General features: G+C 60.9%; 49 protein-coding genes and 4 tRNA genes (2 of these 53 running past the window's edge). 29 read left to right on the top strand and 24 right to left on the bottom strand.

Annotated features, from left to right (window positions below; all coding sequences use genetic code 11):
- The 3 genes from ODQ19_RS12550 to copC all read right to left on the bottom strand — a co-directional run.
- Positions 1-188 carry the 5' end (the start) of an OprD family porin gene (locus tag ODQ19_RS12550; protein WP_034127961.1) on the bottom strand. It extends 1075 nt beyond the left edge of the window, so only the first 188 of its 1263 coding nucleotides appear in the window; its start codon is at positions 186-188; the stop codon falls past the left edge of the window.
- 276 nt (positions 189-464) lie between these two features.
- A complete protein-coding gene (gene copD, locus ODQ19_RS12545) occupies positions 465-1322 on the bottom strand; it encodes a copper homeostasis membrane protein CopD (RefSeq protein ID WP_330210182.1) in 858 nt (285 codons plus the stop codon).
- A 3-nt stretch (positions 1323-1325) separates the two neighbouring features.
- A complete protein-coding gene (copC, locus tag ODQ19_RS12540; RefSeq protein ID WP_330210181.1) occupies positions 1326-1691 on the bottom strand; it encodes a copper homeostasis periplasmic binding protein CopC in 366 nt (121 codons plus the stop codon).
- Between the two features lie 116 nt (positions 1692-1807).
- On the opposite strand from copC, the gene ODQ19_RS12535 reads away from it, so the two are divergent.
- The gene (locus tag ODQ19_RS12535) at positions 1808-2428 is read left to right on the top strand and encodes a TetR/AcrR family transcriptional regulator (protein WP_014719000.1); all 621 of its coding nucleotides are present in this window, start codon (positions 1808-1810) and stop codon (positions 2426-2428) included.
- A 42-nt stretch (positions 2429-2470) separates the two neighbouring features.
- On the opposite strand, the gene preA is transcribed toward ODQ19_RS12535, so the two are convergent.
- The 3 genes from preA to hydA all read right to left on the bottom strand — a co-directional run bounded on the left by preA (position 2471) and on the right by hydA (position 6706).
- The gene (preA, locus tag ODQ19_RS12530; RefSeq protein WP_197881877.1) at positions 2471-3745 is read right to left on the bottom strand and encodes an NAD-dependent dihydropyrimidine dehydrogenase subunit PreA; all 1275 of its coding nucleotides are present in this window, start codon (positions 3743-3745) and stop codon (positions 2471-2473) included.
- A complete protein-coding gene (locus ODQ19_RS12525; RefSeq protein ID WP_330210194.1) occupies positions 3745-5112 on the bottom strand; it encodes an NAD(P)-dependent oxidoreductase in 1368 nt (455 codons plus the stop codon). The genes preA and ODQ19_RS12525 overlap by 1 nt, the downstream gene beginning before the upstream one ends.
- Before the next feature lie 154 nt (positions 5113-5266).
- Positions 5267-6706, bottom strand: a complete 1440-nt coding sequence (gene hydA / locus ODQ19_RS12520) for a dihydropyrimidinase (protein WP_330210180.1) — start codon at positions 6704-6706, stop codon at positions 5267-5269.
- Positions 6707-7299: 593 nt separating this feature from the next.
- Here hydA and ODQ19_RS12515 point away from each other — a divergent pair.
- Positions 7300-8787, top strand: a complete 1488-nt coding sequence (locus ODQ19_RS12515) for an NCS1 family nucleobase:cation symporter-1 (protein ID WP_116665768.1) — start codon at positions 7300-7302, stop codon at positions 8785-8787.
- Positions 8788-8963: 176 nt separating this feature from the next.
- On the top strand, positions 8964-10247 hold the full coding sequence (locus ODQ19_RS12510) for a Zn-dependent hydrolase (RefSeq protein ID WP_330210179.1): 1284 nt from the start codon (positions 8964-8966) through the stop codon (positions 10245-10247).
- A 118-nt stretch (positions 10248-10365) separates the two neighbouring features.
- Here the strand turns inward: ODQ19_RS12510 and ODQ19_RS12505 are convergent, their stop codons facing one another.
- Genes ODQ19_RS12505 through ODQ19_RS12495 form a run of 3 tightly spaced genes read right to left on the bottom strand, consistent with a single transcriptional unit; the run spans position 10366 to position 16145 of the window.
- Positions 10366-11781 (bottom strand): efflux transporter outer membrane subunit, encoded by a 1416-nt coding sequence (locus ODQ19_RS12505; RefSeq protein ID WP_330210178.1) that lies wholly within the window; start codon positions 11779-11781, stop codon positions 10366-10368.
- Complete coding sequence (locus tag ODQ19_RS12500; protein ID WP_330210177.1) at positions 11765-12934, bottom strand: efflux RND transporter periplasmic adaptor subunit; 1170 nt, start codon at positions 12932-12934, stop codon at positions 11765-11767. The genes ODQ19_RS12505 and ODQ19_RS12500 overlap by 17 nt, the downstream gene beginning before the upstream one ends.
- Positions 12924-16145, bottom strand: a complete 3222-nt coding sequence (locus ODQ19_RS12495; protein WP_330210176.1) for an efflux RND transporter permease subunit — start codon at positions 16143-16145, stop codon at positions 12924-12926. Before ODQ19_RS12495 ends, ODQ19_RS12500 begins: the two co-directional genes overlap by 11 nt.
- Positions 16146-16351: 206 nt before the next feature.
- Here ODQ19_RS12495 and ODQ19_RS12490 point away from each other — a divergent pair, with 206 nt between their 5' ends.
- On the top strand, positions 16352-16762 hold the full coding sequence (locus ODQ19_RS12490) for a PA0061/PA0062 family lipoprotein (protein ID WP_034127951.1): 411 nt from the start codon (positions 16352-16354) through the stop codon (positions 16760-16762).
- On the opposite strand, the gene ODQ19_RS12485 is transcribed toward ODQ19_RS12490, so the two are convergent.
- Positions 16759-16920 (bottom strand): hypothetical protein, encoded by a 162-nt coding sequence (locus ODQ19_RS12485; RefSeq protein WP_165861607.1) that lies wholly within the window; start codon positions 16918-16920, stop codon positions 16759-16761. The genes ODQ19_RS12490 and ODQ19_RS12485 overlap by 4 nt on opposite strands.
- Positions 16921-17131: 211 nt before the next feature.
- Here ODQ19_RS12485 and ODQ19_RS12480 point away from each other — a divergent pair, with 211 nt between their 5' ends.
- On the top strand, positions 17132-17794 hold the full coding sequence (locus ODQ19_RS12480; RefSeq protein WP_330210175.1) for a peptidase C39 family protein: 663 nt from the start codon (positions 17132-17134) through the stop codon (positions 17792-17794).
- Between the two features lie 111 nt (positions 17795-17905).
- On the opposite strand, the gene pbpG is transcribed toward ODQ19_RS12480, so the two are convergent.
- Entirely contained in the window at positions 17906-18829 is a 924-nt protein-coding gene (gene pbpG, locus ODQ19_RS12475; protein WP_116665795.1) for a D-alanyl-D-alanine endopeptidase, read from the bottom strand.
- Positions 18830-19036: 207 nt separating this feature from the next.
- Positions 19037-19891, bottom strand: a complete 855-nt coding sequence (gene folD / locus ODQ19_RS12470; protein ID WP_330210174.1) for a bifunctional methylenetetrahydrofolate dehydrogenase/methenyltetrahydrofolate cyclohydrolase FolD — start codon at positions 19889-19891, stop codon at positions 19037-19039.
- A gap of 275 nt (positions 19892-20166) precedes the next feature.
- On the opposite strand from folD, the gene ODQ19_RS12465 reads away from it, so the two are divergent.
- From ODQ19_RS12465 to ODQ19_RS12420, 10 genes are all read left to right on the top strand, one after another.
- Positions 20167-20243: transfer RNA gene (locus ODQ19_RS12465), tRNA-Arg, on the top strand.
- 32 nt (positions 20244-20275) lie between these two features.
- A tRNA-His gene (locus ODQ19_RS12460) sits at positions 20276-20351 on the top strand.
- Positions 20352-20408: 57 nt separating this feature from the next.
- A tRNA-Leu gene (locus ODQ19_RS12455) sits at positions 20409-20493 on the top strand.
- 77 nt (positions 20494-20570) lie between these two features.
- A tRNA-His gene (locus ODQ19_RS12450) sits at positions 20571-20646 on the top strand.
- A gap of 401 nt (positions 20647-21047) precedes the next feature.
- Positions 21048-22358 carry a trigger factor gene (gene tig, locus ODQ19_RS12445; protein WP_054917375.1) on the top strand — a complete coding sequence of 437 codons (1311 nt, stop codon included), beginning with the start codon at positions 21048-21050 and terminating at the stop codon, positions 22356-22358.
- 91 nt (positions 22359-22449) lie between these two features.
- Complete coding sequence (gene clpP, locus ODQ19_RS12440; protein WP_003192255.1) at positions 22450-23085, top strand: ATP-dependent Clp endopeptidase proteolytic subunit ClpP; 636 nt, start codon at positions 22450-22452, stop codon at positions 23083-23085.
- A gap of 112 nt (positions 23086-23197) precedes the next feature.
- Positions 23198-24481 carry an ATP-dependent Clp protease ATP-binding subunit ClpX gene (gene clpX, locus ODQ19_RS12435; RefSeq protein WP_003192254.1) on the top strand — a complete coding sequence of 428 codons (1284 nt, stop codon included), beginning with the start codon at positions 23198-23200 and terminating at the stop codon, positions 24479-24481.
- Positions 24482-24669: 188 nt separating this feature from the next.
- On the top strand, positions 24670-27066 hold the full coding sequence (lon, locus tag ODQ19_RS12430) for an endopeptidase La (protein ID WP_003192252.1): 2397 nt from the start codon (positions 24670-24672) through the stop codon (positions 27064-27066).
- A 149-nt stretch (positions 27067-27215) separates the two neighbouring features.
- Positions 27216-27488: an HU family DNA-binding protein gene (locus tag ODQ19_RS12425; RefSeq protein WP_003174819.1), complete on the top strand. Its 273-nt coding sequence runs from the start codon at positions 27216-27218 to the stop codon at positions 27486-27488.
- A 228-nt stretch (positions 27489-27716) separates the two neighbouring features.
- Positions 27717-29591, top strand: coding sequence for a SurA N-terminal domain-containing protein (locus ODQ19_RS12420; RefSeq protein ID WP_116665774.1), 1875 nt, complete (start codon positions 27717-27719; stop codon positions 29589-29591).
- Between the two features lie 159 nt (positions 29592-29750).
- Here ODQ19_RS12420 and nhaA read toward each other — a convergent pair whose 3' ends face one another.
- Together nhaA and ODQ19_RS12410 are read right to left on the bottom strand one after the other, a co-directional pair.
- Positions 29751-31094, bottom strand: a complete 1344-nt coding sequence (gene nhaA, locus ODQ19_RS12415) for a Na+/H+ antiporter NhaA (RefSeq protein WP_330210173.1) — start codon at positions 31092-31094, stop codon at positions 29751-29753.
- Positions 31095-31211: 117 nt separating this feature from the next.
- Complete coding sequence (locus ODQ19_RS12410; RefSeq protein WP_330210172.1) at positions 31212-32393, bottom strand: MFS transporter; 1182 nt, start codon at positions 32391-32393, stop codon at positions 31212-31214.
- Between the two features lie 116 nt (positions 32394-32509).
- Here ODQ19_RS12410 and ODQ19_RS12405 point away from each other — a divergent pair, with 116 nt between their 5' ends.
- Both ODQ19_RS12405 and ODQ19_RS12400 read left to right on the top strand, forming a co-directional pair.
- Entirely contained in the window at positions 32510-33415 is a 906-nt protein-coding gene (locus ODQ19_RS12405) for a LysR family transcriptional regulator (RefSeq protein ID WP_330210171.1), read from the top strand.
- An 82-nt stretch (positions 33416-33497) separates the two neighbouring features.
- Entirely contained in the window at positions 33498-34319 is an 822-nt protein-coding gene (locus tag ODQ19_RS12400) for a DUF2242 domain-containing protein (protein WP_116665778.1), read from the top strand.
- Position 34320: 1 nt separating this feature from the next.
- On the opposite strand, the gene aceE is transcribed toward ODQ19_RS12400, so the two are convergent.
- Entirely contained in the window at positions 34321-36981 is a 2661-nt protein-coding gene (gene aceE, locus ODQ19_RS12395) for a pyruvate dehydrogenase (acetyl-transferring), homodimeric type (RefSeq protein WP_330210170.1), read from the bottom strand.
- Between the two features lie 144 nt (positions 36982-37125).
- Here aceE and ODQ19_RS12390 point away from each other — a divergent pair, with 144 nt between their 5' ends.
- Positions 37126-37596 carry a MarR family winged helix-turn-helix transcriptional regulator gene (locus ODQ19_RS12390; RefSeq protein ID WP_330210169.1) on the top strand — a complete coding sequence of 157 codons (471 nt, stop codon included), beginning with the start codon at positions 37126-37128 and terminating at the stop codon, positions 37594-37596.
- Positions 37597-37651: 55 nt separating this feature from the next.
- Here the strand turns inward: ODQ19_RS12390 and ODQ19_RS12385 are convergent, their stop codons facing one another.
- From ODQ19_RS12385 to ODQ19_RS12375, 3 genes are all read right to left on the bottom strand, one after another.
- Positions 37652-38656 (bottom strand): transketolase-like TK C-terminal-containing protein, encoded by a 1005-nt coding sequence (locus tag ODQ19_RS12385; RefSeq protein WP_330210168.1) that lies wholly within the window; start codon positions 38654-38656, stop codon positions 37652-37654.
- Positions 38657-38984: 328 nt separating this feature from the next.
- A complete protein-coding gene (locus ODQ19_RS12380) occupies positions 38985-40019 on the bottom strand; it encodes an AraC family transcriptional regulator (RefSeq protein WP_116665782.1) in 1035 nt (344 codons plus the stop codon).
- Positions 40020-40023: 4 nt separating this feature from the next.
- The gene (locus ODQ19_RS12375; RefSeq protein ID WP_116665783.1) at positions 40024-41154 is read right to left on the bottom strand and encodes a carbon-nitrogen hydrolase family protein; all 1131 of its coding nucleotides are present in this window, start codon (positions 41152-41154) and stop codon (positions 40024-40026) included.
- A gap of 211 nt (positions 41155-41365) precedes the next feature.
- Here ODQ19_RS12375 and ODQ19_RS12370 point away from each other — a divergent pair, with 211 nt between their 5' ends.
- Together ODQ19_RS12370 and ODQ19_RS12365 are read left to right on the top strand one after the other, a co-directional pair.
- The gene (locus ODQ19_RS12370; RefSeq protein WP_330210167.1) at positions 41366-43405 is read left to right on the top strand and encodes an NADPH-dependent 2,4-dienoyl-CoA reductase; all 2040 of its coding nucleotides are present in this window, start codon (positions 41366-41368) and stop codon (positions 43403-43405) included.
- Positions 43406-43462: 57 nt separating this feature from the next.
- Entirely contained in the window at positions 43463-44353 is an 891-nt protein-coding gene (locus ODQ19_RS12365) for a 1-aminocyclopropane-1-carboxylate deaminase/D-cysteine desulfhydrase (RefSeq protein ID WP_330210166.1), read from the top strand.
- Between the two features lie 151 nt (positions 44354-44504).
- On the opposite strand, the gene ODQ19_RS12360 is transcribed toward ODQ19_RS12365, so the two are convergent.
- The 3 genes from ODQ19_RS12360 to ODQ19_RS12350 form a co-directional block, all read right to left on the bottom strand.
- On the bottom strand, positions 44505-45059 hold the full coding sequence (locus tag ODQ19_RS12360; RefSeq protein ID WP_330210165.1) for a cytochrome b: 555 nt from the start codon (positions 45057-45059) through the stop codon (positions 44505-44507).
- A 114-nt stretch (positions 45060-45173) separates the two neighbouring features.
- Positions 45174-46001: a phosphonoacetaldehyde hydrolase gene (phnX, locus tag ODQ19_RS12355; protein WP_330210164.1), complete on the bottom strand. Its 828-nt coding sequence runs from the start codon at positions 45999-46001 to the stop codon at positions 45174-45176.
- A gap of 100 nt (positions 46002-46101) precedes the next feature.
- Positions 46102-47226: a 2-aminoethylphosphonate--pyruvate transaminase gene (locus tag ODQ19_RS12350; RefSeq protein ID WP_330210163.1), complete on the bottom strand. Its 1125-nt coding sequence runs from the start codon at positions 47224-47226 to the stop codon at positions 46102-46104.
- A gap of 112 nt (positions 47227-47338) precedes the next feature.
- Here ODQ19_RS12350 and ODQ19_RS12345 point away from each other — a divergent pair, with 112 nt between their 5' ends.
- Positions 47339-48193 carry a LysR substrate-binding domain-containing protein gene (locus ODQ19_RS12345; RefSeq protein ID WP_330210162.1) on the top strand — a complete coding sequence of 285 codons (855 nt, stop codon included), beginning with the start codon at positions 47339-47341 and terminating at the stop codon, positions 48191-48193.
- Here the strand turns inward: ODQ19_RS12345 and ODQ19_RS12340 are convergent.
- A complete protein-coding gene (locus ODQ19_RS12340) occupies positions 48169-49059 on the bottom strand; it encodes a LysR substrate-binding domain-containing protein (protein WP_116665790.1) in 891 nt (296 codons plus the stop codon). The genes ODQ19_RS12345 and ODQ19_RS12340 overlap by 25 nt on opposite strands.
- 258 nt (positions 49060-49317) lie before the next feature.
- Here ODQ19_RS12340 and ODQ19_RS12335 point away from each other — a divergent pair, with 258 nt between their 5' ends.
- Together ODQ19_RS12335 and ODQ19_RS12330 are read left to right on the top strand one after the other, a co-directional pair.
- Entirely contained in the window at positions 49318-50643 is a 1326-nt protein-coding gene (locus ODQ19_RS12335; RefSeq protein WP_330210161.1) for an MFS transporter, read from the top strand.
- A gap of 109 nt (positions 50644-50752) precedes the next feature.
- Positions 50753-51457, top strand: a complete 705-nt coding sequence (locus ODQ19_RS12330) for a YebC/PmpR family DNA-binding transcriptional regulator (protein ID WP_003192227.1) — start codon at positions 50753-50755, stop codon at positions 51455-51457.
- 122 nt (positions 51458-51579) lie between these two features.
- On the opposite strand, the gene ODQ19_RS12325 is transcribed toward ODQ19_RS12330, so the two are convergent.
- Both ODQ19_RS12325 and zapE read right to left on the bottom strand, forming a co-directional pair.
- Positions 51580-52878, bottom strand: a complete 1299-nt coding sequence (locus ODQ19_RS12325; RefSeq protein ID WP_330210160.1) for a protein kinase — start codon at positions 52876-52878, stop codon at positions 51580-51582.
- A 37-nt stretch (positions 52879-52915) separates the two neighbouring features.
- The gene (zapE, locus tag ODQ19_RS12320; protein WP_330210159.1) at positions 52916-54010 is read right to left on the bottom strand and encodes a cell division protein ZapE; all 1095 of its coding nucleotides are present in this window, start codon (positions 54008-54010) and stop codon (positions 52916-52918) included.
- Positions 54011-54191: 181 nt separating this feature from the next.
- Here zapE and ODQ19_RS12315 point away from each other — a divergent pair, with 181 nt between their 5' ends.
- The 6 genes from ODQ19_RS12315 to ODQ19_RS12290 all read left to right on the top strand — a co-directional run.
- A complete protein-coding gene (locus ODQ19_RS12315; RefSeq protein WP_442962742.1) occupies positions 54192-54692 on the top strand; it encodes a Csu type fimbrial protein in 501 nt (166 codons plus the stop codon).
- On the top strand, positions 54686-55231 hold the full coding sequence (locus ODQ19_RS12310; RefSeq protein WP_116665169.1) for a spore coat protein U domain-containing protein: 546 nt from the start codon (positions 54686-54688) through the stop codon (positions 55229-55231). The genes ODQ19_RS12315 and ODQ19_RS12310 overlap by 7 nt, the downstream gene beginning before the upstream one ends.
- An 18-nt stretch (positions 55232-55249) precedes the next feature.
- Entirely contained in the window at positions 55250-55792 is a 543-nt protein-coding gene (locus ODQ19_RS12305) for a Csu type fimbrial protein (RefSeq protein WP_003192220.1), read from the top strand.
- A gap of 2 nt (positions 55793-55794) precedes the next feature.
- Complete coding sequence (locus tag ODQ19_RS12300; RefSeq protein WP_330210158.1) at positions 55795-56283, top strand: Csu type fimbrial protein; 489 nt, start codon at positions 55795-55797, stop codon at positions 56281-56283.
- Between the two features lie 26 nt (positions 56284-56309).
- Positions 56310-57098: a fimbrial biogenesis chaperone gene (locus tag ODQ19_RS12295; RefSeq protein WP_116665171.1), complete on the top strand. Its 789-nt coding sequence runs from the start codon at positions 56310-56312 to the stop codon at positions 57096-57098.
- Between the two features lie 72 nt (positions 57099-57170).
- A protein-coding gene (locus ODQ19_RS12290) for a fimbria/pilus outer membrane usher protein (protein WP_330210192.1) crosses the window boundary here: on the top strand, positions 57171-57374 show its beginning. Its footprint extends 2145 nt past the window's final position; the window shows 204 of its 2349 coding nt (coding positions 1-204); the start codon lies at positions 57171-57173; its stop codon lies beyond the right edge, outside the window.

The raw sequence follows: 57374 nt of genomic DNA, 5'->3' as shown, positions 1-57374 counted from the left end.
TCGGCCTTGCCCTGAGGGTTGGTCGGGTTGGTGAAGTTGCGGTTGAAGTAGGCATTACGCAGGTTGAGCGTGGCCTTGGCGTCGTCGATAAAGCCTTCGGCGTTGGCACCCAGCGGCAGGGTGACGGCCAGGCTGCCGAGACCGAGAAGGCCCAGGCGCGTGCAGGAATGACGGGCGGATTGACTCACAGTGAGGCTCCCTTTGTTTTGTTGTTTTTATTATTTGTCATACGTCGTCGTACAACATTGGGCGCGATATTTGCGAGGTTTTGAGGGCGTGTCAAGCAGAAGTTATACGATGACTTGGGTGAAACGATTCAACGTAGCGGCACGGTCGCCCCCTGTAGGAGCGAGCTTGCTCGCGAAAAACTCACAGGCGCCGCGTTCATTCAGGAAGTACGCGTTATCGTTGGCGTTTTTCGCGAGCAAGCTCGCTCCTACATTGATTGTATTGCCACGCAGGTTTCAGCCAGCCATGACCATCGGCGGCAGGGTGCCAAGCAGGGAAACCGCAGCCACTGCTGCAATGCCCAACAGCCACTCCATCATCACGCTGGCTCTCAAACTGGCCAGGCGTTGCTCGCAGCGTTTGATACGCAACCGGTTCAACAACGCCAACCCCAGCATGCCCAGCACCAGCCCCACCTTGATCAGCAAAATCAAGGCAAACCCTTGGAAGAGCGGCGTGGGCCACAGTTGCCCGGTGAGCACGCGCACGTTGATCAGCCCGGTTACCAGCAGGCCGCCGACCAGGCCATATCCCACACCACTGAAGCGACGCAGAATCGGTTCCAAGCGCTGGTCTTGCGCCTGCCGGAGGATCAGCACCAACACCAGCAACCCCCCGAGCCAGGCCCCCACGCACAACAGGTGCACCACCTGGTTAAGGATCAGCAACCGCCCACTCAGCCCGTCGAGCATGGCGCCGTGGCCTACGGGGGCCAGGGTGGCCAGCAGCAGGGCGAGCAGCGGCAAGCGCAAGGCCGGCCAGGGCTTGATCAGCACGATCACCAGTAACAGGTTCAGCAGCAGATGCCAGGCCCATACCTGGCCAAAAAAGGTCTTGCCCAGCACCAACTGCACGGTGGCCGGTTGCAGCGCCGAGTCCCAACTGCCGGCCATGCTGGCGGTGATCAACAGCAGCCACGCAACCCCGGTGAACAGCCCCAAGCCGGCCAGGCCACGGGTGATGCGCAGCAATTGCCGGTCCAGTGTCGGCTGCACGTGAGCGCCGAGCAGCCAGGGCCTGAACACCCAGGCCCCGAATATCAACAACACGACGCAAAAGTGCAGGAAGCGGCACAGCACCAGCAGGGTTGCCATGGGTTATTGGCCGACCTTGAAGCTATAAGTGCCTTCGCTTTTGTGAGTGTCGACGGACACCGCATGCCATTCGACCTTATACGTGCCGCTTGCCAACGGAGCGGCAGGCGTGACCACCAGGGTTTTCTTGTCGGTGTCCGGGGTTTGGAGGCCCTTGATGGCGATTTCGGTGCCGTCCTTGCTCAGGGAGACCTTGGTGAAGGTGGCTTCGACGCCTTCGCTGAAGGTCAGGCGCAGGTCTGTGGGGGCGGCGACGTTGCTGTCAGCCGCAGGCTCCGCGCTCTTGAGGTGGGCGTGGGCAAAAGCCGTGGAGGCGCCCAGCAGGGCAGTGAACAGGACAGCAGCGGTCAGGGACTTCTTGAGCAACATTGTTCAATACCGATCAAAGGATAGGAGCCGGCAGTGTACGAAGTTTCGGCTTGGCCTGTCGCCCCGATCTAGAGCCGGTGGTAGTCTTTAGGCCGTGTTGTTGTCAGGGAGCCCTTATGGGCAATCACAAGATCGGAATTCGTCGGGTCAACGTCGAGAAAATCCTGCTGGCGGCGGAGAAGGTCTTCGCCAACAAAGGCTATGGCAGCACCGCCATGGCCGACATCGCCGAAGAAGCGCAACTGCCGCGCTCCAACCTGCATTACTACTTCACCACCAAGAGCGAGCTGTACAGCGCGGTGCTGTTCGACCTGCTGGAATTGTGGAAGCAGGACGCCCTGAGCTTTGAAACCTTTGACGACCCCCGTGTGGTGCTCAGCAGCTACATCCGCGCGAAGATGCAGCGCTCGCGCACGCGCCCGTATGGCTCCAAGGTCTGGGCCAATGAAATCATCCACGGCGCGCCCACACTCGGCGAGGCCTTGGATGAAAGCCTGTACGACTGGGCCAAGATGAAGGAAGCGAAGATTCGCCAATGGGTGCAAGACAAACGCATCCTGCCGGTGGAGCCCTCGAGCCTGCTGTACATGATCTGGGCCTCGACCCAGCACTATGCCGACTTCGACCACCAAGTGAAGATTTTGAATGATCACCAGCCGTTGTCGGATCGGCAGTTCGAGAAGGCGATACAGACGGTGACCGGTGTAATTTTGCGCGGGATTGGGTTGGAACCTTGAGCTGATCGTTCCCACGCGGAGCGTGGGAACGAGGGGCAAGGATTACACCGCTTCGCGGTAAGGATTGCGGGGGTCCTGCGTCCAGTTCAAAAACGGCTTGCCGGTATCGATCGGCACCATCTCGATGCAGTCGGCCACCGGGCAGGTGATCTGGCACAGGTTGCAGCCCACGCACTCATCGTCGATCACCTCATACCGATGCGTGCCATCGGCCTGCTTCAAGCTGGCAATGGCCTGGTGCGAGGTGTCCTCGCAGGCAATATGGCAACGCCCACAGCCAATGCACGCCGCTTGATCAATCTTGGCGATGACCTGGTAGTTGATGTCCAGGTACTTCCAGTCCGTGGTGTTGCCCACCGCCCGCCCGGAAAACGCCTGCAGGTTGGCATGGCCCTGGCTGTCCATCCAGCGCGACAAGCCGTCCTTCATCTCTTCAACGATGCGAAACCCATGCAGCATCGCCGCCGTGCACACCTGTACCGCGCCGCAGCCCAGGGCGACAAACTCCGCCGCATCCCGCCAGGTACCGATACCGCCGATGCCGCAGATCGGCAGGCCGTTGGTCTGTGGGTCGCGGGCGATTTCGGCGACCATGTTCAACGCAATCGGCTTGACCGCTGAGCCGCAGTAACCGCCATGGGTGCTCTGGGTGCCGACCACCGGCAGGGCGACCATGCGTTCCAGGTCCACGCTGGTGATGGAGTTGATGGTGTTGATCAGCGACACCGCATCCGCGCCACCGCGATAGGCCGCCCGCGCGGCCACGCGGATGTCGGTGATGTTCGGCGTGAGTTTGACGATCACCGGCAGCGAGCAATACGTTTTGCACCAGCGCGTCACTTGCTCCACGTACTCCGGCACCTGGCCGACGGCAGCGCCCATGCCCCGTTCGGGCATGCCGTGAGGGCAGCCGAAGTTCAGCTCGATGCCGTCGCAGCCGGTCGCCTCCACCAAGGGCAGGATGTTTTTCCAGGACGCTTCGACACAAGGCACCATCAGCGAGACGATCAGCGCGCGGTCCGGCCAGTCCTTTTTCACCTGGGTGATTTCCCGCAGGTTGATCTCCAGAGAACGGTCGGTGATCAGTTCGATATTGTTGATGCCCAGCACTTCGCGGTTGGCGCCATAGTGCGCGGAGTAACGCGACGACACGTTCACCGCCGCCGGGTCTTCCCCCAGGGTTTTCCACACGACGCCACCCCAGCCGGCCTCGAAGGCGCGCACCACGTTGTAGGCTTTGTCGGTGGGCGGCGCGGAAGCCAGCCAGAACGGATTGGGCGCTTTGATTCCGGCGAATACAATCGAGAGATCGGCCATTACGCAGCCTCCACAGTCAGCATGAGTTGGGCATGCATGGCTTCGGCGGCCCGCTTGCCATGTTGTACCGCCTGCACGGTGAGGTCCTGGCCGAGGCTGACGCAATCGCCGCCGGCATACACCCCAGGGATGCTGGTGCGCAGTTGCTCATCGACGAAGATACGCTCGCCCACGCGGTGCAGTTGCTGGGCCAGCGGGTCGTGCAGGGCGTCGTTGTCGAAGCCTTGCCCGATCGCCTTGAAGATCGCATCGGCGGCCAGTTCGAAGGTTTCCCCGGTAGGCAGCAGGCGACCGTTTTCCAGGTGGGTGCGGGCAAAGCGCATGCCGCGTACGCGGCCTTGGTCGTCGAGCAGAACTTCGTCGGGTTGGGCCCAGGTCAACAGCCGTACTTGATTGGCCTTGGCGATGTCCTGTTCGTGGTGGGTCGCGCCCATGTCGGCCAGGCCACGGCGGTACACCAGGTTGACATCGCGGGCACCGAGGCGGGCCATTTGCACGGCCATGTCGATGGCGGTGTTCCCGGCGCCGAGCACAATGCAACGGTCGGCCAGGGGCAGTTGGGTGAGGTCGTCGGCCTGGCGCAGTTCGCGGATATAGTCGGTGGCGGCGAGCAGGCCGGGGGCGTCCTCAAAAGGCAGACCCAGCTGTTTGCTGGCAGCGAGACCCAGGCCTAGGAACACCGAATCGAACTGCTGGCGCAGTTCGCTCAAGGTCAGGTTGTCGCCCAGGCGCTGGCCGTGGCGAACCTCGATGCCGCCAATCTGCAGGAGGAAATCCAGTTCCTTCTGGGCGAAGTCGTCCACCAGTTTGTATTTGGCGATCCCGTATTCATTCAGGCCGCCGGCTTTTTCCCGCGCTTCGAACATCACCACGTCATGACCGTGCAAGGCGGCGCGGTGGGCGCAGGCCAAACCCGCTGGCCCGGCGCCGACCACGGCGATGCGTTTGCCGGTGGGCGCGGCGCGTTGGAACGGGTGTTCGCTGAAGTGCGCGTTGTCGATGGCGTAGCGTTGCAACAGGCCGATCAGCACAGGGGCGCATTCTTCGGCGTTATTGCGTACGCACGCTTGCTGGCAAAGGATTTCTGTCGGGCACACCCGTGCGCAACTGCCACCGAGGATGTTGGCCGAGAGGATTTTCTGCGCGGCACCTTGCACGTTCTCGGTGTGGATATTGCGGATGAACGAGGGGATATCGATCTCGCTGGGGCACGCATTCACGCAGGGTGCGTCGTAGCAGTACAGGCAGCGCGAGGCTTCCAGTTGGGCCTGGCGGGCGTTGAGGGGCGGTGCCAGGTCGGTGAACTGGCTGGCGAGGGTGGCCCCGTCTTCACGGGGGTGGGGGAGGTGGGTCAGGGTCTGGATCACGGTGTTGGCCTCACGGTTCTGTGCCTCTGCCGGGCACTGGTTATTTGTGGCCTGGGCTGGCCTCATCGCAGGCAAGCCAGCTCCCACATTCCACCGCATTTGTCCTGTTGAAATGGGATCAAATGTGGGAGCGGGCTTGCTCGCGAAGGGTGGTTTAGCGGTTCACAGCCACTGGCTTGGAAAGCGCTGCCCGCTTGCTCAACTGCTCGAATACCGACGGATACGCCGGCCGCTCCACATACCGTCCGGCTCCTCGCTCGGCGCGCAGGTCACCATCGGCCCACACCAGCTTGCCCTGGCTGATGGTGTGGCTGGGCACGCCGCGCACGGTCTTGCCTTCGAAGATGTTGAAGTCCACCTGCTGATGGTGGGTCTTGGCGGAAATCGTCCGCGTGCCCTCGGGGTCCCATAGCACCAGGTCGGCATCGGCGCCTACGCGTATCGCGCCTTTGCGTGGGTAGAGGTTGAAGATCTTTGCGGTGTTGGTGGAGGTCAGTGCGACAAATTCCTGCATCGACAAACGCCCGGTATTGACGCCTTCGTGCCACAGCAGCGCCATACGGTCTTCAATGCCGGCGGTACCGTTGGGGATCTTGCTGAAGTCGTCACGCCCGGCGGCTTTTTGCTCGGCGCAGAAGCAGCAGTGGTCGGTGGCGGTGGTGTGCAGGTTGCCCGCTTGCAGGCCGTGCCACAGCGCCTCTTGGTGCCCGCGTGGGCGGAATGGCGGGCTCATCACATAACCGGCGGCGGTCTGCCAGTCGGGGTGCTGGTACACACTGTCATCGAGCAACAGGTGGCCGGCGAGCACTTCACCGTATACCGCCTGGCCCTTGCCCCGGGCATAGGTGATTTCATCCAGGGCTTCCTTCGTCGACACATGCACCAGGTACAGCGGCGTGCCGATGGTCTCGGCAATCCGGATGGCGCGGCTGGCCGCTTCGCCTTCCACCTGGGACGGGCGCGACAGCGGATGGGCTTCTGGCCCGGTGATGCCCTGGGCCATCAGCTTGCGTTGCAGGTGATACACCAGTTCGCCATTTTCAGCATGCACAGTGGGCACCGCGCCGAGTTCCAGGCAGCGTTCGAAACTGGCGACCAAGGTGTCATCGGCAGCCATGATCGCGTTCTTGTAGGCCATGAAATGCTTGAAGCTATTGATGCCGTGATGGCTGACCAACTCAGCCATTTCCTCGCGTACCTGCTCGCTCCACCAGGTGATAGCTACGTGAAACCCGTAGTCGGCGGCGGACTTTGCGGCCCAGCCGCGCCATTGGTGGAAAGCTTCCATCAGCGACTGCTGCGGGTTGGGAATCACAAAGTCGATGATCGACGTGGTACCACCGGCCAAGCCTGCCGCCGTACCACTGAAAAAGTCTTCACTGGCCACGGTGCCCATGAAGGGCAGTTGCATATGGGTATGGGGGTCGATGCCGCCCGGCATCAAGTATTGGCCGCTGCCGTCGAGTATTTCAGTGCCTGCGGGAATATCCAGATTCGTGCCAATGGCGCGAATTAGACCCTCTGCGCATAACACATCGGCGCGGTAACTTTCATCATGGGTAATAACGGTGGCGCCACGGATCAACAGCGACATGTCGAGTTCCTCACAGGCTTGACCGGCTTGTGCCAGTTCTAAGTGTTGTAATACTGCGTACCGAGGGTTGGTTAATTCCTGTCATCGGTGACAGGAATAGAAACTAGCCCGAGTTTTTCGAATGAGCAAGAAGATTTTTAGCAAACTTTTGTGTGTTTTATCTTTTTGATATTTATAGGAAAAATCCTATTTTCACCAAAATGAAGCACACCCACCCTGTTTTGACGCACTTGACAGGTTCTTGTTCTGGTCAATATTTCTTATTGCAAATCAGGCGCTTGAGATATGCCGCTTGACGGCGCCGAGAAATAAAAATAATTGTGATGCACCAGTTTGAGACCTGCAGGTTCGGGCAACTTGCATATTGTTTAGCCTGACGCGTGCGGCAAGTACCGTAGGCTCAATTGGAAAGCTGATAAACATCAGCAAGTTATACAAGCGGTGCGGGTTCAGAGGCGGTTGTCGGCACGGTTATTGAGTGCACGGGCAGTTGGTCGGAACCCTGGATGGCATGTTGTTGATGCGGTACTCCGGCCACCTGAACCTAGCGTGCAGGTGAGCAACAATAATTTTAAAAAAACCGTGGAGCGGCCATGCAACAGAACAGATCGCAAGTCATCGAGCGCAACGGCCTGTACGAACTCGACGCCGGCCCCGACGTCCTCGACAGCCCTCGCTACAACCACGACATGGCACCTACCAAAGTGCACGAGCGCACCTGGAACAAATGGCACATCACGGCGCTGTGGGTCGGCATGTCGATCTGCGTGCCCACCTACACCCTGGGCGGGGTGCTCACGGCGTATTTCGGGCTGTCGGTGGGGGAGGCGCTGATGGCGATCCTGCTGGCCAATATCGTGGTGTTGATCCCGCTGACCCTCAACGCGTTTCCGGGCACCAAGTACGGCATTCCGTTTCCGGTGCTGTTGCGTTCGTCCTTTGGCATCCTCGGCTCCAACGTACCGTGCCTGATCCGCGCGCTGGTGGCCTGCGGCTGGTTTGGTATCCAGACGATGTTCGGCGGGCTGGCGATCCACCTGTTCCTGGGCTCGATTTTCGACGGCTGGAAAGCCCTCGGCGGTACCGGTGAGGTGATCGGATTCATGCTGTTCTGGTGCTTGAACCTGTGGGTGGTGCTGCGCGGCGCCGAGTCGATCAAGCGCCTGGAAACCTTGTCGGCGCCGCTGCTGGTGGCGGTGGGGGTTGGGCTGCTGGTATGGGCGATGCCCAACGTGTCCCTCAGCGAGTTGATGGCGATCCCACCCAAGCGCCCCGAAGGCGCCAGCCTCACCGGTTACTTCATGGCGGGGCTTACGGCGATGGTGGGCTTCTGGGCCACCTTGTCACTGAACATTCCCGACTTCAGTCGCTACGCCAAGAGTCAGAAAGATCAGATCCTCGGGCAGATCTTCGGCTTGCCGCTGACCATGTTCCTGTTCGCCGCCCTCGGCGTGGTCATGACCGCCGCCTCGGTGAAACTGGTGGGGGTGAGCGTCTCCGACCCGGTGAGCCTGATCGGCCATATCCAGAGCCCGGTGTGGGTGGCCATCGCCATGGCGCTGATCATCGTCGCGACCTTGTCCACCAACACCGCGGCGAACATCGTCTCGCCCACCAACGACTTCCAGAACATTGCGCCCAAGCTGATCAACCGCACCACGGCGGTGATCCTCACCGGCCTGGTAGGGCTGGCGCTGATGGCCCATGAACTGCTGAAAAAACTCGGGCTCATCGTCTCGGACGTCAGCCTGGAAACCGTGTATTCCAATTGGCTGCTGGGCTATTCAAGCCTGCTGGGGCCGATTGCCGGGATCATGGTGGTGGACTATTTCATAACCCGCAGACAACAGTTGGACCTGGCCGGCCTGTACCGCGACGACGTGTACCCGGCCTGGAACTGGAGTGGCTTTATCGCCTTTGGCGTACCGGTGGTGCTGACGCTGCTGTCGCTGGGCAGCGATGCGTTCAGCTGGTTCTACAGCTACGGCTGGTTCACCGGCTCGGCGTTGGGCGGGGTGTTGTATTACGGCTTGAATGCCAAACGCGGGGCGAGCCCGATCACCGCCAAGGCCCCGTTGTAATGCGTTGAAATGCAATCCAAATGTGGGAGCGGGCTTGCTCGCGAATGCGGTAGTCCAAGCGACATTTTCGGTGACTGACACACCGCTTTCGCGAGCAAGCCCGCTCCCACATTTTTGACTTCTTTACACCGTTGGATCGAGCCGACTCATAAGAAAATCAGCCTGAGGAGACCCCCATGAACGCTGCCGTCGACGTTCTGCAATCGCCCCATCAGCACATCAACCGCGACCGACTGTGGCAGTCGCTGATGGACCTGGCCAAACTCGGCGCCACGCCCAAGGGCGGTGTGTGTCGCCTGGCCCTTACCGACCTCGACCGCAAGGCTCGCGATCTCTTCGTGCAGTGGTGTGAAGCGGCGGGTTGCACCGTGACCATCGACGGCATCGGCAATATCTTCGCGCGTCGTCCCGGCCGCAATCCCGACCTGCCACCGGTGATGACCGGCAGCCATATCGACACCCAGCCTACCGGCGGCAAGTTCGACGGTTGCTTCGGCGTGCTGGCCGGTGTGGAAGTGCTGCGCACCCTCAACGACCTCAAGGTGGAAACCGAGGCGCCGCTGGAAGTGGTGGTGTGGACCAACGAAGAAGGCTCGCGCTTCCCGCCGTGCATGATGGGCTCAGGGGTGTTTGCCGAGAAGTTCACCCTGGCCGATACCCTGGCCAAGGTCGACGCGGATGGCGTCAGCGTGGGGGAGGCGTTGAACGCGATTGGCTATGCCGGAACGCGGCCAGTCAGCGGGCATAAGGTCGGCGCGTATTTCGAGGCGCATATCGAACAAGGGCCGATTCTGGAGGATGAACACAAAACCATCGGCGTGGTGCTCGGCGCCCTCGGGCAAAAGTGGTTCGACCTGAAGCTGCGCGGTGTTGAAGCCCATGCCGGCCCTACACCCATGCACTTGCGCAAGGATGCCCTGGTCGGCGCGGCGGCGGTGGTGGCTGCCGTGAACGCGGCGGCGTTGGCGCATCAGCCCCATGCGTGCGGCACGGTGGGTTGCCTGCAAGCGTATCCGGGATCGCGCAACGTGATTCCCGGTGAAGTGCGCATGACCCTGGATTTTCGTCATCTGGAACCGGCGCGGCTGGATTCGATGATTGCCCAGGTGCGTCAGGTGATCGAAGACACCTGCGCCAAACATGGCTTGAGTTTCGACATGCAGCCTACGGCGGACTTCCCGCCGCTGTACTTTGACAAAGGCTGCGTGGAGGCGGTGCGCAATGCCGCCAATGGCTTGGGCTTGTCGAACATGGACATCGTCAGTGGGGCAGGGCACGACGCAATCTTCGTCGCTGAGCTGGGCCCGGCGGGGATGATCTTTGTACCGTGTGAAGGCGGCATCAGCCATAACGAAATCGAAAATGCCGCGCCGGATGACCTGGCGGCAGGGTGTGCGGTGTTGTTGCGCGCGATGGTGGCCGCTTCAGCGGCCATCGCCAGCGGCCAGCTCGCGGCCTGATCGTTCCCACGCTCCGCGTGGGAATGCACCCTGTGACGCTCCGCGTCACGATTTAGAGGCAGACGCAGAGCGTCCTGAGCGGCGTTCCCACGCAGAGCGTGGGAACGATCAGTGGGTATTAACCCGGCTGCCAGCCGCCGCCGAGTGCGGTCAAAAGTCCCACACTCGCTTGCAATTGCCGGGTCTGCACCGCCTGCAACGTTCTCTGTGCCTGCAACGCGGCGGTTTGGGCGGTGACCACGTTCAGGTAACTCACCGCCCCGGCCTGATAGCTGTTCATCGCCAAGGCCTGGGTATGTTGCGCCGCCTCTGCCGCCGCTTGCTCGTCCTCGGCTTGCTGCTGCAGATCCCGCAGTTGTGCGAGGTTATCTTCCACCTCGCGCACGGCTTTCAATACGTGGCTACGGTACTGTGCCGAGGCCTCCTCGAACTCGGCCTTGGCCTGGCGGTCGTTGGCGCTCAAGCGCCCGCCGTCGAAGATCGGCAGGTTCATCAGCGGCCCCAGTGCCCAATACCGGTTGCCGGCGGACAGCAGGTTGCCAACGCCTTGGGTCTGCCCGCCCAGCACACCGGTCAAACTGAAATCCGGAAACCATGCCGCCTTGGCCACGCCTATAGTTGCATTGGCCGCAAACACGCGACGTTCAGCTGCGGCAATGTCCGGGCGACGCTGCAGCAGGTGGCTGGGTAACTGCGCCGGAATGCCTGGCAACGCCATTAACTGCGAGCTGCTCGGTAATGAAAAATCACTGGCCGTCACGCCCACCAATTCGCCGATGGCATGTTCGGCGAGGTTGCGCTGGCCACGCACTTCGTCCAGCTGCGCCTTGGCTTCGGCCAGTTGGTTCTGCGCGCGGGTCAGGTCCAGTTCGGACGCAATCTGGCCTTCATAACGGCTGCGGGTCAGTTGCAGCGCCTGGCGCAAATCCTGCAACGAAGTGTTCAGGATTCGGCGCTGTGCATCCAACCCATTGAGCTGCACATACAGGCTCGCCAACTGCTGTTGGAGGCTCAAGCGCACCACCGCCAAATCATCAAAGGACGCTTGTGCCTGGGCATCGCCCGCGGCGACCTGGTTGCGGATTCTGCCCCACAGGTCGAGGTCGTAACCCAGGGCGAACCCGGCGGTATTGCTGTTATACACCGACGGCTGTGTAGTGCCGCGTAACGGTCGTGAATCCGATTGACGCTGGCGCAGCGGTTGCGCGCTGGCGGTGATTTGCGGGAAAAGGCCCGCGTGCAGTTGACTGGCATAGGCCTGGGACGCATCGAAGTGCGCCAGCGCCGCGGCCAGGTCCGGGTTGGCCTTGAGCAGTTGCTGTTGCAGCGCGTTCAGGCGCGAATCGTTGTAGAGCTGCCACCACTGGGGCGCCAGTTGATCCGACGGTTGCGCGCTGTGCCAGGGGCCATCGCTGGTTTGTTCGCGGTAGTGGGCGGGCAGGTCAATCGACGGCACTGTATAGCTGGGCGCCATCGAACAACCCTGCAACGCCAGCAGCATCAACGCCGCCAGCGGTTTAAGCCTTGGGCGCATGCGCACCTCCCGAGGCGTCAGCCAGTTGCACCGGGTCGCCTTCGCGCAGGGCGTCGGGCGGGTTGTCGATGATGCGGTCAGCAGGCTTCAAGCCCTGGTCGATCACCAGGCGCTCGCCGAGGTCCAGGCCAATATGAATGTCTTGCAGGTGCACATGGTTGCGACCGTCCAGTACCGCAACCTGGGTGCCCTGGGCGCGGAAGATCAAGGCGCTGGCGGGGATGCTCACGCCATGGGTGTCAGCCGGAATCGGCAGGGTGACTTCGGCGTAATCGCCCGGCAGCAGTTCGCCGTTGGGGTTGTCGGCGACGAATTGGGCGAGCAGGGTGCCGGAGCGGCGGTCGATGGCGGTGGAGTCACCGATCAGGCGTGCCTTGAAATGCTTGCCGGGGTGCTCAGGGACGGTCAGTTCGGCCTCAAGGCCTGTATGAATGACCGCTGCATAGTTCTGCGGTACCGGCACGTACAAACGCAGTTGGTGGGTGTCGGCAATGTTGAACAGTTCCGGATCGCTGGCGTTATCGGCCTTGATCAACTGGCCGATGTCCGTGTTGCGGGCGGTGATGGTGCCGGCGAACGGCGCGCGAAGGGTCTTGTAGCCTTCCAGGGCGAACAGTCGCGCGTAGTCTGCTGCCGCGGCTTCGGTGTTGGCCTTGGCGGCTGCGGCATTGGAAGTTTTTTCATCGGCGTCCTGGCGCGATACCGAATGGCTGGCCAGCAGGTTTTGCCAGCGGGTCGCCGTGGTGGCTGCCAGGTGTGCATTGGCTTGTTGCTGGATCAGGCGCGCATGGGCCTGGGCCAGTTGTTGGTCGAGGTCGGGGCTGTCGATTTCGGCGAGGATTTGCCCGGCCTTGACCTGGGCGCCGATGTCGACTTTCCAGTCCTTCAAGTAGCCGCTGACCCGCGCATGGATCGCCGCCTTGCTCCACGCCTCCAGGTGAGCGGGCAGGCGCAGGGTGTCACCGCCGGCATTTGGCTTGGGTTGGAACACCATCACCTGGGGGACGGCGGCGGCTTCGGTCCAGGCGGTGACCGATTGCTCGTGCAGCGTACGCGCGTGCAGGCCGCTGGCGACTAACAGGGCAGCCAACGTCAGGCCACCGACACCCAGGAGCATCAGACGCTTGCGCGAGGGTTTTTGATCAGGCGACATGGGGCGTTTCTCCAGCAGTTACGCGAGTAGGATGACGGCCGTGGACCAGGCTGAAGACCACGGGAACAAACAACAAAGTGGCGATGGTGGCGAAGATCAAGCCACCGATGACCGCTCGGCCGAGCGGGGCGTTCTGCTCCTCGGAAATGGCCAGGGGCAACATGCCGATGATCATTGCCAGGGCAGTCATGCACACCGGGCGAAAGCGCGTGTAGCCAGCTTCCAGTGCGGCTTTCAACGCATCGCCATGTTCGGCCAGGCGCTCACGGCAGAAGCTCACTACCAGGATCGAGTTGGCGGTGGCCACGCCCATGCACAAGATGGCACCGGTGAGTGCTGGCACCGACAACGAGGTGCCACTGAGGAACAGCATCCACACGATGCCCGCCAATGCTGCCGGCAACGCCGTGATGATCACAAAGGGGTCGGCCCATGACTGGAAGTTGACCACGATCAGCAAGTAGATCAGCACCACCGCGCCGAGCAGCCCGAAGCTCAAGCCGCTGAACGCCTCATGCAGCGCATCGATCTGCCCGTGCAGGCTGATGGTCGCCCCTTTGGGGCGCATGGACGCAGTGTCATCCAGCACCTTTTGCACATCGCGGGCCACACCGCCGAGGTCGCGACCTTGCACGTTGGCGTACAGGTCCAGGGTCGGTTCGATGTTGTAGTGGGTCACCACGGCCGGGCTTTGTACCCGGGAGATGGTGGCCACGCCGCCGAGAATTTGCGCCTGCCCATCGGCACCGGTCACCGGCAGCGCCTCCAGCGACGGCAGGCTGTCGAGGCGGTATTGCGGGGTGGCGGCGACGATGGAGTAAGACACGCCGTTGGCCGGGTTGAGCCAGAAGGTCGGTGCGGTTTGCGAGCTGCCGGCGAGGGAGGCGACCATGCTGTTGGTGACGTCACGCTCGGTGATGCCCAGGCCATTGGCGCGCATGCGGTCCACGTTTACTTGCAGCGAGGGGTAGCCGGTGGACTGCTGGATGCGCAGGTCGGCAATCCCCGGTACATGCTGCAAGCGCCGTTCAAGTTCGACGGCATAAGCGCGGTTTTCTGCGTCATTGCGCCCGGAGATTTTGACGTCCAGCGGGGCGGGGGCGCCGAAGTTGAGGATCTGGCTGCTGATGTCCGCCGGCAGGAACGCAAAGTGGCTGCCGGGGAAACTTTGCGGCAGGGCTTCGCGCAGTTTTTTCACATAGTCGGCGGTGGGCGCGTGGTGCGTTTTCAAGCTGACTTGAATATCGCCATCCTGCGGGCCGATGGTGCCGCTGCTGCTGTAGGCCATGTCGATGCCGCTGAGCGGAATGCCAATATTGTCGACGATGGTGTCCAGTTCTTCGGCCGGGATGACCTCGCGGATCCGCGCTTCGATGCGGTCGAACGCCGCGGCGCTTTCCTCGATGCGCGTGCCCAGCGGCAAGCGCACATGCAGGGCCAAGGCACCCGCATCGGTGGCCGGGAAAAAGTCCTGGCCCAGGCTCGGCAACAGCAGCAACGACGCGAGTACGCAGGCCAGGAACCCGACAATGAAGCACTTGCGTGCGCCCAGTGCCAGCGTCAGCAGGCCATGGTAGGTGTCGCGGACATTGGAAAAGTGCCGCTCGAATCCCTGTTGAAAATTCAGCACCGATTGCAGCAACGCATTGCGTGGTTTCAGGTGTTGTTCACCCTCGTGGTGGTTGATGAATGCATCTTCCGGATGATGCCCCGCGCCTGGCTCCGGCCTATGCGGTTTGAGCAAATACATCGCCAGTGTCGGCACCAGGGTGCGCGAGAGAATGAACGAACTGGCCATGGCGAAGATCACCGCCAATGCCATCGGCCGGAACAGGTAACCGGCGATGCCTTGCAGCAAAAACATCGGCACGAACACGATGCAAATGCACAACAGCGAGACGAACGCCGGGCCGACGATTTGCGCCGCACCGTCGAGAATTGCGGTCTTCACCGCCTTGCCTTGCTCTAGGTGCCAGTTGATGTTTTCGATGGTCACCGTGGCGTCATCCACCAGGATGCCCACCGCCAACGCCAGCCCGCCCAATGTCATGACGTTGAGGGTTTGCCCACTGACGGCCAACAGCGCGATGGCCGAGAGCACTGCCAGGGGAATCGACGCGGCGATGATCAAGGTCGAGCGCCAACTGCCAAGAAACAGCAGGATCATCGCACTGGTGAGCAGTGCGGCAATAATGCCTTCCTGGGCCACGCTGCCCACCGACTGCTTGACGAACACCGAGGCATCGCCCAGCAGCGAGGTTTTCAGCGACGGTGGCAGGGTTTCGTTGATGCGCGGCAGCATCTGGCGGATACCGTCGATGATCGACAGGGTGGAGATGCTGCCGTTTTTCAGCGCCGGCATCAGCACGGCGCGATGGCCGTCGACCCGCACGATGTTGGTTTGCGGCGGTGAGCCGTCGCGCACATGGGCCACTTGGCCGATGGTGATCAGCGCACCGTCGACGGTCTTGATCGGCAGGTCGTTGAGTTCATCGATGGCCTTGGGGCTGTTGTTGAGCAGGATCGTGTATTCGTTGGGGCCCAGCTTGGCGGTGCCCACCGGGATGATCTGGTTCTGCAGCGCCAGGGCATTGCCCACATCCTGGGCCGACAAGCCTTTGGCGGCTAGGGCTTGAGGGTCGAGGTCGAGGGTGATCTGCCGTTGCTTGCCACCCATCGGTGTAGGCATGGCCAGGCCGGGCAGGGCGCTCAAGGGCAGGCGGATATTGTTCTGCACCAGGTCGCGAATTTTGGCTTCCGAAAGGCTGGGGCTGGAGAACGCCATTTGCAGGATCGGCACCGTGGAGGCGCTGTAGTTGAGGATCAGCGGCGGGGTGATGCCCGGTGGCATTTGCTTGAGCACGGTTTGTGACACCGCCGTGACCTGGGCATTGGCGGTACGGATATCCACGCCGGGCTGGAAGAAGATCTTGACGATGCCCATGCCGGGCAACGATTGCGACTCGATATGTTCGATGTCGTTGACGGTGGTGCTCAGGGAGCGTTCATAGGTGTATATCACCCGGCCGGCCATGGCGTCCGGGGACAGGCCGTTGTACTGCCAGACCACGGCGACCACGGGAATGCCGATATCGGGAAAAACATCCGTGGGCGTGCGCAAGGCTGCCATCGGCCCGATGATGCAGATGAATATAGCCAGCACGATGAAGGTGTACGGCTTGTGCAGTGCGGTCTTTACCAGCCCGAGCATGCGTGAGTCTCCGAGAAGAGCAGGATTGCAAACCCCGGCAGTCTTGACCGACCCACCTAACACGCACCTTTCAGCCAGGTGAAGGAAGTTTTAGTTAACGGCTGAAGATACTTTCATAGGGATTCATTTGTTCCAGGAAGGGCGGCTCATCAAGCTTGTCAGCCATCGGATACGACCTTTTAACATCTGCCCTTTGGAGCCTTGTCATGTCACTCAAACCACTGTTGTTAGTTCCCGTCCTTGGCTTTGTCTGTTTACTGTCGGCCTGCGCCGGCCCGATCCCCAAGGCCGACCCCAGCGAAGCCTGGATCGGATTGCAGGAAGAAGCGCCGAATGACCTGATGGCCGAGCGTGTCGATGGCAAGCGGGTGGACGATGGGCGCTATTTTGAGGTGACCCCGGGGGACCATCGCCTGGACGTGACTTTATTTGAAGACGAGCCGGGCGACGACAACCAGCAGGACTGCCAGGGCCGCATCGAGTACAAGCATTTCAAGGCGGGGGAGCACTACACCCTGGTGGAGTCGAGCCTGGGCACTACGGTGCGCGCGTCCCTTGAGGACGGCCACGGCAAGGAAATTGCCGCGACCCAGGACTTCAATTGCATGCCTGGCTAGGCGTGATGCGCCGTCGCCTTGCGCGGCTCGGCGGGTGCAGCAGGTTTGACGTGGGGGTGATGATGCCGGCGCGTCACGCGCATGACCCCCCACAGCATGGCGGCGGCGACGGCCAGCCAACCGCAGATCAACAGGAAAATCGTTGTCGCAAGGCTCATTCGGGCCTCCTTTCGCCCACTTGGGGCACACACAGTCTTCTCAATGGACAGTCTAGCCAGCCGGCGGTTGCCTGCTATTGACCAATGGTCGAGTCTGTCCAACTTGTTTGCTCTATCAGCGCCGCTTTACTGGGCCAATGGGCTATACCGGCGAGGCGGGGCGCCCTATGATCGGGGCCTTTACCGGCAGTTGATCAAGAGAGTGAAAAAATTGCGCTTACGGTCGAACACTAAAACTTCTTTGCTGCTGGCCGTTGCCCTTGGGCTGGCGGCCTGTTCCAGTACCCCGTCGAAACTGCCAGGCTTGCCGGAGCGCGTTGAACTCACTGGCGTGCCGACCTTTCGCAGCGAGGCTTATCAGAGCGGTCCTACAGCACTTGCCAGCATGCTGTCGCAACAAGGCATTGTCATGACACCGGGTTTGCTTGATAAACCACTGCGCCTGCCCGGCGCCGAGGTGGACCTTGAGCGCAACATGCAGGTGCTGGCGCGTGAGTACGGGCTGATGGTGTACCCATTGGACGCCAAGCTGACCGCCGTGTTTGCCCAGGTAGCGGCGGGTTACCCGGTGATGGTGCGGATCAACGCCAGCTATTGGTCCGGGGCGCGTTATGTCGTGGTGGTGGGGTTCAACCAGCAGAAAAGTACGGTGCTGTTGCGTTCAGGCAAGGAGCGTCGATTGAGCATGAGCTTCAGCGACTTCGAGTCGGCGTGGCAGGGCGCGGGCCATTGGGCGATCCTCACCCAGCGCCCGAGCCAGTTGCCGGCCAACGTGGATGCGCAGCGCTGGCGCGATGCGGCCAATGCCACCGCGCAGGCGGGGCAGGAGCAGGCAGCGGCGCAGGCGCTCAAAGTGTTGTCAGAAAAGAAGTGAAACTCAAATGTGGGAGCGGGCTTGCTCGCGAAGGCGCAGTGTCAGTCGCTGAATGCTTAGGCTGACCCACCGCATTCGCGAGCAAGCCCGCTCCCACACTAAAATCGTTGTTTATCGACGTACTTCCGTAGCGGTCGCTCGATTCTTGAGGTTTTTATCGGCCTTGTAACGCAGCGCTACGTCCGGCACTGCGCCGCCTTTGCCGGTCTCGACCCAGCTACGAATACGGCTGGCATCGGCAAAATGGGTGAACTTGCCAAAGGCGTCCAGGATCACCAGCGACACCGGGCGATTGCCCATGCTCGTCACCAGCACCAGGCAGTGGCCGGCCTGGTTGGTGAAGCCGGTCTTGGTCAGCTTGATATCCCAGTTGGCGCGGTTGATCAGGTGGTCCGTGTTGGAGAACCCCAAGGTGTAGTTGGGCTTGCGGAACGACACAGTCTTTTCCTTGGTGGTGCTCAATTGGCTGAGCATCGGAAACTTGCGCGCATAGGCCAGCAGCTTGCTCAGGTCGCGGGCGGTCGAGACGTTATGGATCGACAGGCCGGTGGGCTCCACGTAGTGGGTGCTGGTCATGCCCAAGGACTTGGCCTTGGCGTTCATCGCGGCAATGAAGGCCGCATAACCGCCTGGATAGTGGTGGGCCAGGCTGGCGGCGGCGCGGTTTTCCGAAGACATCAGCGCGATCAGCAGCATTTCCTTGCGCGGCATCTGACTACCGATCTTCACCCGGGAGAACACGCCTTTCATCTCGGGCGTGTCGGTGATGTTGATGTCGATGTACTCGTCCATATTTTGCTTGGCTTCGAGGACGATCAGGCCGGTCATCAGCTTGCTCACCGAAGCGATGGGTACCACCACGTCGGGGTTGCTGGAATAAATGACTTTATTGGTCTGCAAGTCGACCAGCATGGCGCTGCCGGAGGCGATCTGCAGCTTGGAGGCGTCACGCGGGGCCAGGGTGGTTTCGGCGGCGTGGGCGAGGGTGCCTGTCAAAGCAAAAAACAGGCTGACAATAGAAAGACGAATTTTCACGCGGATGAACTCGCTAAAAAGTAAGGAAATGCCGTTGTGAAACGGATCTTGTGACAAATGGCGTTACATTTTAGGAGTATGGATGAAGAACTGTCGAATGTTCTTCTAGAACCAGACGAAAGTGCTTAAAAACTAAGAAAAAACGGTTTTTTTACGTGCAATAAAAAGCCCTGCGCTAAGGCAGGGCTTTTTCATTACGCCTGGTTATTAACCGTGCAGGGTTTCCGCTGCATATAAGGTGTTTTCCAGCAGGCAGGCCCGGGTCATCGGCCCGACACCGCCTGGCACTGGTGTGATCCAGCCTGCACGGGGCAGGGCGGTTTCATACACCACATCGCCCACCAACTTGCCGTCTTCCTGGCGGTTGATGCCCACGTCGATGACGATGGCGCCTTCCTTGATCCACTCACCCTTGACCAAGCCTGGCTTGCCGGCGGCGACCACCACCAGGTCAGCGCGGCCAACATGGCCGGCGAGGTCCTTGGTGAAGCGGTGGGTGACGGTCACGGTGCAGCCGGCCAGCAGCAGTTCCATGGCCATTGGGCGACCGACGATGTTCGATGCGCCCACCACGACGGCGTCAAGACCATACAGATCGACACCGGTGCTTTCCAGCAGCGTCATGATGCCTTTAGGGGTGCATGGACGCAGCAGGGGAATGCGTTGGGCCAGGCGGCCGACGTTATAAGGGTGGAAACCGTCGACGTCTTTGTCCGGGCGGATGCGCTCCAGCAGTTTGGAGGCGTCCAGGTGCTCGGGCAATGGCAGCTGCAGCAGGATGCCGTCCATGTTCGGGTCATCGTTGAGGCTGTCAATCAGGTCGGCCAGGGCCTGTTGAGTGGTATCCGAAGGCAAGTCGTAGGCCTTGGAAATAAAGCCGACCTCTTCACAGTCTTTACGCTTGTGCGAGACATAAACCTGAGAGGCAGGATCGCTGCCGACCAGGATCACCGCGAGGCCCGGCGTGCGCAGGCCTTGCTGGCTGCGCTCGGTGACTCGTTTGGCGATCTGCTGGCGCAGGCTGGCGGCGATTGATTTGCCGTCGATAAGTTGTGCAGTCATTACGCGTGATTAACCATCGAGAGGGGGAAGAAAAGTGCGCGCATTCTCGCATGCCAAGGCGCGAGGGCAAAGGCGCTTGGTCTGCAAATTGCCCTAACCCCTTAAATAAAATCAGTTTTTTTCAAAAAAGATTTGACGGGTTTCCGGGGCATCTATACTATTCGTCGCACTTGTCGGGCACAGCCTAGCACTGGTTAAGAAGGTCGAGCAGAATAGTTGTACTGCAAGGCTGGAAGCACTTAGTTTGTAATCCTCCAAGAGTACAGATTAATAAGGCGCCCGTAGCTCAGCTGGATAGAGCATCCGCCTTCTAAGCGGATGGTCGCAGGTTCGAGTCCTGCCGGGTGCGCCATTAGGCAGCTTTGGCACAAGTAGCGCTATATGGTGGGCGTAGCTCAGTTGGTAGAGCACGGGATTGTGACTCCCGTTGTCGAGGGTTCGATCCCCTTCGTCCACCCCATATTCTGAAAGGCGCCAGATTTAACAGTCTGGCGCCTTTGCTTTAAGAGCTTCAAGCGCGGATGTGGTGGAATTGGTAGACACACTGGATTTAGGTTCCAGCGCCGCGAGGCGTAAGAGTTCGAGTCTCTTCATCCGCACCAATTAAAGCTTTTTCCGGTCGTCAGGCGGGGCAGGGCTCAACAAAGAAGTGGTTTGGTTTCTTTGTTAACGCAATATGGTGGGCGTAGCTCAGTTGGTAGAGCACGGGATTGTGACTCCCGTTGTCGAGGGTTCGATCCCCTTCGTCCACCCCATATTCGAAAGGCGCCAGATTTAACAGTCTGGCGCCTTTTTTGGTTTTGGCGGTTTGAGATTGGGTGGTCGCAGGTGCTGGGCTGCCCCGGCAGGGCGTGTCGTCGTATTTGTGTATCTCGATGATGCCGCTTTGCTTGCCTGCTCTGTTCGCGGGGCGGGTCGCCAGGGAGGTGGATGCTTGTTCCTTCTATATATAGAGAGGGGCGGCGAAGAGCCCTGGCGCAATTTGGCTGTATTTGTCACCGGGGCGAGGTACTTCAGTGCTTTCGTACCGATAAATTGCCGGCTGTTTTCCGCTGTGTTTTCAGTAGGGTGACTTCTTGAGTTTGACCCACTAGAATGCATGCCCTTGATTGGGGTCGGAAATGGCCGGCTAATGTCTGTGCAACGAGGAATATCCATGCAAGTTTCTGTTGAAAATACTACTGCTCTCGAGCGCCGCCTGAGCATCACCGTGCCGGCAGAGCGTATCGAGACTGCGGTCAACAAGCGTCTGCAGCAGACTGCCCAAAAGGCCAAGATCGCTGGTTTCCGTCCAGGCAAAGTGCCGATGAGCGAAATCAAGCGTCGTTTTGGTGCCGATGCGCGCCAGGAAGCTGTAGGTGACGTGATCCAGGCTTCTTTCTACGAAGCCGTTGTCGAGCAAAAGCTGAACCCGGCTGGCTCGCCTTCGATCGAGCCCAAGTCCCTGGAAGCAGGCAAGGACCTGGAATACGTTGCCGTATTCGAAGTGTTCCCTGAATTTGAAGTGGCCGGTTTCGACGGTATCGAAATCGAGCGTCTGAGCGCCGAAGTGGCTGATTCGGACCTGGACAACATGCTGGAAATCCTGCGCAAGCAGAACACTCGTTTTGAAGTGGCCGACCGTGCCGCCCAGAACGAAGACCAACTGAACATCGATTTCGTTGGCAAGGTTGACGGCGAAGTCTTCGCTGGCGGCTCCTCCAAGGGCACTCAGCTGGTGCTGGGCTCCAACCGCATGATTCCTGGTTTCGAAGACGGCCTGGTTGGCGCCAAAGCCGGCGAAGAGCGCGTTCTGAACCTGACGTTCCCTGCTGACTACCAGAACCTGGACCTGGCCGGCAAAGCCGCCGAGTTCACCGTTACCGTCAACAGCGTTTCCGAGCCTAAGCTGCCAGAGCTGAACGAAGAGTTCTTCGCCCAGTTCGGTATCAAGGAAACCGGCATCGAAGGCTTCCGCACCGAAGTTCGCAAGAACATGGAGCGTGAACTGCGCCAGGCCATCAAGTCCAAGGTCAAGAACCAGGTCATGGACGGTCTGCTGGCCGCCAACCCGATCGAAGTGCCTAAGGCCCTGCTGTCCAACGAAGTGGATCGCCTGCGCGTTCAAGCGGTTCAGCAGTTTGGTGGCAACATCAAGCCTGACCAGCTGCCGGCCGAGCTGTTCGAAGAGCAAGCCAAGCGCCGCGTTGTGCTGGGCCTGATCGTGGCTGAAGTGGTCAAGCAGTTCGACCTCAAGCCAGACGAAGACCGCGTTCGCGAAATGATCCAGGAAATGGCTTCGGCCTACCAGGAGCCTGAGCAGGTCGTGGCTTGGTACTACAAGAATGAGCAGCAGATGAACGAAGTACGTTCGGTTGTGCTGGAAGAACAAGTTGTGGATACTGTTCTGCAGAAGGCTAAGGTGACCGATAAAGCGGTCTCTTACGAAGAAGCAGTCAAACCGGCGGAAGCAGCACAAGCCGACTGATTGTCCAACTCGTTGGAAATTCAACCATAAGCCAGCCTCGCGCTGGCTTATGCGTTTTCAAGACATGACTATTTGGGAGTAACTGCAGAGCATGTTCCGTAATTCCTATATTCAGCAGAACTCTGATATCCAGGCCGCAGGCGGCCTGGTCCCGATGGTTGTCGAGCAGTCCGCTCGTGGCGAACGCGCCTACGACATCTACTCGCGCCTGCTCAAGGAGCGAGTGATCTTTCTGGTTGGCCCGGTAGAGGACTACATGGCTAACCTGATCTGTGCGCAATTGCTGTTCCTTGAAGCGGAAAACCCGGACAAGGACATCCATCTCTACATCAACTCGCCGGGTGGTTCGGTGACTGCGGGCATGTCGATCTACGACACCATGCAGTTCATCAAGCCAAACGTGTCGACCACCTGTATTGGCCAGGCGTGCAGCATGGGTGCCTTCCTGCTGACCGCGGGTGCCGAAGGCAAGCGTTTCTGCCTGCCGAACTCGCGCGTGATGATTCACCAGCCACTGGGCGGTTTCCAGGGCCAGGCGTCGGACATCGAAATCCACGCCAAGGAAATCCTCTTCATTCGTGAGCGTCTCAACACGCTGATGGCCAAGCACAGCGGGCGCACCCTGGAAGAAATCGAGCGCGATACCAACCGTGACAATTTCATGAGCGCTGAAGCCGCCAAGGAATACGGGTTGATCGACGCAGTGATCGACAAGCGCCCCGCTTAATATAAGCCGCTCAAAATAGGGCTGGTCGGCATGTCCGACCACTGGCGGGCTTGAAAAAGCCCGCATAAGCCTTCATCTTGTGTTGCAAGCCTATCGGATTTGGATCGAACGAATGACTGACACCCGCAACGGCGAGGACAACGGCAAGCTGCTCTATTGCTCCTTCTGTGGCAAAAGCCAGCATGAAGTACGCAAATTGATTGCCGGCCCCTCGGTGTTTATCTGCGACGAATGCGTCGACCTGTGCAATGACATCATCCGTGAGGAGGTGCAGGAAGCCCAGGCCGAGAGCAGTGCGCATAAATTACCTTCGCCTAAAGAAATCAGCGGCATCCTTGACCAGTACGTCATTGGTCAAGAGCGTGCAAAGAAGGTTCTGGCCGTAGCGGTGTACAACCACTACAAGCGCTTGAACCAGCGTGACAAGAAAGGTGACGAGGTTGAACTCGGCAAGAGCAACATCTTGCTGATCGGTCCTACAGGCTCGGGTAAAACCCTGCTTGCAGAAACCCTCGCTCGCCTGCTGAACGTTCCGTTCACCATCGCCGACGCCACCACCCTTACCGAGGCTGGTTACGTGGGTGAAGATGTCGAGAACATCATTCAGAAATTGCTGCAAAAGTGCGACTACGACGTAGAGAAAGCCCAGATGGGTATTGTCTATATCGACGAGATTGACAAGATCTCGCGCAAGTCTGACAACCCGTCGATCACCCGGGACGTTTCCGGCGAGGGCGTGCAGCAGGCCCTGTTGAAACTGATCGAAGGCACGGTTGCGTCCGTACCGCCGCAAGGTGGTCGCAAGCATCCGCAGCAGGAATTCCTTCAGGTTGATACGCGCAACATCCTGTTCATTTGTGGCGGTGCGTTCTCCGGTCTGGAGAAGGTGATTCAGCAGCGTTCCACCCGTGGCGGCATTGGTTTCAGTGCGGAAGTGCGTAGCAAGGAAGAAGGCAAGAAGGTGGGCGAGTCCCTGCGTGAAGTCGAGCCTGACGATCTGGTCAAGTTTGGTCTGATCCCGGAATTCGTTGGCCGTCTGCCGGTCCTGGCCACGTTGGACGAGTTGGATGAGGCGGCTTTGATCCAGATCCTCACCGAGCCGAAAAACGCCCTGACCAAGCAATACGGCAAATTGTTCGAGATGGAAGGTGTAGACCTCGAGTTCCGTACCGACGCACTGAAATCGGTGGCCAAGCGGGCACTGGAGCGTAAGACCGGTGCACGTGGCCTGCGCTCTATCCTCGAAGGCGTGTTGCTCGACACCATGTACGAAATCCCCTCGCAGTCTGAGGTGAGTAAAGTGGTGATCGACGAAAGCGTGATCGAAGGCAAGTCCAAGCCACTGTATATCTACGAAAACAGTGAGCCGGCTGCCAAGGCTGCACCCGACGCGTAAGCGTTCAGCAGTTGCGGTACAAGCAAGGGGCCTCTAGGGGCCCCTTGTTTTTTGGGGGCGTTTCTCGGGGCGGAGGTTAAATTCGCGTGTATTCATGCGTTTAACTACTGGCATTGAGCTTGTTTTTTTTGCATGTAACCCCCATCTTGGTTTCAAGCTTATTTTTGAACTGTCATAGAGGCGAAATCATGAAGACAACCATCGAATTGCCTCTCCTGCCGTTGCGTGATGTCGTCGTCTATCCGCACATGGTTATCCCGCTGTTCGTGGGGCGCGAGAAGTCTATCGAAGCCCTCGAGGCCGCGATGACGGGCGACAAGCAAATCCTGCTGTTGGCCCAGAAGAATCCTGCTGATGATGATCCGGGTGAAGATGCTCTGTATCGCGTCGGCACCATTGCCACTGTCCTGCAATTGCTCAAGCTGCCCGATGGCACCGTCAAGGTGCTGGTCGAAGGCGAGCAGCGCGGTGCCGTAGAGCGCTTTATGGAGGTGGACGGCCACCTGCGCGCGGAAGTGGCGCTGATCGAAGAGGTGGAAGCCCCGGAGCGTGAATCCGAGGTGTTCGTGCGCAGCCTGCTGTCGCAGTTCGAGCAGTATGTGCAGTTAGGCAAGAAAGTCCCGGCTGAAGTCCTGTCGTCCCTCAACAGCATTGATGAGCCAAGTCGCCTGGTCGACACCATGGCCGCGCACATGGCGCTGAAGATCGAGCAGAAGCAAGACATCCTCGAAATCATCGACCTGTCGGCCCGTGTCGAACACGTACTGGCGATGCTGGATGGCGAAATCGACCTGTTGCAGGTTGAAAAGCGCATCCGTGGCCGCGTGAAGAAGCAGATGGAGCGTAGCCAGCGCGAGTACTACCTGAATGAGCAGATGAAGGCTATTCAGAAGGAGCTCGGCGACGGCGAGGAAGGCCACAACGAAATCGAAGAGCTGAAAAAGCGTATCGACGCCGCTGGCCTGCCCAAAGACGCCCTGACCAAGGCCACCGCCGAGCTGAACAAGCTCAAGCAGATGTCGCCGATGTCGGCCGAAGCCACCGTGGTGCGCTCGTACATCGACTGGTTGGTGCAAGTGCCGTGGAAGGCCCAGACCAAGGTGCGCCTGGACCTGGCCCGTGCTGAAGAGATCCTCGACGCTGACCATTACGGCCTGGAAGAGGTCAAGGAGCGCATCCTTGAGTACCTCGCCGTGCAAAAGCGCGTGAAAAAAATCCGCGGTCCGGTGTTGTGCCTGGTCGGGCCTCCGGGTGTGGGTAAAACTTCCCTGGCGGAATCGATTGCCAGCGCGACCAACCGCAAGTTCGTGCGCATGGCCTTGGGTGGCGTGCGTGATGAGGCGGAAATTCGCGGTCATCGCCGTACTTACATCGGTTCGATGCCAGGAAGATTGATTCAAAAGATGACAAAAGTGGGTGTACGCAACCCGCTGTTCCTGCTCGATGAAATCGACAAAATGGGCAGCGATATGCGTGGCGACCCGGCTTCGGCCTTGCTCGAAGTGCTGGACCCCGAGCAGAACCATAATTTCAACGACCATTACCTGGAAGTCGACTACGACTTGTCTGACGTAATGTTCCTGTGCACCTCCAACTCCATGAACATTCCGCCAGCCTTGCTGGACCGGATGGAGGTGATTCGTCTGCCGGGCTACACCGAAGACGAGAAGATCAACATCGCGGTCAAGTACCTCGCGCCCAAGCAGATTTCGGCCAACGGCCTGAAGAAGGGCGAGATCGAATTCGAGGTCGAGGCGATCCGTGACATCGTGCGTTACTACACCCGCGAGGCCGGTGTGCGGGGCCTTGAGCGCCAGATCGCGAAGATCTGCCGCAAGGCCGTGAAGGAGCACGCGCTGGAAAAGCGCTTCTCGGTGAAGGTAGTTGCCGATTCCCTGGAACACTTCCTGGGCGTGAAGAAATTCCGCTACGGCCTGGCCGAGCAGCAGGACCAGGTCGGGCAGGTGACTGGCTTGGCGTGGACCCAGGTGGGTGGCGAATTGCTCACCATCGAAGCCGCGGTGATTCCGGGCAAAGGCCAGTTGATCAAGACCGGCTCCCTGGGTGATGTGATGGTCGAATCCATTACCGCCGCGCAGACCGTGGTGCGCAGCCGCGCCCGCAGCCTGGGCATCCCGCTGGACTTCCACGAGAAGCACGACACCCATATCCACATGCCGGAAGGGGCGACCCCCAAAGACGGCCCTAGCGCTGGCGTAGGCATGTGCACGGCGCTGGTGTCGGCCTTGACAGGCATTCCAGTGCGCGCCGATGTAGCCATGACCGGCGAAATTACCCTGCGTGGCCAGGTATTGGCGATTGGTGGTCTCAAAGAGAAATTGCTTGCCGCACACCGGGGTGGAATCAAGACTGTGATCATTCCTGAAGAGAATGTTCGCGACTTGAAGGAAATTCCTGACAACATCAAGCAGGATCTTCAGATTAAACCGGTTAAATGGATTGACGAGGTCCTGCAAATTGCGCTGCAATACGCGCCGGAGCCCTTGCCGGATGTGGCCCCGGAGATTGTCGCGAAGGATGAAAAACGCGAGTCCGATTCCAAGGAAAGAATTAGCACGCATTAATGTGTTGGAGCCTGGGGGGCTTCCTTGACAGCTTTTTAGAGCCCTTGTTATAAAGCGGCTCTTAAGTGTCTGTAGGCCATTCAGCACTGGTTTTGCTTTTTACCAAAAAACTTAGAATCATACTCAATAGATATATAAGGGGACTTAGAGTGAACAAGTCGGAACTGATTGATGCTATCGCTGCATCCGCTGATATCCCGAAAGCTGCTGCTGGCCGTGCGCTGGACGCAGTAATCGAATCCGTCACTGGCGCTCTGAAGGCCGGCGACTCCGTGGTACTGGTAGGCTTCGGTACTTTCTCTGTGACTGACCGCCCAGCTCGCACTGGCCGTAACCCACAGACCGGCAAAGCATTGCAAATCGCTGCTGCCAAGAAACCAGGTTTCAAAGCCGGTAAAGCCCTGAAAGAAGCCGTTAACTAAGCTTCGTTCAAGCCTTTGCTTACCCGGGTCGGACGCAGGTCTGGCCTGGCAGCGGAGCGGTAGCTGACCCACGTATCGGGTCGCCACGCCGGGGGTGCAGATTCGAACCCCCGTCCGCTCCGCCAGTTACGAGAAGGCGCATCCTCGGATGCGCCTTTCTTCTATCCGGACTCTACCCACGCTCCACGGTTGCCTAATTTTTGAAGTTCAACCGTTTCTGGGGGACGCATGCTGCAAAATATCAGGGACAATTCACAAGGCTGGATTGCCAAGACCATTATCGGGATCATCGTCGCTTTGATGGCGTTCACCGGTATCGAAGCCATTTTCCAGGCTTCGGGTAATAACAAGCAGGACGTGGCCAAGGTCAACGGTGAAGAAATCACCCAGACCGAGCTGAGCCAGGCTGTCGACATGCAACGGCGCCAGCTGATGCAACAGCTGGGCAAGGATTTCGATGCTTCCCTGCTGGACGAAAAACTGTTGCGCGATGCTGCCCTCAAGGGCCTGATCGACCGCAAGCTGCTGCTGCAAGGTGCTGCCGATTCCAAGTTCGGCTTCTCGGAAGCGGCGCTGGATCAGGTCATTCTGCAAACGCCTGAATTCCAGGTGGACGGCAAGTTCAACGCCGAACGCTTTGACCAGGTGATCCGTCAGCTGGGCTATAGCCGCATGCAATTCCGTCAGATGCTGACCCAGGAAATGCTGATCGGTCAGGTTCGCGCAGGCATCGCCGGCAGCGGTTTTGTGACCGACGCCGAGGTGCTGGCATTTGCCCGTCTGGAAAAACAGACCCGCGATTTCGCCACCGTCAACATCAAGGCTGACCCTGCGGCGGTGAAACTCACCGACGACGAAGTCAAGGCCTACTACGACCAGCACGCCAAAGAGTTCATGACCCCGGACCAGGTGGTCATCGACTATCTGGAATTGAAGAAGTCGTCCTTCTTCGACCAGGTTACTGTCAAGGACGATGAGCTGCAGGCTGCCTACGAGAAGGAAACCGCCAACCTCGCTGAACAGCGTCGTGCCGCGCACATCCTGATTGAAGTCAACGACAAGGTCACCGAGGCGCAAGCCAAGGCCAAGATCGAAGACATTCAGGCGCGCCTGGCCAAAGGTGAGAAGTTCGAGGCCCTGGCCAAGGAGTTCTCCCAGGACCCAGGTTCGGCCAACAATGGCGGTGACCTCGGCTTTGCCGGCCCTGGCGTTTATGACCCGGACTTCGAAACCGCGCTGTACGGCTTGAAGCAAGACCAGGTGTCGGCGCCAGTGCGCACTACCTTCGGTTGGCATCTGATCAAGTTGCTGGGCGTTGAGGCGCCTGAAGTGCCATCGTTCGCCAGCCTGAAAGACAAGCTGACCCGCGAGCTCAAGGCACAGCAGGTTGAACAGCGTTTTGTCGAAGCGACCAAGCAATTGGAAGATGCGGCATTCGAAGCCTCTGACCTGGCCCAGCCGGCCTCTGACCTGAAGCTGACCGTCCACACTTCCGCGCCGTTTGGTCGTGAAGGTGGCGAAGGTGTTGCGGCCAACCGTGCCGTGGTCACTGCAGCCTTCAGCCCGGAAGTGCTGGATGAAGGTGCCAACAGCAGCGCTATCGAGCTGGACCCGGAAACCATCATCGTGCTGCGTGCCAAGGAGCATCTCAAGCCGGCCCAACTGCCGCTCGAGAAGGTCGAGGCGGCCATTCGCACCCAGATGACCAAGGAGCGCGCGAGCGCTGCTGCCAAAGCCCGTGCCGACGAGTTGATCGCCAGCCTGCGTGATGGCAAGACCGCGCTGGACCAGCCGGTTGACGGTCAGGCCTGGAAGGTGACTGAGGCGGCTACCCGTGGTCAGGAGTCTATCGACCCGGCCGTGCTGCAAGCCTTGTTCCGCATGCCTAAGCCTGCGGCCAAGGACAAGCCGACCTTCACCACCGTGACCCTGCGCGATGGCAGCCTGATGATCGTGCGCTTGAACGGCGTCAACGAAGCGGCGGCCCCTACGGACGAAGAAAAGGCGCAATACCGCCGCTTCCTCGCTTCCCGCATTGGCCAGCAGGACTTCGCGGCCTACCGCAAGCAGCTGGAAACCCAGGCAGACATCAAGAAGTATTGATGCCGGCCTGAATAAAAAGACCCCGACCTGAAAAGGTCGGGGTCTTTTTTTGCCCTTGATATTGTAGCGAGGAAGCTTGCTCCCGTTGACTGCGCAGCAGTCCCTGCTTTTTGGAGCCGCTTCGCGGCCCAGCGGGAGCAAGCTCCCTCGCCACAGGTGTCAGGAATTCCTGGCTGCAAACTTGAGCTTGCCCCACGTCAACCCGATCACCGCGGCCAGGGTTGAAGCGGCCAATACGCTCAGCTTCGCAGCCGACAGCAGGGCCGGGTCGGAGAATGCCAGGGACGAAATAAAGATCGACATGGTGAAACCGATCCCCGCCAACAGGCCGACCAGGCCAACGCCCGTCCAGGTCACACCTTCCGGCAGCTTGCAGATGTTGAGCTTGACCAGTGCCAAGCTCGCCAGCATCACGCCCAGAGGCTTGCCGAGCACCAGGGCGAAGATGACGCCCATGAACACACCGTGGGCCAGCGGGTCATCCAGATTGAAACCGTCCAGGCTCACACCGGCGTTGGCCAATGCAAACAGCGGCATCACGCCGAACGCTACCCAAGGGTGCAACGCCGATTGAACACGCTGCACCGGCGGCAGTATGTCCCGCTGAGCTTCGCGCAATTGCTTGAGGGGCGTGGCGACTTGCTGGGCCCCTTCGGCTGGCTGCGAGAACCGGTCCATCAGCTCGTTGAAGGTGCGTTCGATGGTTTCCAGCGGGCGTTCCCTGGTGGGTTTGGAATTGACGGGGGTCATCAAGCCCAGGATCACCCCGGCCAGCGTTGGGTGCACGCCGGTCTTGAGCAGGCCAAACCACACGATAGCGCCTGGCAGCAGGTAGATCGCCGCCTTGCTGATGCCCATGCGTTGGAACACCAGCACCAGGGCCAGCCCGCCTGCGGCAATCACCAAGCCCATGTAGTCGAGGCTGGCGGTGAAGAAGATCGCGATGATCAGGATCGCCACGATGTCATCGATGATCGCCAGGGCCAGCAGCAGGATACGCACGCCACTGGGGATCGACTTGCCCAGCAGCGCGAGCACGCCCACGGCAAAGGCGATGTCGGTCGCGGTGGGCACCGCCCAGCCACTCGCGGCAGCGGTGCCGTGGTTGAGCAGGGTGTAGATGAGTGCGGGCATCAGCACACCGCCCAACGCCGCGCCCAACGGCAGCGTGGCCAGCTTCAGGTTGGCGAGGGCGCCGTCTTTGATTTCCTGGCGGATTTCGGCACCGACCACCAGGAAGAAGATGGTCATCAGCCCGTCATTCACCAGAAAATGCAAGGAGCGCGACACGCTGTAATCGCCCAGCCCGAGGGTGATGGGCGTGTTCCAGAAATGCTCGTAGGTCGCGGCGGCGGGGCTGTTGGCCCACACCAGCGCAACGATGGCGGCCAGCAGCAGCACGATACCGCTCACGGCTTCGATGTGTGAAAAACGCTCAAGGGCGGACAGCGCGCCCTCAGTCAGACGCTGGGGGCGGGGGATGGCGGGGTGTTTATCAGGCACGACAAATCTCCATTGGCGGCCCGACCAATGCTTGGCGTTTAACCTGCGCCGTGCTTTATGCAGCAACGCACCCAGGGCGATGATAGGAAGGTGAGGAATAAGTTGTAAACAAACTTGTCATCGCGCGGGCAGCGCTTTGCCCCGGATTGCGCCCAGCGCCAACACGATTAAACCTAGAACGGCCCATGGAAACACCACGACGCCCCAACGTTCGAGCAAGAGCCCGCCCGCTAATCCACCTCCGGCGATGCCCAGGTTCCATACCGTAACCAGCATCGATTGAGCGGCATCGGCCGAGTTGCCAGCCGACTTGGCCAGCGCGGTTTGCAATAGCGCCGGTAGGCCACCGAAGGCCAGCCCCCATAACGCTACGCTGGTGTAGAGGACTGCTGCCGAATCGATCCACAGGCCCAGTAGCAGGGCGGCCACGGCGAACAGCGCGCAACTGACGAAGGTCAATAGCCGCAGGTGTTGGTCAATCCACATGCCCACCAGCCAGATACTCAGCAGCGCCATCAGCCCGAACACCAGCAATACCCGGTCGATGTCGTTGCCGATACCAGAGGGCACCAGCAAAGGGGCGATGTAGGTATAGAGAATGTTATGGGCCAGCACGTAGGTAAAGGTCACCCAGAGCACCGGCCGGATGCCTGGCAACGCCAGCACCTGACGTAAGCCGAGGCGTTTGCTTGGCGGTTCACCAGCAAAATCCGGCAGTTGCCAACGCGCCCATACCAGCAGTAACAGGGTCAGGCCGGTCATGATGGCGAAACTGGCGCGCCATCCGACAAGCGTACCCAGCAGGGTGCCGGCGGGTACGCCGAGGGACAAGGCCAGCGGCGCTCCGAGCATGGCCACGGCAATCGCCCGACCCTGCAGGTGGGGCGCGACCATACGGCTGGCGTAGCCTGCCAGCAAGGCCCACAGCAAGCCAGCGAATACACCGGCGAAAAATCGCGCAGCCAAGGTCAAGCCATAGTGGCTGGAGAACGCGGTGATGCTGTTAACCAAGGCAAAGCCGCCGATGGCGATCAACAGCAACGGCCGCCGGCGCCAACCCCGGGTCAGCAATGTCAGCGGGATAGCGGCAAGCAACGAGCCGAGCGCATAGAGGGTCACCAGTTGCCCGACCAGGGCCTGGGAGACCCCAAGCCCAGCACTGATTTGCGGTAACAAGCCGGCGGGCATTGCCTCGGTGAGGATGGTGATAAAGCCGGCGCAGGCCAACGCCAGCAGACCGGCCAGCGGCAGGGGCTCAGCGCGGGGTGCTGTGTCGACCAATAGGGGACTGTCGTTCATGAGGTTTCTCCTTGAAAGAGCAAGGAGCCAGGGTAGGGGGCTGCGAAGTGCGGAAAAACAGGCTAAGGTTCCGAACTTATCGGACGTTGATATCCGTAATCGGCAAAGGCATCACCATGGACAATCTGGGCAGCCTCTCGGTTTTTGTGCAGGTCGCGCAAACCCTTAGCTTTACCGCTGCGGGCCGCGTCTTGGGCGTGTCATCGTCGGCGGTGGGTAAAAGCATCGCGCGGATGGAAGAGCGTCTGGGCGTCAGGTTGTTTCATCGCAGCACCCGCAGCATCACCCTGACCAGCGAGGGCGCGCTGTTCCTGGAGCGTTCGCGGCGGATCCTGGCGGAATTGGAAGCGGCCGAACAGGAGTTGACTGAGGTCACTGCCAGCCCTCGCGGCAAGCTGCGGATCAGTGTGCCCCAAGTGCGCGGGTTGCTGATGCCGGTGATCAGCGACTTTATGCGTGCTTATCCGGACATTGAGTTGGATGTGGATTTTTCCGACCGCATGGTGGACGTGATCGAGGAGGGCTTCGACGCGGTGATTCGCACCGGCAAGCCAGAAGATTCGCGCTTGATGGCACGCCATCTAGGGCATTACCAGTTGGTCCTCGTCGGTACGCCCGGCTACTTCGACCAGCACGGCACCCCCCATCGGCCACAGGACCTGAATCATCACGCCTGCCTGCGGCACAAATTCTGCGCCACCGGCAAGCTGGAGCCCTGGCCGCTGCGCCACGTGCCTGGAACCGCAGAGCTTAATTTGCGTGCACCGCTGGTCAGCACCACCATCGAATCCCTCAATCATGTGGTGCAGGAAGGTCTGGGCATTGCGTGCCTGCCGGACTACATGGTCAACCAGGCCGTACGGCAAGGGCAGTTGCGGCGGGTGCTGGATGAGCACCTCGAGCATCGCGGCAGTTTCTGGTTGCTGTGGCCAGCCAGTCGCCATGCGTCGGCCAAGCTGCGGGCCTTTATCGATCATATGCGCGCCGGGCTTTTTCCTACTGACACTGCTGTCCAAGCTTGAGATGTTTTACCGACAGGAATCGCGCTTCAATGTCGCGTTCTGTTGCACAATACCGTCCGGACCGTTTTCTTCAGGATTTTCAATGTCGACATCATTTCACTTGCGCACTCTCGGGGTGGCGCTGGTGCTGGCGGGCGCCGCGGGCTGCTCGTCACCCAAGACCGCTATCTATGAACATGAGAATTTCGACGATTCCGGTACGTTTTCCCGCGATTACCCGGTCAGCGATGTGGCGGCCTGTGAAGCTGCGCGCCGTGCCCTGCTGAGTCAGGGCTACATCATCACCAGCAGCGATCCCAAATTGGTGGCCGGCAACAAGAGCTTCCAGCAGACCGGCGAGACCCACCTGCAGATCAGTTTCAATGTGGTGTGCGCTGCTGATGGCAAGGGCAGCAATCATTCGACGATGTTTGCCAACGCCTTGCAGGATCGCTATGCGCTGAAGAAGGTCAACAACTCCGCGAGTCTCGGTGTGGGCGTGCTGGGCTCGGTGTCGATGCCGATTGGCTCCACCGACGACTCGATGGTGAAGGTGGCAAGCGAGACCGTCTCGGCACCGAAGTTCTACGAGCGTTACTTTGCGCTGGTGGATGTGTTCCTGCCGCAGGAGGTCAAGCAGGCCGAGCATATACCCGAGCAGCCCAAGGCTGACCTGGGCGTGCCTGAACCCAAGGCCGCTCCGGCAGCCGAGAAGGTCGAGGCGCCGCAGGACACACCGCAGCCTGCCGCAGCGCAACCGCTTGCACCGCCACCTGAGGCCGCGCCGATCGCGCCGGCCCCAGAGGCGAACCCGCAACCTGCGCCGGCCTCGACGCCAGCAACCGAGCCTGCGCCTGCGCCGACCAATCCCAGCCTGCCTGCGCCGACAGAGGCAATACCGCCCTTGCCAGCGCCTGCACAGTGACTCAGACCGCTACGGGATCTGCCTTGTCGACGTTGATCCCGTAGCGGCTGATAGCTTCGACGACTTTTTCACGACCTATCACACCGTCATCTGCCAACGCCTTCAAGGTCGCTAAAGCGATAAAGTGCCGGTCTACCTCGAAGAACTCGCGCAATGTTTCGCGGGTGTCCGATTGACCAAAACCGTCAGTGCCCAGTGCGACAAAACGGCGGCCATGCACGAAGGGGCGAATCTGGTCGGCGAACAACTTCATGTAGTCCGTGGCCACCACCACGGCTCCGGTTCTCCCGGCGAGGCAGGTTTCGACGTAGCTTCGGCGCGGCTCGCTTTGCGGGTGCAGCAGGTTCCAGCGTTCGGCGGCGTGCCCATCACGGCGCAATTCGGTCAGGCTGGTGACGCTCCAGACATCGCTGTGCACGGCGAAATCCTTGGCGAGCAACTCGGCTGCGGCGATCACTTCGCGCAAGATTGAACCGCTGCCCATTAGCTGCACCTTTGCCTGCGGGTGGGTGCTCAGCGGATACATGCCCTTGAGAATGCCTTCTTCAACGCCTTCCGGTATCGCCGGGTGCGGATAGTTTTCGTTGAGCAGGGTGATGTAGTAATAGATGTCCTCCTGCTCGACATACATACGCCGCATACCCTCGCGAATAATCACCGCCAGTTCGTAGGCAAAAGTCGGGTCATAGGCCACGCAGCATGGAATCACCGAGGCCAGGATATGGCTGTGCCCGTCGTCGTGCTGCAAGCCTTCGCCCATCAGCGTGGTGCGCCCGGCCGTGGCGCCCAGCAGGAAGCCCCGCGCTCGCGCATCGCCCGCCGCCCAGGCCAGGTCGCCGATGCGCTGGAAGCCGAACATCGAATAGAAAATATAGAACGGCACGGTCATCAGCCCATGGTTGCTATAGGACGTACTTGCCGCGATCCAAGATGAAATAGCGCCGGACTCATTCAGCCCTTCCTGCATGATCTGTCCGTCTTTGCTCTCTTTGTAGTAGCTCAATTGCCCGGCGTCCTGTGGGGTATAGAGCTGGCCGACGGCGGAGTGGATACCGATCTGGCGGAACAGGCTTTCCATGCCAAAGGTGCGCGACTCATCCGGCACAATAGGCACGATCAGCTTGCCCAAATGCGGGTCCTTGAGCAGCGTGCCGAGGATGCGCACAAAGGCCATGGTGGTGGAGATGGCGCGCTCACCGGTGTCTTTGAGTTGAGTGGCGAAGGCGCTCAGCGCGGGGATTTGCAACGGCGCAGTGCCGGTGTAGCGCGCCGGCACATGGCCTCCCAGTGCCTGTCGTCGTGCGGCGAAGTAGCGGGCCTCTTCGCTGTCGACGGCGGGTTTGAGGTAAGGGATTTCTTCGAGTCGGTCATCGTCAACCTCCAAGCCGAAGCGGTCGCGGAAAGCTTTTACCGCGTCGGCCCCCATCTTCTTCAACTGGTGGTTGATGTTTTGGCCTTCGCCAGCTTCACCCATGCCGAAGCCCTTGACTGTCTTGGCCAGTATCACCGTAGGCTGGCCCTTGTGGCGCACCGCGGCGGCGTAGGCGTTGTAGACTTTGTCCGGGTCATGGCCGCCCCGCGAGAGTTTCCAGATGTCGTCGTCGGACATGTCCGCAACCAGCGCCAGCAACTGCGGGTATTTGCCAAAGAAGTGTTCACGCACATAGGCGCCATTCTGGGATTTGTAATTCTGATAGTCGCCGTCCACGCATTCCATCATGCGTTGGCGCAGTAGGCCGCTCTGGTCCTTGTCCAGCAGTGCGTCCCAGCCGCCGCCCCAGATCACCTTGATCACATTCCAGCCGGCGGCGCGGTACAGGCTCTCGAATTCCTGGATCACTTTGGCATTGCCGCGCACCGGACCATCCAGGCGTTGCAGGTTGCAGTTGACCACGAAAATCAGGTTGTCGAGTTTTTCGCGGCCCGCCAGGGAGATCGCCGCCAGGGATTCGGGCTGGTCCATTTCGCCATCGCCAAGGAATGCCCAGACCTTGCGACCCTGATGCTGCTTGAGTTCTCGGAACTCCAGGTACCGCATAAAGCGCGCCTGGTAAGCCGCAGTGATGGGGCCCAGGCCCATGGATACCGTAGGGAATTGCCAGAAGTCCGGCATCAACCGTGGGTGAGGATAGGAGGACAGGCCCTTGCCATCGGCCTCGCGACGGAAGTTATCCAGCTGCGCTTCGCTGATACGGCCCTCCAGGTAGGCGCGACCATAAATGCCTGGTGAGGAGTGGCCCTGGATGTACACCAGGTCGCCGTCGAATGTGTCGGTTCGGCCACGGAAAAAATGATCGAAGCCTACGTCATACAGCACGGCGGCTGACGCGTAAGTAGCGATATGCCCACCCACGCCTGAGTGTTTGCCTGCGCGCAATACCATCGCCATGGCGTTCCAGCGGATAAAGGCGTTGGTGCGTCGTTCGATAGCCTGGTTACCGGGGTAGGGCAACTGGCGCTCGACCGGGATGGTATTGACGTAGGGGGTGGTCACCCGCCCGTAGAAGTCACCATGCCGCGCCACGTCGAAATCCAGCAACTGATCGATCAGGTAATGAGCGCGGGGCCGGCCTTCGGTGGACAGCACCGATTCGATGGACTCCAGCCATTCGCGGGTTTCCTGTGGATCATCGTCGAGTCTTACTGGGTCATTCGGGGTCATGTGAGGCTCCAGGGTAGGCGGATTCAAGCAGCGAGCTCCTCGTGGGAGAGATGCAAATGTAATTGCAATTGCAACGACATGTCAGAATCTAGCGCGGGATGAGCTACTATTGCAACCTTCTTGAAATTCCCCGGATGGTGTTGCATGTCGTCGAAAGAGCCGGATGTATGGTTCCGTTTTGTCAGGGCTCACAGGACGGTCATCCGTGAAATCGAGCGGCGGCTGGCTGCAGCGGGCCTGCCGCCGTACGCCTGGTACGACGCGCTGTGGGGCCTGGAAAGCGGGCCCAGCGGCACCCGGCGTATGCACGAACTGGCCGATGTGCTGGCCATTGAGCGCTATAACCTCACGCGCCTGGTGGACCGTCTGGAAAAAGATGGCCTGGTGGTGCGCTCCCGTTCCGACGGCGACGGTCGTGCGGCGTTTGCCTCGATCACGGACACAGGTCGAGCACTGCGCAAGAACATGTGGAAGATCTACGAAAGCACTGTGGACGAGCTGTTCCTGTCACAACTTGAACCCGAGCAGCGCCAGGCATTTGCCGATGCCCTGGAGCGCACGGCGGGATTGGCGATGGATGCGGGTGCGCAAGTGCGTAGCCGGTGTAAATCGTAGGTTCGAAAAAAGACTCAGCGTGGGCGGGGGCTTGCTTGTGCATTTGCGTTCCCGCTCACTTCAGGTGATAGCGCTGCAGTGCGTTTTCCACCTGCTGCATGTCGGTACGCCCTTCATCGGCCAGCGCTCTTAACGCCGACGCCACAATCCAATAGCGGCTCGGCGCGCACGCCTGCACCGAGCCTGCCCCCAAGGCGATAAATCGTGCATCCACATGCGCGGCTAATTGATCGACTATCACCTGCGGATAACCGGTGACGGCAATGACGGGTGCGCTATTCCCCGCCAGGCAATCACGCAAATGGCAGCTTCGCCTGGGGGCCAAGGGGTGCAAGCGGTTCCAGCGCTCTGTGGCCGCCGCCTCACGGGCCAGTCGTGTGTAACTGGGGCAGCTCCATACCTGCGCCGTCATATTCCAGTCCTGTTCCAGTAACGCTGCGGCGTGCATGACCTCTTCCAGTGCCTGGCCAGCACCGAGCAGGCGCACATCTCCCGCTTGGCCACGCTGGGTCGGATACATGCCTTTGTGGGCAGCTTCTAGGTCTTGGGCAGCCAGTGTCGTGTTGGTGTCCTGGTCATGCAGCGCCAGATAATAGAACCCCTGCTGGCCGTCGACGTACAGCGTGCGTAGCCCTGCCAGCACAATCGCCCGTGCTTCGTCTCCCGAGGCGGGATCGTAGGGTGTGCAGCGTGGATGGGTCGCCAGCCATAACGGCAATGATGAGTGCGTGCCCTTGGGCCATGCAGAGGGATGGTTTTCGATGTCGTTGCACAAGATGCCACGCTGGGCGGTCTGTTGCGACAAGGCGCACAGCTGTGCGGACGACGTGGCGCTGTGCAGGTAAAGCAGGGGTTTTTCGCCGCTATCGCGCGCAAACCAGATGGGCCAGTTGCCCACGCGGCGGCTGCATGACTGGCCATGGATCACCCAGGCGTGCCGGCTCGATTCCAGGGTCTCGGCCATGCTCATCACCGTATGCAACGGCGAGCTGCCCGGGCAAGTGGCGGTGTTGAGTGCATCGATGCATCTGTACGCAGAATGCGCGGTAGAAGCAGGCATGGGTCGAAGCTCCTTTCAACGGATGCCTGTACCCTACTGGAAATATGATTGCATTTGCAATGATTGCAATCGCACCTAAAAAGGCCCTGCGACTAAATCATCCCGCGCCTGCCGCGTTTAACCTTCAAGTGCAGTAATGTCATCACGTCGACATTTTTTCGTCATGACGGCACTTTAGGCTGGGTTCGCAGGTCATTAATCTGCAACCGCTTTGAACTTTAAAGGAGTCCACCATGGACGATTACCAGGAAGAACTGCTGGAGTACCAAGCATTGGAGCTAGAGCCACTGGACCCTGTCGACGATGCCACCGAGCTGTAACACCGACTTCAGGCGGAGTGTCGCTGACTGCGGCGAAATTCCCCTGGAGTCTGGTTGTTCCAGCGCCTGAAGGCCCTTTGGAAGGCTTGGGCCGAAGCAAAACCGAGCAAGTAGGCGATCTCGCCGAACGCCAGTTCCGTATCGCGAATGTAGGTCATGGCCAGGTCGCGACGGGTGTCATTGAGAATCGCGCGAAACTGCGTGCCTTCCTCGGCCAGTTTGCGCCGCAATGTCCAGGTTGGCAGCTTCAAGCGTGCCGCCACTTCTTCCAGGTCGGGTTCCCGGCCGCCATTGAGCATCGGCCCGAGCAACCGGGTAATGCGCTCGCGCAGGCTGCGGGTGCGGGTCAACTGCTCTAATTCCCTTTCACACAGCTGTAGCAACAGGTGCCAGGTGCTTGGGCAATGCTGTGGGTTGCGCAGCGCCAGGGTGGGTTGGCTGAGGCGCAGTTGATTGGCCTCGGCGCCGAAGTGGACCACGCCCTCTCCCAGCACCCTGTAGTGGTCGTGGTAGTCCGGCGCGTCGAATTCGATTTCAATCCGCTGGGCCTGCAGCGGCTGTTGCGCCAGGCCGGACAGTTGCTGCAGCCAGCCGGCGATGATCGAATCCACCACAAAGCGGTTGTAGGCGTTATAGGGGCTGATGGAGTAAAACCGCAGCCACGCGCCTTCAGCGTCTTCATGAAAGCTTGATTGCCCGCGATAGTTGGAGCCGTACAGCGCTTCAAAGCGTGTGAGCGTGCGCGCCGCTTCGCGCACTGTGGGCGCTTGGGCTGCGGTGACGCCGGCAAGACCGGCTTGGCTCAAGCGGCTGAGCTGGCCCATGCGCAAGCCCAGGCCAGGGTTGCCGGTCAGTTGAATGGCCGCGTGGCCCAGGCGCATGTAGCGCGGGATCGACAAGCGTGCGCCGGCCTCAGCCAGGCGCGCTGGATCGAGGCCGTATTGCAGCAGTAGGGGCTGTGGGTCCAGGCCGTGGCTGTGGATGGCGTCGGCCAGGGTGTGCACGAAGCCCACCGACAGATCCCCCAGGCGCACCGGCTTCAAGGTGCTACAGCCAGATATTCAGCAGGCGCGCACCACGGGCGTCGCCATCGGCGAAGACTTGCCCATTGCGGCTGAGAAAACTTTGACCGGCGCTGCCCAGGTCCCAGAATTGCCCGCGCAGAAAGACGCTCATGCCCGCGGTGGCTTCGCTGACAGGTGGCTGGCTGATCAGGGTAAGACGACGCCAGGCCGCGCCCTCACTGGTTTCTTCAGGCTTGAGGCTCACTTCTGAGGGCGTAGACACGCTCTTGAAACCGCGCCACGGACGCTCCCAGGTATCACGGCCGGTGACAAAAGCGGGTACCGCGATCAATTGCGCGCCTTGCTCGTTGAGCTTGCGGTAGTTGTCCGGGTACCAGCTGTCGCTGCCGACCAGGATGCCGAGGCGCCCGGCGGGGGTGTCGACAACGTTGACGACATGCTCATCGCCTGGCTCGATAAAGCCACGTTCATCGTAGATCGGGTAAAGCTGGCGCTGCGGTTGGCCCAGCGGCAAGCCGTCGGCGGCAAACACCACGCTGGCGTTGTACAGCGCGCCATGGCCGATTTCCAGTTGGCCCTGGATCACGCTTGGGTTGGGCAGGGCGATGGAGCCGGCCACCAGGGTCACGCCAAATTCTTTGGCGAGGCCGCCAAACAACACTTGATAGTCGCGGGCCATGGCCGGGGCTTTCATGCGCAGGTACGCATCGTCCATGCGGTTGTCGCCGGTGGCGCTGATCCAGGCTTTGGCAAATTGCAGCGGGTTGCTGATCGACAGCCAGTTCATGGCGTCCTTGAGGTGAGCGGCCTGGTACAGCTCATTCTTTTCGCCGCCGAGCATCAGCCAGGTGCCGATATGCTCCGGCAGCACCACAACGGTCTTGGCATTGATCAGCCCAAGGTCCCGAGCGTTTTGCAGGTAGGCCGACAGCTTCAGGTGCAGGCGTTCCAGGCTCTGGTAATCGGCAGGGAACAGCTCTGGCTGGATGCCCAGCAGGTTGCCCCGGTCGGCCGGTTCGCCCTCATTGACCGCGAGGGTGATGCGCAGGTCGGACAGGTAATGCGCCACGGGGCGCTCCTGGGTCCAGACCAAGTACGCGGCGAGGGAGGCAACCAGGGCCATGATGACGGTGAACGCTAGAAGTTTACGCATGGGGCAACAGACAACAGACCAGGTGCAGGGTTCGCGACTAGGGTAGGGCCCATGGCGTGGCTTGCCAAGGGGCGCTGTGCATTTGGATCAATAACTTGTCAGTTTCAGTCATTGAGCCGTGGTCCACCGCCTCTTAGTCTGTGGGACATAAACCGATGGCACGCCATTCGAGTGCGCCACGTCCCGTGATGATCCGTTGTGGAGCTGTACCATGACCGCTGCTGCCTACCCGCACCTGCTGGCCCCGTTGGACCTGGGTTTTACCACCTTGCGCAACCGTACCCTGATGGGCTCGATGCACACTGGCCTGGAAGAAAAGCCCGGCGGTTTCGAGCGTATGGCCGCTTACTTTGCCGAGCGTGCCCGTGGCGGCGTGGGCCTGATGGTCACCGGCGGTATCGGCCCCAATGACGAGGGTGGCGTGTACGCCGGTGCAGCCAAGCTGACCACCGAAGAAGAGGCGCGCAAGCACAAGATCGTCACCCAGGCCGTGCACGACGCGGGTGGCAAGATCTGCATGCAGATCCTCCACGCCGGGCGTTACGCCTACAGCCCCAAGCAGGTGGCACCGAGCGCTATCCAAGCGCCCATCAACCCGTTCAAGCCCAAGGAATTGGATGAAGAGGGCATCGAAAAGCAGATCCAGGATTTTGTCACCTGCTCGCTGCTGGCCCAGGTCGCCGAGTACGATGGCGTGGAAATCATGGGTTCCGAAGGCTACTTCATTAACCAGTTCCTCGCCGCCCACACCAACCATCGCACCGACCGTTGGGGCGGCAGCTTTGAAAATCGCATGCGCCTGGCGGTGGAAATCGTGCGCCGTGTACGCGAAGCCGTAGGCCCGAACTTCATTATCATCTTCCGCCTGTCGATGCTCGACCTGGTGGAAGGCGGCAGCGTCTGGGAAGAAATCGTGCAGTTGGCCAAAGCCATCGAACAGGCCGGCGCGACGATCATCAACACCGGTATCGGCTGGCACGAAGCCCGTATCCCGACCATCGCCACCAAGGTACCCCGTGGTGCGTTCAGTAAAGTCACGGCCAAATTGCGCGGTTCGGTACAGATTCCGCTGATCACCACCAACCGTATCAACACTCCGGAAATTGCTGAGCAGATCCTGGCCGCAGGCGACGCCGATATGGTCTCGATGGCGCGGCCGTTTCTCGCCGACCCCGAGTTCGTCAACAAGGCCGCCGCCGGGCGCGCCGATGAGATCAATACCTGCATCGGCTGCAACCAGGCCTGCCTGGACCACACCTTTGGCGGCAAGCTCACCACCTGCCTGGTCAACCCACGGGCGTGCTACGAAACCGAGCTCAATTACCTGCCGGTCAAGCAGATCAAAAAGGTCGCGGTCGTCGGCGCCGGCCCTGCGGGTCTGGCCGCTGCTACCGTGGCCGCCGAGCGCGGGCATCAAGTGACCTTGTTCGACTCCGCCAGCGAGATCGGCGGCCAGTTCAATATCGCCAAGCGCGTGCCGGGCAAGGAAGAGTTCTTCGAGACCCTGCGTTATTTCAAGCGCAAATTGCAGACCACCCACGTCGAGCTGTGCCTCAACACCCGTGTGGATGTTGCGCAACTGGTGGCGGGCGGTTATGACGAGGTGATCCTAGCCACCGGCATCGCACCGCGTACCCCGGCGATTCCCGGTGTCGACAATGCCAAGGTCCTGAGTTACCTGGACGTGATCCTCGAACGCAAGCCGGTGGGCAAGCGCGTGGCGGTGATCGGCGCCGGTGGCATTGGTTTTGACGTGTCTGAATTTCTCGTCCACCAAGGCGTATCCACCAGCCTGGATCGCGAGGCGTTCTGGAAAGAATGGGGCATCGACACCCAACTGCAAGCCCGTGGCGGCGTGGCCGGGATCAAACCCGAGCGCCATGCGCCGGCCCGTGAAGTGTTCCTGCTGCAACGCAAGGCTTCCAAGGTGGGCGACGGCCTGGGCAAGACCACGGGCTGGATCCACCGCACGGGTTTGAAGAACAAGCAGGTGCAGATGCTCAACAGCGTCGAGTACTTGAAGATCGACGATGAAGGCTTGCATATCCGCATCGGCGCCGAGGGCGAGCCGCAGGTACTGGCGGTAGACAATATCGTCATCTGTGCCGGCCAGGACCCGCTGCGCGAATTGCACGACGGCCTGGTCGCTGCCGGCCAGAACGTGCACCTGATCGGCGGCGCCGATGTGGCGGCCGAACTGGACGCCAAGCGCGCCATCAACCAGGGCTCGCGCCTGGCGGCCGAGCTGTAAGGCGTCAAGAGGGGCGGTGGTAGACTACCGCCCCTTTTTTCATTCAGATACCTGCCGATGGGCCCTTTCGACTGGCTTCCTCACGCGCTCCTTGAACCTTTGCAACTGGACTGGCTGAACGGAGTCGAGTTGGCCGTGCTGCGCCTGGACTGTATCGACCCGCTGATCAGCGGCAACAAGTGGTTCAAACTCACCAAGCACTTGGCGCAGGCCCGACACGCCGGGGCCACGGGGGTGATGAGTCTCGGCGGCGCTTACTCCAACCATTTGCATGCGCTGGCGGCGGCGGGCAAGCGTTTTGGCTTCCCCACCGTCGGCCTGCTGCGGGGCCATCCTCAAGACACCCCCACGGTTCTCGACCTTAAAGCCTTCGGCATGCAGTTGCATTGGCTGGGTTATGGCGGTTATCGGGCGCGGCATGAAGCGGATTTCTGGTTGCCTTGGCGCGAGCAGTATCCGGGCTTTCATCCGATACCCGAAGGCGGCGGGGGGCTGGCCGGTGCGCAGGGCTGTGGCGTGTTGGTCGAGCAGGCGCGGGGGCAGTTGGGCAGCCTCGGTTGGAGCGATTACGACGCCTGGTGGCTGGCGGCAGGTACCGGCACGACAGTGGCGGGGCTGGCAATGGCGGAGGCGGGTGCGCATCCGGTGTATGGCGCCCTGGCGGTACCGGATGACCACGGTGTGGCGCAGAACGTGAGTGCGATCGTGCAGGACGGTTATGCGTTGCTGGACGCCAGTCGCGGTGGCTTTGCCAAGGTCGATCCGCTGTTGCTGGACTTCATCCAGCGCACCGAACAAGCGTGCGGTCTACCGCTGGAGCCGCTCTACACCGGCAAGGCGCTGCTGGCGTTGAAACAGCAGATCGAGGCTGGACGCTTCAGCCCCGGCACGCGCCTGATCTTCATCCACACCGGCGGCCTGCAAGGCCGCCGAGGCTTCAGCGACTGACGCAAACCCCTTGTGGGAGCTGGCTTGCCTGCGAAAGCGGTAGTGCAGTAGGAGATACTGCGACTGACACACCGCCTTCGCGGGCAAGCTCGCTCCCCCAGGGGAGTTGCGCTTAACTGATGGCCTGAGTTCAGTCGATGAATGGGTTGGCTTAAAGCCTCCTCCCACCCGGCATCATGCGCAGCGCCGTGTTATCGCGCATCACGTAATGATGAAAGATGCCCGCCAGTGCATGCAGCCCGATCAACCAATAACCGACCTGGGCGAACAGCACATGCCAGCCTTCGATCTCCTCGGCCAGCGCCTTGTTTTCCGCGATCAGCGGCGGCAATTCCATCCCATAGAACATCACCGAATGCCCTTTGGCACTGACGATCAACCAACCGGCAATCGGCAACCCGATCATCAACGCATACAGCGCCCAGTGCATCAGCTTCGCCAGCAGATTCTGCCATTGCGGCGGTGCCGGCACGATCTTCGGCGCCACTCCCAGGCTGCGTGCAAACAGGCGCAGCCATACCAGTACAAACACGGTAAGGCCGAGCATGAAGTGCATTTCAACAATCAAGGTGCGCGCACCGCTGCCTTTGGGGAATTGGCCGCGCAGTTCAATGCAGGCGTAGACCACCGCCAGCAGCACTACCATCAACCAGTGCAGCGCAATCGACATGGTGCTGTAGCGTGAATCGGAATTTTTCCACGGCATCGCTGTGTTCCTCACTCATCAGGGCATACCTCCATTCTTTAGCGACGGAGTGCATTAACTGTATGCCTGTTTTGAGCGCTGTGCTTGTTGCCAATGCCGTTGTCTTGACCTCGGTCAGTAGGCCTGCGGCATTTCCCCGCGGGCCAGGCGCTGGTTGATGTCACTGATGACCCGTGGCAGATCGGTGATGGTGTCAATCAGGTAGTGTGGACGTGAAGCTTCGAACATCGCCTCGATGCGCTGGCGCTCGCTGGCCAGTGTGTCGGTGTCCAGGGCGCGGAATTGCTCGTAGGTCAGGCCCAGCGCGTTGCCAGAGCAGGTCAGGGCCACGGTCCACATGCCGGCACGTCGGCCTTCGAGAATGCCCGGCACGGTGTCGTCGACCTTCACGCAGGCCGCCACATCATCAATGCCCAGGGCGATCACGTTGGCCAGCGCCTGGGCCGGCCATGGTCGCCCGTTGGGCGCTTCGTCAGTGGCCACGACGTGGTCGGCGACGTAGCCGTTGGTGGCAGCCAGGGCCACGACCTTGTCCATCACCTGCTTGGGGTAGCCGGAGCAGGAGCCGATCTTGATACCTTGGCCGCGCAGGGCGGCGATGGTGTCGAGGGCGCCGGGGATCAGGGCCGAGTGCTCGGCAATTTTCTCGATCTGCAGCGGCATGAAGCGCTGGTAGATGGCGGTCACGTCGTCGTCGGTGGGCGTGCGGCCGAACGCCTGGCGGTAGCGTTCGGCAACTTGCGGCTGGTTGCAGAGGGTGCGGATATGGTCCCACTTGCCCATGCCCATCGGGCCACGGGCTTCCTCGATAGAGACTTGAACGTCGAACTCGGCAAAGGCCTCGACAAAAATCTGCGTGGGGGCGAAGGAGCCGAAATCGACCACGGTGCCGGCCCAGTCGAGGATAACGGCCTGGAGGGTGTTGGGGTTTTGATAGTTCATGATTCAGATCCTGTGGGTAATGACATTCATGTCTGAAGGAGCGAGCTTGCTCGCGAAAAACATCCAGGCACCGCGTTGACTCAGGATGCCCGCGTCATCGTTAACGCGCTTCGCGAGCAAGCTCGCTCCTACACATTTCTTGCAGCACCTCGGCGATGGCCTTGACGGCTGCGCGCATGCCGGCCGCGTCGACATGACCGATGCAGCCCACGCGAAAGGTTTCCACCTGCGTCAGTTTGCCCGGATACAGGATGAAACCCTTGGCCTTGACACGTTCGTAGAAGTCTTTGAACTGGTAGCGCGGGTCTGTGGGAGCGTGGAAGGTGGCAATGATCGGCGCTTGGATCGCCGCCGGCAGAAAACTGCGCAGGCCCAGTTCGGCCATGCCGTCCAGCAATGCCTGGCAGTTATTCACGTAGCGCTGGTGACGGGCTGGCAGGCCGCCTTCCTCGGCGTATTGCAACAGCGCTTCATGCAGAGCAGCAACCACGTGGGTCGGCGGGGTGAAGCGCCATTGTCCGGTCTTGGCCATATAGGTGTGCTGGTCGAACAGGTCCATCGCCAGGGAATGGCAGTTGCCCTGGGATGCAGCCAGCGCCGCTTTTTCGGCAAAGACAAAGCCCATCCCCGGTACGCCTTCCAGGCATTTGCCAGAGGCGGCGATCAGCGCGTCGAAGGGGATTTCGCGGGCATCAATCGGCAGCGCGCCGAAGGAACTCATGGCGTCGATGATCAGGCGCTTGCCGTGGCGTTTGACCACCTCGGCGATCTGCGGCAGCGGGTTGAGAATGCCGGTGCTGGTTTCGCAATGGATCAGCGCGACGTGGGTGATGGCGGCATCGGCGTGTAACAGGCGATCCACATCGGCGGCAGTGGTGGGCTCGTCTTCGGCGGTTTCAAAGATGCTGAATTGGCGGCCAAGCACCTCGCAGATTTTCGCCAGGCGCTTGCCGTAGGCGCCGTTGATCAACACCAGCACCTTGCCATTGCGAGGGACCAAGGTGCCGATCGCAGCTTCGACGGCGAAGGTGCCGCTGCCCTGCAACGGCACGCAGTGGTGGCTCTCGGCGCCGTTGAGGATCGCCAACAACTGCCTGCACACACTGGCTGTGAGCTGGTTGAAGCGGTCGTCCCACGAACCCCAATCCACCATCATCGCCTGGCGGGTACGGTTCGAGGTGGTCAGGGGGCCGGGGGTCAACAGGATCGGCGCGGCAGGGGTCATGTCAAATCCTCGCAAGGTGTCGGGGTTCAAGCTACGGCGCCTAAATTGCAGTTTGGCTTGTCATCAATCAAATTGTTTGTTGTTATGCGAGCTATCAGTGAGGCCGATAGCTATGAACCTGTTCCAACTGCGTGCATTCGATGCCGTGGCCCGCGAGGGCAGTTTTACCCGCGCGGCGGCTCGGCTGTTTATCAGCCAGCCGGCGGTCACCGGGCATATCAAGGCGCTTGAGGAGCACTACCAGATCCCGTTGTTGCGCCGCACCGCACGCCGGGTGGAGTTGACCGAGGAGGGCGCACGCCTGGCGGCTATCACTCGGGCGATCTTCGGTTTGGTCGACGAGGCGCAAACCATGCTGGAGGCCAACCGCCAGTTGCTCACCGGGCGCCTGGAAGTGGCGGCGGATGGCCCGCATTTGGTCATGCCGATGATCGCCAGCCTGCGCGCGCGCTACCCCGGCATTACCGTGAACCTGCGTTTGGGCAATGCCCAGGAAACCCTGGCGGCGCTGCTGTCCGAACACGCGGATGTGGCGGTGCTCACCGAGGTGGAGTCGCGCAATGGCCTGCACCTGCAACCCTTGGACCAGTCACGAATTTGCGCCTTGGTGCCGGCCGCGCACCCGTGGGCCAAGCAGCCTGACGGTATCGAGTTGGCGCAGTTGCATGAGGTGATCATGGTGCTGCGCGAGCCCAACTCCATTACCCGTCGCACTTTTGATGACGCGTGCCTTGCGGCGAATGTGCAACCCAAAGTGCTGCTGGAACTGGACAGCCGTGAAGCCGTGACCGAAGCGGTGGCGGCAGAATTGGGCGTGGGCGTGGTGTCGTCGATGGAGGTCAGCCCGGACCCGCGTGTACAGGCGGTACCGATTCTGGGCGATGGCCTGCTGAACCGGCACATGCTCGGCTGCATGGAGCGGCGCCGCTCGCTGCGCTTGATTCAGGCGTTTTTCGAGTTGGCGTGAAGGCTTTCACGCACGATCTCCAGGAAGGTCGCGACCACGCGGCGTGAACTCTGCTCTTTCAGGCACACCAGGGTTTCTTTCATGCGTTGTGTGCAATCGCGGATCGGCATAGCGTATACCCGCGCGTCGGCACCGAACTCTGCCGCCGACACCACGCCTACGCCAATCCCCACCACCACGGCTTCCCGGGCGGCTTCGCGGCCTTCCACCTGGATGGCCGGGCGAATGCGCAGGCCGGCTTGGCGCATTTCCTGCTCCAGGGTCTGACGGGTGACCGAGCCGGTTTCCCGCAGCACCAGCGGGGTGTTATCGAGGTCGGCCAGGCAAATCGATTCGCGCCCGGCCCAGGCATGGTCACGTGCGACAAAAGCCAGAAGTTGGTCGTCGGGCAGCGGCAGTGACAACAGGCGCGCATCATCGACATCGCGCCCCAACAGCGCCAGGTCGGCCTGGTAGTTGTAAAGGCGCGACAGCGACTCATCGGTGTTGCCGGTTTCGATCTTCACGCTGATCCCAGGGTAGCGCTGGCAGAAGCGCGCAATCTGCGGCAGTACGTGCACGGGTGCATCCACTGCCAGGGTGAGGGTGCCGGTGAGCAGGGCGCGCGAATCCTGCAGCAATTCTTCGGCTTCGGCTTCGATCACAAACAGGCGTTGGGTGATACCCAGCAGGCGCTCACCCAGATCGGTCAGGCGCACCGAACGTTTGTTGCGGTGAAACAGCAGTACGCCGAAGCGCTCTTCCAGTTTGCGCACCTGGTCGGAAATCGCAGGTTGCGTCAGGAACAGGCGTTCGGCCGCCCCGGTAAAACTGCCGTGAATGGCCACCGCATGGAAGGCTTTGAGCTGGGCATGGGAAACGGACATGGCACGTCCTCTTAAAAGCTGAGCTTATATTTGAAATACGATAAATCGATTTTACCTATGAGTCAGCCATTGCTTTGATGCACCTCAGTCGCCGTAGGTTGGGTCCTACAACCACGGCTGCCATGGGCGCAGGCACACCGCACCCATCTGACCAATACCGCGCTCTTCAAGGCCCGGCATTGCAGTGCTCAACCATAAAAACAACAGGCGTTTTCTTTCGATTCTGCCGGCACACTCACACCTGAGGTCAGAACCACCATGAATATCCCTATGGGTAGCATCAAGCGTTGGCGCGTGCAGATTTTTGCCATCACCTGGCTGGCGTATGCCGCGTTCTATTTCACCCGCAAAGCGTTTTCAGTGGCGAAGCTGGGGATCGGCGACGACCCGAGTTTCCCCCTCGACAAAATGATGATGGCCAACCTGGATGGCCTCTACCTCGCCGCGTATGCCGTAGGCCAGTTCACTTGGGGCATGCTTGCCGACCGCTTCGGGCCACGGGTGGTGGTGCTTGGTGGCTTGCTGATTTCCGCAGGCGCAGCGTTGGTGATGGGCACCTTTGCCACCTTGCCGATCTTTGTCACTTGCATGTTAGTGCAGGGCTTGGCGCAGTCCACCGGCTGGTCGGGGTTATGCAAGAACCTTGGCAGTTTCTTCCCGGCGCAGCAGCGGGGGCGGGTGTTGGGGTTATGGAGTTCGTGTTACGCGTTTGGCGGGTTGGTCGCGTCACCGTTTGCCGGTTGGTGGGCCTATACGCTGATCGGCAGTTGGCACGCGGCGTTTATTTCCAGTGCCGCAGTGGTAGCGGTGGTGGCCGTGTTGTTCTTTATGTTCCAGCGCAATACCCCGCAGGATGTGGGCTTGCCGGCAGTCGAGCCCGAGCCTGTGCTGAGCGCCGAGCAGTTGGCCGCCCAGCAGCGCGTCAGCGTACTCGAACCCCTGCGCGCGATCCTGCGCAACCGCACGGTGTTGACCCTGGGGCTGGCGTACTTCCTGCTCAAACCGGCGCGCTACGCGATTCTGTTGTGGGGGCCGGTGATCGTCTACGAGCAGATGCCGTCGGTGGGCAAGGTCGGCGCCGCCATCGTGCCCACCGCGTTTGAGTTGGCTGGTTTACTGGGGCCGGTGCTGATCGGCCTGGCCTCCGACAAACTGTTCGGCGCCCGGCGCATGCCCGCCTGTGTGCTGAGCCTGTTGGCGCTGACGCTTGCCCTGGCGCTGTTCATGGGCGCGCTGCACACCGGCAGTGTGGTGCTGGTGATGGCCCTGCTGTTTGTCATGGGCCTGACGCTGTATGGGCCGGACTCAATGATCAGCAGCACCGCGGCCATAGACTTCGGCACCGCCAAGGCCGGCGCTACCGCCGCGGGTTTTGTGAACGGCTGCGGTTCGGTGGGGGCGATTCTGGGCGGTTTGCTGCCAGGCTATTTCGATACCGTTACGGTATTTATTGTGTTTGCCGGTGCGGCGCTGTTTTCTTCGCTGGTGCTGATGCCCTACTGGAATGCCAGGCCCGCCGTACTGGCCCAGGCCGGGGATTTTGTGCCGGACCGCAATGCGGTGATCAAACCCTTGCGCACCTGAGGGCCCTGGCCGGTTTTTTGGTGGAACGAAGCGTTCTCGCGCTATAAACTCTGCCCCCAAAGCGCCGGCCAGTAGACGTTTCGGCGCGATGGGAATAAGAGAGTGAGTCATGGGCGCACAGTGGAAAGTCAAACATAAAGAAGCGGCAGCCAATGCCAAGGGCAAGATTTTCGGCAAGCTGGTGAAAGAAATCACCATCGCCGCCCGCAACGGCGCCGACACCGCGACCAACGCGCACCTGCGCTTGGTGGTGGAACAGGCCAAAAAGGCCTCGATGCCCAAGGAAACCCTGGACCGCGCGATCAAGAAAGGCGCCGGTCTGCTCGGTGAGACTGTGCAATACCACCGCGTGACCTACGAAGGTTTCGCGCCGCACCAGGTGCCTTTGATCGTCGAGTGTGTGACCGACAACATCAACCGCACCGTGGCGGAAATCCGCGTGGCCTTCCGCAAGGGCCAACTGGGCGCTTCCGGTTCGGTGGCTTGGGATTTCAACCATGTGGGCCTGATCGAAGCCTCGCCGGACACGCCGGACGCCGATCCGGAAATGGCCGCTATCGAAGCGGGCGCCCAGGACTTTGAAGAGGGTGAAGAAGGCGCCACCTTGTTCATCACCGAAACCACCGACCTGGATGCCGTGCAGAAAGCTTTGCCGGAGCAGGGCTTTACCGTGCTGTCGGCCAAGCTGGGCTATATCTCCAAGAACCCGGTCAGCGGTTTGACCGATGAGCAGATGGCAGAAGTCGAGGCGTTCCTGGAAGGCCTGGACAACCATGATGATGTGCAGGATATGTTCGTCGGCCTGGCGGGCTGACTTCTATCTGAGTACAAGCGGTCAATATGTGGGAGCGGGCTTGCTCGCGAATGCGGTGGAACAGCCAATACATCTGTTGACTGTCACACCGCATTCGCGAGCAAGCCCGCTCCCACATTGGTTCAGGGGTGCAGCAGAGATTCCAGCAAGGCTTCGATCTCTTCGAAGCTCGGTCGCGCCAGCACATCCGGCTGGCAGCAGCGTTGTTGCAGTGCCTGCAAGCTTTCGTCACTGGCCTCAACCCGCTCCAACAACTCCCCCAGCAGCACCCCGAACGCCCGCACTTCAATACGCTGCAACGCACGGGTTTCCAGCGTGTCCGCCGTGGCATGGAATGACGCCGCGCCAAAGTCTCCCAGCAAGCAATCACCCGCTGCGTTCCACAATATATTGTGACCATACAGGTCACCATGGGTAATACCGTGCCGATGCAGGTGCGCCGCCACCGAAGCAATGCCCCGCGCCATGCGCAGTACCACGTCCAGGCTGAAACGGGTGCTGGGTTCGTAGACATCCCGCGTGCACGACGCCAGGCTCGGCAGGGCCGCGAGGTTGCGGTAACTCGGATCGATCAGCTCCATCACCAGGGCGGCCTGGTTATCGGGATGGCCGACGACCCGCCCTTCAACCTTGATCAGGTTGGGATGCAGCCCGGCAGCGATGCAGGCTTGCATTTCATGCAGCGGTGAACCGTCGCTGGTGATGGTGCCCTTGTACAGTTTGACCGCGACCGGCACCGCACGGGGTTTCCACAGCGCCTTGCGAATAATCCCCGAGGCGCCTTCGCCCAGGACTTCGCCCATTTCCAGGTCTTGCCAGGCGATGTTCGGCGTCGCCTCATCACTGCTCACCTGCACGGCCATTTCCACGGGGTTGCCGGCGTAGGCCAGCCAGGTCAGGCTCGGTAGGGTCAGCAGCCACTGCGGCAGGTGGGTGAGGCGGTTGGAGGCGATGCGGATCAACTCCAGGTTTTGGCACTGGGCCAGGTTTGGCGGCAGGTCGGTCAACTGGTTACCGGCCAACATCAACTTTTGCAGCAACGGGCGTTGGCCCAGTTCATCGGGCAACTGGCTGATGCAGTTATCGGTGAGGATCAGCCAGCGCAACTGCGGGGGCAGGGCAGCGGCGGCTACCTGGCTGATCTGGTTGGCCTTGAAGCCGATCATGCTCAGCTTGACGCACTGGCCCAGGCATTGCGGCAGTTCGGTAAAGGCGTTGTCCGAACAGAACAGCACACGCAGGTGCGTCAGGCGGTGCAGGTCGTCGGGCAGGCTGCTCAGGGCGTTGCCGGTGAGGTTGAGGATTTCCAGCGAGTCGGCCAGTTCGAAGATTTCCCGGGGGAACTCGGTCAGCCCGCAGGCCAAATCCAGGCGTGTAGCGCCGGCCAATTGGCCGGCCTTGAGTTGGGCGAGGGTATTCATGCAGGGCGCGGTGCTCGGAAGGAGGCGTAAAAGGCGCTCATGATAGCGGCTCGGGCGCGGTTTGCGGGCACGGCGTGTGCAATTGGCGCAGGCGGCTGGCGGTGCGGGCGAGGTCGATGGCCTGGCCTTCCAGGCATTTATCCAGGGGCTGGTGACCGATAAGTGTCAGTTGTTTGTCCTGGTCGTAGAGCACGTCCACCAGGTTGATAAAGCGCTGTTGCACGGCGATGGGGCATTCGGCCAGCTGCGGCAGGCCGTCGATGATCCAGTGGTCGAAGTCCTGGCACAACAACAGGTAGTCCATGACCGCCGTGAGCTGTTCGCACAGGTCGTTGAAGGTGAACGCGATGGTTCGTGCCTGATGGCCTCGGCATTGTAACTGCCGAGTGCCGACCTTCAGGGTTTGCGCCGGGCAATCTGTGGCAGGCAGGCTCAGGTTTTCACGCTGGCCAGCCGTACCTGGCCAGACGTACTGGCCGCCCGTGAAGCGTTGTTGCGCGTGGGCCTGGGCCAGGCTGCGAAAGTCCTGAGGCGCACTGACTTCAAGCACCTCCATGCGCGCGGCGATCAGCTCGATCACCGGCTTGAAGCGTTCGTGGTACAGCGGGTTGGGCAGCAAGCCTTCGGGTGGGTAGTTGGAGGTCACCAGCACCAGCACGCCGCGCTGGAACAGGGCCTTGAACAAACGGCTGATGAGCATCGCATCGCCGATATCGTGCACGTGGAATTCGTCGAAACACAGCACTCTGCAGCTGGCCAGCAGCTCGTCCAGAGTGACGCCCAGGGCATCGTCATGCTCGCGGTGCAGGAACATGCCCTGGTGCAGCCGGGCGAAGAACGTGTGGAAATGCACGCGCTGCTTCTCGGCGATGGGCAGTGCCTGGAAAAATCCGTCCAGCAGCCAGCTTTTGCCGCGTCCCACCGGGCCGTGCAGGTACAGGCTGCGCGTGGCCTGGCCGTTGAGCAGGTGTTGGGCTTCGCGATTCAGGGCGGTAATCGCCCGGATTTGCCCATCACTGAGGGTATAGCCCTGTTGTACGGCCTTTTTTTGAAAATACGCCGGGATAGGCGAGGCGTCCGAGGCGTCGGTTTTTTTACCCAGCAGGCGCTGGAACAGGGCAAGCACGGCCAAGAATAATCACTCTGTATTGCGATGGTCGTTCACTGTAGGACGCTCAATGCCATTTGACCAATAGTGAAGGGCCCCAAGCCTTGCAAACTGGCACTTTCGCGTTAACTGGCTAACCTCATACACAGTTGTCACCCCTGTATAAGGAATTGGGGCAGTGAAGGGACCAGCGGTATTGACTGTCATGGGCACGATGCTCTGCAGCACGGTGTTTGCTGCGCAACTCCAGGTGGAGGTGCGCATCAACGTGCAGCGGGGTTGCCAGTTGGTGGGCACCACCCGCAATGCGGGCATCGAGCAACTTGGCGTATTGGATTTCGGCAGCGGCCCACGTCTGGATGACCCGGCCGGCCCGCTGAGTGCGGCCCTGATCAGCCAACGCCAGCCGCGCCTGGAATGTAACCCCGACACGCCTTACCAAATGCGCGTTGACGGCGGCCTGCATGGCGGCGTCGGCGAAGTGCGTTATCTCGCCAATCCGGTGCCCTCCAGCCGGCCCATCCCCTATCGAATCTATGCCGACGCCGCGCGGCTGATCCCCTTGCCGGTGGACGTGCCGATCAGCGGCCGCGTGCCGGATACCGGCTCCGTAGACCTGCCGCTGTATGGCCGGATCGAACCGCTCAAAGACATCCCCGCCGTCGGCCGTTATTCCGACCTGCTCAAGGTCACGGTCACATGGTAAGCCGCTACCTGGCCGTGACGGCCCTGGGCGGCCTGCTGTTGCTGGCGGATGACGCGCAGGCGGCGGTGGTCAACGGCCAGGTCCACGCGCGGTTGGTGATCACTGCCAGTTGTGAAGTGAGCAAGGGCGTGGAAACCGCGCCGGTCACGCCCGAAGGCGGCACCGCGCTGTTGGACTTTGGCAGCCAGGGCCCGACGTGGAACGAGACCTTGGACGCGGCGATTTCAGATGGCGACAAGGCGCCGCTGTCGGTGTCCTGCAACCCCTCGGTGGTCAGCAGTTTCACGGTAACCATCGACGGGGGCGCTAACGGCGACGGCACCACGCGGCGCCTGAGCAATGGCCGCCAGACCATTCCCTATCGACTGTCGGCTGACCCTCAGGGGCGCAGTGCCTACAGCATCGGCCAGCAACGCAATTTCGTCGTGACCCAGGGCACCCAGGTACCGATCCCGGTATTCGGCTCCGTGGTGGCGAATACCAGGGCCCTACCGGCCGGCCTCTACACAGACACCCTGACGGTGACTCTGGATTGGTAAACCATGAGGATGGATATCATGCATGTACTTGTATCGCGAATCGGCCTCTGTGCGCTGGGTCTGGGGCTGGCGTCCAGCCTGAACGCGGCGACCACGGTGACCGGGCAGATCAGTTCCAGCCTGACCTTGATCGCCAGTTGCCAGGTCAACGGCTCTGGAGCGGCCACCGGGCTGAATTTCGGTAGCTTGAACTTCGGCACCACCAACAGCCTGTTTACCAATGCCGACGCCCAGTTGCTCGGCGGCACCGGTACCGGTGGGGCGTTGTCGATTTTGTGTTCGGCTGGCACCGCGCCAACGATCAAGGTACGTGCCGGGGCCCACGATGGCGCCTCCCCAGGAGGCACCCGTGCGCTGGCCGATGGCGTGGGTAACTTCGTGCCCTACGATTTTTACACCGACAGCGGGCGTTCCGCGCTTCTGGCGATCGACGGCGTGGTGACACTCGCCACCAGTACCGGCGTGGCGCAGACCGTCAACCTTTACGGCCGTGCGGTGGGCAAGGCGGGGCTGCCAGCGGGCACCTACACCGACACCGTGGCCGTGGAACTGACGTTCTAACGATGTGGCCCAGGGTGTTGCTCGCCATCGGCCTGGCGATGCCGTTGCCGCTGTCGGCGGTGGTCAACCAGAGCTTCCAGGTGAGTGCGACCATCACGCCGGGCTGCCTGATCGTGGGCGGCGGCGCCAACTACGGCACCTTGGCCTACGGCAGCTATTCGGCCCTGGCCACCAGCACGGTCACAGCGGCTCTCACTGGCGGCGTTACCCTGCAATGCACGCCGGGCGTGGCCCTGAGCATGAGCGTGGATGGTGGCCTGCACAGCACCACCGGGCGCAACTTGCAGCTCAACAGTGGCAGCGCGCGGGTGGCTTACCAATTGTTTCGCGATGCGGCGTTCAGCCAGAGTCTGGGCATCAGCCAGAGCGTCAGCGTGACCTACAGCGATGCGAGCAACATCAGCCTGCCGATTTACGGGCGGGTAGTTTTACCGGGCAATCAGCCTGGGGGGACGTACAGCGACACGCTGCAGGTGCAGCTGACGTGGTAGGGCTAACGGTTTTAAGGAGGGGTGTTATGGGTTGTGCTCTGCGACGGTTATGGACAACGGGTTTCGCCTTGGGGGCGTTGTGCTCGGCAGGGTTTGTACAGGCGGCCAGTTCGGTGCTGATCTGGCCCATTGACCCGGTACTGGAGGCCGACCAACAGGCCAGCGCGCTGTGGCTGGAGAACCGTGGCACCGAGACCGCCAACCTGCAGATCCGCGTGTTTGCCTGGAGCCAGAACGGTTTCGACGAGCAGTACCAGAACCAGCGCGATGTGATCGGCAGCCCGCCCGTGGCCAAAATCGAGCCGGGCCAGAAGCAACTGGTGCGCCTGACCCGCACCCGGGAAGTGCCGCCGGGACAGGAGCTGGCCTATCGCATCATCATTGATGAAATCCCCTCGGCGCTTCAGGTGCCCACGCCGCCGGAGGGCAAGAACACGGCGGCGGCGATTCGCTTTCAGATGCGTTATTCGGTGCCGTTGTTTGCCTACGGCGCCGGCCTGTGGAGCAAGGACGACGCCACCCGCCAACGTGACCCCAAGGGCGCGGGCAAGCCGCAGTTGAGCTGGCAAAAGGTCAACGTGGCAGGGCGCAACTACATCGAGGTGCACAACCAGGGCGCCGTGCATGCGCGGCTTACCGATGCGTCATTCAAACAGGGCGGGCAAACCCGGCCGTTGGTGGACGGCTTGCTCGGCTATGTGCTGCCTGGCGCGAGCATGCGTTGGCCGGTGCCGGATGCCGTATCGGCCGACCAGCCGTTGCAGGTCAGGGTCAACGGCGCGCCGCAACTGGAGAGCCTGGCGCCCAAGCGATAGCCGTTATGTAGCGCAACGGGCACGCGCCCGGGTTTTAACAGGATGGAGATGTCCATTGAAGGACACAACGCCATGGTGAGTCGTGGTTGGGCTCGGGTTTTATGGCCGTCGGTGGCAGTGGCAAGCGGGCTGTGGGGCGCAGCGATGGCGGGCGACTTGCCGCCGCCGCCCGGCAGTATGGAGGCAGTTGCCGATGCACAGCTGTTTCTGGAACTGGTGGTCAACCAGATGGACACCGGCCGCGTCATCGCGGTCGAGCAGCGCGCCGGCCAGCTG

The sequence above is a fragment of the Pseudomonas sp. AM4(2022) genome (assembly GCF_036346515.1).
Lineage (GTDB): Bacteria > Pseudomonadota > Gammaproteobacteria > Pseudomonadales > Pseudomonadaceae > Aquipseudomonas > Aquipseudomonas paracarnis.
Note: the sequence above shows the minus strand (reverse complement) of the source record. Positions and strands in the feature narration are given on the sequence as shown.

Bases quoted from the DNA above. Each gene is read 5' to 3' on its own strand.
- ODQ19_RS12345 (WP_330210162.1), top strand. From the start codon at position 47,339: ATGAACCTGTTCCAACTGCGTGCATTCGATGCCGTGGCCCGCGAGGGC.
- clpX (WP_003192254.1), top strand. From the start codon at position 23,198: ATGACTGACACCCGCAACGGCGAGGACAACGGCAAGCTGCTCTATTGC.
- ODQ19_RS12495 (WP_330210176.1), bottom strand. From the start codon at position 16,145: ATGCTCGGGCTGGTAAAGACCGCACTGCACAAGCCGTACACCTTCATC.
- ODQ19_RS12510 (WP_330210179.1), top strand. From the start codon at position 8,964: ATGAACGCTGCCGTCGACGTTCTGCAATCGCCCCATCAGCACATCAAC.
- ODQ19_RS12500 (WP_330210177.1), bottom strand. From the start codon at position 12,934: ATGTCGCCTGATCAAAAACCCTCGCGCAAGCGTCTGATGCTCCTGGGT.
- ODQ19_RS12310 (WP_116665169.1), top strand. From the start codon at position 54,686: ATGGTAAGCCGCTACCTGGCCGTGACGGCCCTGGGCGGCCTGCTGTTG.
- ODQ19_RS12400 (WP_116665778.1), top strand. From the start codon at position 33,498: ATGTCGACATCATTTCACTTGCGCACTCTCGGGGTGGCGCTGGTGCTG.
- aceE (WP_330210170.1), bottom strand. From the start codon at position 36,981: ATGACCCCGAATGACCCAGTAAGACTCGACGATGATCCACAGGAAACC.
- hydA (WP_330210180.1), bottom strand. From the start codon at position 6,706: ATGTCGCTGTTGATCCGTGGCGCCACCGTTATTACCCATGATGAAAGT.
- copC (WP_330210181.1), bottom strand. From the start codon at position 1,691: ATGTTGCTCAAGAAGTCCCTGACCGCTGCTGTCCTGTTCACTGCCCTG.
- ODQ19_RS12420 (WP_116665774.1), top strand. From the start codon at position 27,717: ATGCTGCAAAATATCAGGGACAATTCACAAGGCTGGATTGCCAAGACC.
- preA (WP_197881877.1), bottom strand. From the start codon at position 3,745: ATGGCCGATCTCTCGATTGTATTCGCCGGAATCAAAGCGCCCAATCCG.
- ODQ19_RS12515 (WP_116665768.1), top strand. From the start codon at position 7,300: ATGCAACAGAACAGATCGCAAGTCATCGAGCGCAACGGCCTGTACGAA.
- ODQ19_RS12535 (WP_014719000.1), top strand. From the start codon at position 1,808: ATGGGCAATCACAAGATCGGAATTCGTCGGGTCAACGTCGAGAAAATC.
- ODQ19_RS12390 (WP_330210169.1), top strand. From the start codon at position 37,126: ATGTCGTCGAAAGAGCCGGATGTATGGTTCCGTTTTGTCAGGGCTCAC.
- ODQ19_RS12365 (WP_330210166.1), top strand. From the start codon at position 43,463: ATGGGCCCTTTCGACTGGCTTCCTCACGCGCTCCTTGAACCTTTGCAA.
- ODQ19_RS12330 (WP_003192227.1), top strand. From the start codon at position 50,753: ATGGGCGCACAGTGGAAAGTCAAACATAAAGAAGCGGCAGCCAATGCC.
- ODQ19_RS12295 (WP_116665171.1), top strand. From the start codon at position 56,310: ATGGGTTGTGCTCTGCGACGGTTATGGACAACGGGTTTCGCCTTGGGG.
- copD (WP_330210182.1), bottom strand. From the start codon at position 1,322: ATGGCAACCCTGCTGGTGCTGTGCCGCTTCCTGCACTTTTGCGTCGTG.
- ODQ19_RS12360 (WP_330210165.1), bottom strand. From the start codon at position 45,059: ATGCCGTGGAAAAATTCCGATTCACGCTACAGCACCATGTCGATTGCG.
- ODQ19_RS12490 (WP_034127951.1), top strand. From the start codon at position 16,352: ATGTCACTCAAACCACTGTTGTTAGTTCCCGTCCTTGGCTTTGTCTGT.
- ODQ19_RS12405 (WP_330210171.1), top strand. From the start codon at position 32,510: ATGGACAATCTGGGCAGCCTCTCGGTTTTTGTGCAGGTCGCGCAAACC.
- ODQ19_RS12505 (WP_330210178.1), bottom strand. From the start codon at position 11,781: ATGCGCCCAAGGCTTAAACCGCTGGCGGCGTTGATGCTGCTGGCGTTG.
- lon (WP_003192252.1), top strand. From the start codon at position 24,670: ATGAAGACAACCATCGAATTGCCTCTCCTGCCGTTGCGTGATGTCGTC.
- ODQ19_RS12335 (WP_330210161.1), top strand. From the start codon at position 49,318: ATGAATATCCCTATGGGTAGCATCAAGCGTTGGCGCGTGCAGATTTTT.
- ODQ19_RS12325 (WP_330210160.1), bottom strand. From the start codon at position 52,878: ATGAATACCCTCGCCCAACTCAAGGCCGGCCAATTGGCCGGCGCTACA.
- folD (WP_330210174.1), bottom strand. From the start codon at position 19,891: ATGACTGCACAACTTATCGACGGCAAATCAATCGCCGCCAGCCTGCGC.
- ODQ19_RS12315 (WP_442962742.1), top strand. From the start codon at position 54,192: ATGGGCACGATGCTCTGCAGCACGGTGTTTGCTGCGCAACTCCAGGTG.
- ODQ19_RS12485 (WP_165861607.1), bottom strand. From the start codon at position 16,920: ATGAGCCTTGCGACAACGATTTTCCTGTTGATCTGCGGTTGGCTGGCC.
- ODQ19_RS12375 (WP_116665783.1), bottom strand. From the start codon at position 41,154: ATGCGTAAACTTCTAGCGTTCACCGTCATCATGGCCCTGGTTGCCTCC.
- ODQ19_RS12340 (WP_116665790.1), bottom strand. From the start codon at position 49,059: ATGTCCGTTTCCCATGCCCAGCTCAAAGCCTTCCATGCGGTGGCCATT.
- ODQ19_RS12305 (WP_003192220.1), top strand. From the start codon at position 55,250: ATGCATGTACTTGTATCGCGAATCGGCCTCTGTGCGCTGGGTCTGGGG.
- ODQ19_RS12350 (WP_330210163.1), bottom strand. From the start codon at position 47,226: ATGACCCCTGCCGCGCCGATCCTGTTGACCCCCGGCCCCCTGACCACC.
- ODQ19_RS12385 (WP_330210168.1), bottom strand. From the start codon at position 38,656: ATGCCTGCTTCTACCGCGCATTCTGCGTACAGATGCATCGATGCACTC.
- ODQ19_RS12410 (WP_330210172.1), bottom strand. From the start codon at position 32,393: ATGAACGACAGTCCCCTATTGGTCGACACAGCACCCCGCGCTGAGCCC.
- clpP (WP_003192255.1), top strand. From the start codon at position 22,450: ATGTTCCGTAATTCCTATATTCAGCAGAACTCTGATATCCAGGCCGCA.
- ODQ19_RS12300 (WP_330210158.1), top strand. From the start codon at position 55,795: ATGTGGCCCAGGGTGTTGCTCGCCATCGGCCTGGCGATGCCGTTGCCG.
- ODQ19_RS12370 (WP_330210167.1), top strand. From the start codon at position 41,366: ATGACCGCTGCTGCCTACCCGCACCTGCTGGCCCCGTTGGACCTGGGT.
- phnX (WP_330210164.1), bottom strand. From the start codon at position 46,001: ATGAACTATCAAAACCCCAACACCCTCCAGGCCGTTATCCTCGACTGG.
- tig (WP_054917375.1), top strand. From the start codon at position 21,048: ATGCAAGTTTCTGTTGAAAATACTACTGCTCTCGAGCGCCGCCTGAGC.